Below are 57,671 nucleotides of genomic sequence, written 5' to 3' on the forward strand. Positions count from 1 at the left end.
ATTTGGAGATCCTTTGATTGTTTCTTTAGTTACAGGCATTGTTCAATTAAATTCCTTTTAATCAAAAGTCAAACGGTTAAGAACATTTCTAATAAACAAACCTATGAATACACCAGGGATAACAAATATCATTGGTAGCCAAACAGGACCTAACATCATTCCAAATAGAACCAAAGTCTTCGAATAAATGAAACCAACTGTTACAAAATAATCCGTAAATATAAAAGGAAGAAAAGTATAAGGTTTTTCCTTTCCTCCCCCTGCATCTTTATATGCATCTCATATCGCAAAGAAATAAAGACAAGGATAAAACATTAACCATTGGTAATTAGTTTGTTGAAGGGCTTTATGTATATTACCCTCAAAGCTTAATAGGATGATTTCGTTAAAATTCTCCTGTACATTGATGAGCATTTCTAATAGTAGAAAAGTAATTCCCTTTAGGTATTTTTGATTTAAAAGTTGGCCAAACCTGGTAGAGCAATACTCCAAAGTACTTTTCAATTATCTTGGATTTTTCCATCGCTTGTTACATTGAGGAAGGCTCTGTTGGTATTTCTTTTGCCATTGGAAGTTGATCCATAAATCCACGTTCAATCATAAGATTTACACTGTCTTCCCCGTATTGCAGAGTTTCAGCCATCAAACGCATAAAATGGGTGCCTAGATCCTTCCTCTGAACGCTTGAAAGCGCGTTGCCATATCGGCCAGCAGTTACTGATGTTAATAATGTCATTTTATACAACATTAATCTGTCCGAAAATGGAGATACCGTTGTATCCGTAAGTTCACTTTCCCACGTTGGCATTTTAGGCAAACCATTTTCAGTAAAAATGGACTGAAAAACCTCTAATTGTTTTTGGGAAATTTCAACTCCACGTTGGAAATGTTTCTTTAATTCGTTGGAGGTCGTAATTTGCGCGAAAACTTTCATAAAGGTTTTATGAAATTCCGTGCACTTGAAATTATATTCTAGTTGACTAATTTCTAGTGCGTTAATTGGACGACGATCTGTAAACCATCCTGCTAAGAAGGTTTGTTTGCTGACTTTTTCAACGTGATTTGGAGTTGGGATATGAACTTCAGGATGATGAAGCCCCTTTTTTATCAATAAATCAGCTAATCGGTTTAAAAGTTCTGCCGAGTTTTTAAGGCATTCTTGATAAAACTCACGGATGTCTTTACGAGTAGAGGTACTTAGAGATAATGAATAAGCAACGTTTGCTATTAGGGCTAAATTATACTTGATAATCAGCGTGAAATTGTCCGTACAAATTGCAGGAGCATTCAAATCCACATCATCTTTATCAAACTTTTGTGGAAGGGGCTGTTTCGCTTCATCTAAAAATATTTTAGACTTTTCAACTTCAATTATCGCAATTTCCTCTGCATATTCAAGAATAGTATGTAACTCTTCATCTTGTGTCTTAGCAATAAAATACTTGGTGACGCCCATAGCCATTGTATTTGTTAAATAGGAATTCCACAAATTTGATATTTCTGAAGGTGTTAATCTCTTGACATCCATTAACCTTCCCTCCTTTTTTTTTATTATTTACTAAAAGCAATAGAATATCCTCTTTACCAACAATAATAGGATGGAAGCTTTATTAAACTCCACTGTATTGTTATGAATAATCTATAAAAAATAATGAGATGTTATCGGTACTGAAAAAGGATCTTCGATAGAATATCCTTTTGCTGAATGTTAAAGTAATGTACCTTTTGTTGAAGAGGACAATTAATATTACCTTGATATAAACGGTGCTTTGTATACATACTTTGGGTTTTCAATTTGGTCTACTAATTTAATTAAGTGCTCGATATGCAGCTTGGGGAGTAAGACTTTGCCTGCTAGAGCTTTTATGCAAAGGTATAATAAGTGGAATTATTTAGTACTCACAGGGATGTAGGATAAACAAGCAAAGTATAATCAAACCAAAGGAGGAATGATGATGAAAAGTGCTAGTCCATATGTATTTGTAGATAACTGCCAAGAAGTAAGTATTACCAAGGTTTATTTGGTGGGGAAATTAGCAATATTCAGAAGAGTGATGATGACAAGTGCTTACATGGGGAACTTCATATGGTAACAGTATCATTTACATTTTGGGGTGCAGTACATGCAAACGTAGTCGATAGGTTTGGCATTGGTTGGTTACTTAATTATCAAAGATAAGGAAAAATAGCTTGGCGCAAAAAAGTGAACTTAATAATATTAAAGGAACATTATCTACGGTGAATAGCTTTTGACATCTAAATTAACATTCAAAATTTAGATGTTTTTTTGTGTTTTCTTTTAAATGTTGTATGACTACTGATGCAATAATTTACTCTAAATTAAAAGAATGTAAATAATTGGTTGATGCTGTAACTCATATAGTGTATGATACATACTATACGTTATATATGTTATTCAAGTAAGAAACAAATGAGGTGAATAAATGAATTCGATACTTCATTCATTAATGACTGAATTGAGGAGAGGGACGTTAACGTTAGCTGTATTAAGTCAATTGCGAACTCCACAATATGGATATTCCCTTGTCCAATTATTAGAAGGTAGTGGTATTTCAATTGATCAAAGCACGTTATACCCATTGCTTCGTAGGTTAGAAAAACAGGAATTAGTGACAAGTAGTTGGGATCGTTCTGAAAGTAGACCACGCAGGTACTATGTATTAAGTGACTTTGGTATTGAAACGTTTCAACAACTAAAGAACGAATGGGAAAAGACATCCAATGAGCTTAGTATTTTATTAAAAGGAGAGAAAACCAATGAAAATGATTGATCTTTATATTCAGGAGGTTACACGAAGGCTCCCCGATAAAAAACGAGAAGATATTGCTCTTGAGCTGAGGTCGACAATTGAGGATATGCTACCAGAAGATGATTTTACGGAGCAGGACTTAAAGTCCACGCTTGCCAAATTAGGTAACCCGGCTAAATTGGCTAGTGGTTATCTTGATAGACCAATGCATCTAATTGGACCTCAATTCTTTGGAATATATATTAATTTGTTAAAAATGATCGTACCAATAGTTGTCATGATTACTCTAATTTCGATCATTGCTAATAATATCGTGTCATTCACGGGAGAAGAAGCGGTGTTAAATGTCATATTAGACATAATTGGAGTCGGAATCTGGCAAATGTTAAGTGCTACGATACAAGTATGGTTTTGGTTAACATTGGTGTTTGCGATTATTGAACGCATTGATATGAAAGATCAGCACCTAATAACAGGAATGAAAGAGTGGACACCAGATGATTTGAAAGAGATCACGTATATCGCAAAAGAAAAGGCAATTTCAAAGGTAGAAGTGTTTGTAGGTTTGCTTTGGACGGCGATTTGGGTAACTGTATACTTTTATGCATCAAGTATTGTCGGAATTTATGAAAAGGGTCAAGATGGTCTAGTATTTATTACTCCAACATTCAATCATGAGGTTTTACTTTCTTATTGGCCATTCATAGTGATTCTGATTGCTTTAGAGATAGCTATTGCAATTTGGAAATTAACCTCTAGGCAATGGACAATAAAATTAGCTATTTTTAATGTTATCTATCAGTTAGCAACGACAATAGTATTTATCTTGATATTGTGTAACCCTAACTTGTTTAGACCGGAATTTAGTGATTATATGACGAACTTATTTAGTGTCGATAATTTGGGATGGGGAATAATCTTTCTCTTTATTTTATTTGCGGTTATTGAATCATACCAAGGCTTTAAAAAAGCTAGAATTCGTTCCTATAAGAAAGATTGACCGGCTTTTTTAGAGTAGGCTTTTGTTAAAGCTCAATGTTGATTATTTACACCTTGTTGATAGGTGTGGAGGGCATGGAACTCCTACGGGAGAAGCATGTCAATGGGAGACCCTACAGGAGCTCGCGCCGGGGGAGGCTCCCAGGAATGCCCTCGGAAAGCCAACAATCAAGTTTAACAGAGCCTTAGATTAAACAGACCAACTTACTACTAAAAGCTCTTAGACAGATGCATTGTTTTGGGTAGAATGTGCTTCTTCCGCTAATTGGATAGGAGCACATTCTATTTATAATAATAGAATGTATTTTAATTAATTCCCATGCACAAATGTTAATGGGTATTGTCCTACATATTTTTAGAGAGTAAACCATGGTAAAAGGATTATCAACTCATGAGACACAGTTGGGAAACTTTAACATAGTGTATTTTTGTTATAATGGATAAGAAGTAAACAACTGAGAAATAGCGCTAGAGTTGAATTTGATTATTAAAGGATGAAAATACAGTGAAAAATCATAACAGTAAAATAATGTGTTATCTATATACTTATTCCTACCCTGAGGATGAGAGATCCTTGTGTGCTCTGGAAATGCGCTCCTTTTTTGGGGAGGAGTCTACTTCTAGTGTTTTGGAAAGCTGCATTAAAGTTGATCCATCCCGTAGTCCCTTTATAAAGGAGAGAATAGGTGTGATTTTTGAGGGGGAAAGCCTTCAAGATCTGGTCAAACAGGTATCAGATTTACAATTAAACGGGGCAACGTTCAAAGTGATTTATGTACAAAATGGCGATCTTCCGAAAACGGAAAAAGAGGGATTTAAATACCGGCGAAAAGTAGAGAAAGAAATTGGACTACAAGTCAGCAGCGAAGCAGATTTCCATCATCCAGATCGATTGTTTGGTGTTTTGAATGTAAATGGAAGATGGGTATTCGGTGACTATGTTAAAAGTGAACCAGTATGGTTGCACCATCAAAAAAAGCCACATAGTTATTCAACTGCGCTTAATACTCGTGACGCAAGAGCGATTGTGAATATTGCGATTCCAGATCCAAGTGGAATAAAGGCAATTGATCCTTGCTGTGGGATTGGGACGGTACTAGTTGAAGCTCGATCAATGGGCATTGATATAGTGGGAAGCGATCGGAATTATCTTATCCTTGATGGAGCAAGAGAAAATATCGAATACTTTGGTCTTACTGGAGAGGTGAATCTAGCGGATATCCGTGAGGTTGTTAACCAATATGACGTAGCCATTATTGATTTACCTTACAATTTGTGTTCTGTTATTACGCCAGAAGAACAACTCGAAATGCTCCAAAGTGCACGGAGATTTGCAAAGAAAGTGGTTGTTGTAACTGTTGAACCGATTGATGAAATCCTAATAAAGGCAAACTTCTCGATTATAGATCGGGCTGTTGCCAAAAAGGGGTTATTTATTCGTGAAGTGATTGTTTGTATTTGATGTGGTGCTAATAACAATAGATAAGAAAAATGACAATTTGGGAGAGATATGTCTGAATGAAAGGAAGTAAACATGTATATGTTGGACATATTGATTTTTACCGTTATCATTTTAGTAGCCTCTATCCTACAAACGAGCACTGGATTTGGTTTTTCTATTTTGGCTACCCCTTTTCTTTTATTGATATTTGAACCAGCTGAAGCAATTCAAATTAACTTGGTCCTATCTCTAGTTATATCTTGTGTTTTATTAAATAAAATAAGAAAGGATATTGATTTTGTCCTGCTTAAAAGATTTGTGATTGGAAGTGTTGCGGGTTTACCGGCAGGCATTATCATTTTCTTATTGGTCGACATTAGTAAATTAAAGATAGGGGTAGGCATTATCATCTTAGCGCTTACACTGTTGCTAATGCTTAAATTTCGCATAAAACAGAACAAAGGTAGAGATCTAATAGTAGGTGGTTTCTCAGGTGCTCTCACAACGAGTATAGGAATGCCAGGGCCTCCATTATTATTATATTTTTCAGGAACAGAAACTCAAAAGGAACAATTAAGAGCCACTACACTTGCATTTTATTTATTTATCTATTTTGTAAGTTTGGTTATTCAAGTGATCTTCGTTGGAACAAATAAGACAATCTGGGTTTCAAGTGGCTTAGCCCTCCCTCTACTTATAATGGGTCTGTTTGTTGGACAACTCTTATTTAAATCAATTAACCAAAAGGTATTTCGTATATTTACTTATATGATTTTATTGTTTACAGGTGTCTATTTGTTTATTGAGAGTGGATTATAGGGGAAATTGAACAGAAAAACGACTTATTAGTAATGAACTGTTTTAAAAAAGTACCTGTATATACTAGTCGTTATGTTCTTGTTTTAGAAACTATAGAATTCTTGTAAATCATCCATGCTATACTTGGTGGATAGAATTGAGTTGGAAGGAAGGGGATTTTCTCATGAAGTTTATAAAATCACAAATGAAACAGCTAGTCAAAGAGAATAGAGAATTACAAGGGCGTTTAAAAGAAATGATGGATGAACACGATCTTGAAAAAAGTTTTGCACTTAAAGCCTTATATCATTCAGAAGTAGCTGAAGGTGGAAAATATCAATTAGCATACCAAGCACTTGACTTGCCCAAAGGGTAGGTCATTTTTTTGTTCTTTTCCATAGTATCAGCCATTCTATTCAACAAAATCTGTTCTTTCTTATAGTATGATACAATGGTGAAATGACTTTCTTAATAGAGAAGGATATGACAAAAGACACCCGATATATAATCGCTTACCTCTCGCCGAAATGCTAGCGATTAGTATTTTAATTTAATATAGATCAATTTGAAAACGGCAAACTTATTGAAAAATGAGGACGCAAAGCTGCAGGCCTAGAGGGGGAACCTAAGGTGGCTGGGCTACCAATGGGAAAAAGCTAAATCCTTATTGGAAATAGCTTATTTGTCTTACCTAAAAGTAGGGACATTTCCAGATCCTTTAAATAATCAACTAATTATATCAAAATGGAGTGGGAGATATGGAATTCAATAAAAGTGATGAGAGGTATCAAGAGTTCCTCAATGTTGAAAATGCTGTTATCTTTATGTTGGATCGACAGCAGACGTTTGTTTCCCTGAATTCAGGGTGGAAGAGTTTATTAGATTATACAGATGAAGAAATAATAGGGAATTCCATCTTTCATTTTGTGATTAGTGATTATCATGAAACTTTACAAGAACAATTTAAATCTCTAATTGAACATAGTAAAGAGGCAGTAGCCAAGGAAATACGATTGGTTTCAAAGAAAGGTAAAATAGAAGATTTTCATTTGTTCATGAGGGCCGACTTTAATAAGAACGATGAGCTAGTTTCCTTTTCAGGAACAATAACTGATCTAACATCACGACGCCCGAATATAGATGCATTTAAAGAAAATGAAAGCAACTATCGATTTATATCAGAACATATGTCTGATATGGTTGCTGTCCTAGCTAAGGATGGATTAGTTCTGTATGCATCACCTTCTCATACAACTGTTTTAGGTATGGATTTGGATGATTATATTGGAAGTTACCCAATTAAACACATTCATCCAGATGATTGGGAAAAGGTGTTTCACTTCTTTCATGATATGGTAGAAAAATGGAAGACATTAGATATTGATTATCGTTGTATGCATCAGAACGGTGATTGGCTTTATGTAGAGATGAAAGCTACTCCCATCAAAGGTCCTGATGGCGAAATTAGAGTGATTTCTGTAAGTAGGGATATTACGGCTAGGAAAGAAGCTGAAGAGAATTCTAGACAGGCTACAATAAAACTCAAGACGCTGATATCATCTCTTCCGTACGGTGTTTTGGTAGAAGATGAGCATGGAGAGACAACTCTATATAATGATGCACTATTAAACATTGTGAAATTAATTGCTGGTAAGGATAAGAATGAAATAGATGATAAGGATTTAATGAGTGGGCTAAATCACTCAACGCTAGAAGTAGATAAATATCTAACAGAAAAAGAGAAAATAACGATAAATCGTGAAACTCGTCAGGCGGAAGAAATCCGTTTGTTGGATGGGCGGATATTGGAGAGGGATGCCGTTCCAATTGAAGAAAATGGCCGTTTCGATGGATACCTATGGATTTTCCGTGATGTCACAGCAGATAAATTAGCTGGACAACGGCTACATGAGGCGAACCAAGTACTTCAAAGACTTTCAATGATTGATGGGCTAACGATGATTGCCAATCGTCGCTGCTTTGATGAAAAATTGGAAACAGAGTGGGATCGACTAACAGGTCTTTCTGAACCAATATCCTTGTTATTAATCGATATTGATTTTTTCAAAGCTTACAATGATCAATATGGACATCAGGCTGGTGACGCTTGCCTTCAACTGATAGGAAACCTTCTAACTAACCTTTCTTTGGAAACTAATGATTTAGTTGCACGCTATGGAGGAGAGGAATTTGTTGTACTTCTTCCTGAGCGAACATTAAATCAAGCCCTTGAAATTGGAAAAATGATACAAGCGGCTGTTATGCGTTCTCACTTGCCTCATAAAGGGTCAAGCATAGGAGGTTTCCTAACATTAAGCATAGGAATATCGACAAAGTCCGTAACGAAATTTGACCAGCCGACCACCTTAATAACTGAAGCGGATAAAGCTTTATATGAAGCTAAAAGAAATGGTAGGAATCAAATGAGGGTTTTTAATCAGGGATGAAAAGTGACATAATGTTATTTATTGTTGAGTGTTAGCTTATCAACAGCAGAGAATAGTTTAAATAAATAAGTCTCAACAGTCTAATGATGTTGAGACTTATTATAGTTTACTACTTGGTATGTACCACCTTTTTACCCAATACTCCCATTAATTACTCAAATGGATACTTTAAGCCCCATTGGCCACGTACTTCATCTAGTATTTTCATAATTCCTAATGATTCATCTAATGAAATTGTCGTGCTTTCTTTCAGACCTTCTTGCAAGCATCGACCTACCTCTTCTGCTTCAAATGCATAGCCTAAAGAGGTTCTATCATCTGTAAACGTCTCAATTTCTTTGTTGTCAATAAAAAGGGAAGCCTTAGTAGAATTCAAGAAGTTTGGAATGTGAATGTAGCCCTCTGTTCCATATATATAAGCATCATTTGTAAGACCTAAGCGAACGGCACCATTTAAGGATGCTGTTTTACCAGAAGCATAGGATAATATAATAGAAAATTGCTCATCTACACCTGTTTCTCCAATGTTAGCAGTGCTTAATATTTTTTCTGGTTTAACTCCTAGAACCATTGCAGCAAAAGAAACCGGGTAAATTCCTGCATCAAGAAGCGCTCCACCGCCTAATTCAGGGTTTAACATTCTACCCTCGGGATTCCAGTCAGACCGGAAGCCGAAGTCAGCCTTAACCAAACCAACCTCACCAATTCTATTGGTATCTAACCACTCGTTAACTTTTTGAATGGTAGGGAGGAAGCGGGTCCACATAGCCTCCATAAGAAATAGTTTATTTTCCCTCGAATAATGGATAATCTCTTCAAGTTCTTTTGCATTAATTGTAAATGGCTTTTCACAAAGTACAGCTTTACCTGCACGAAGACATGTCAATACATTTTCCTTATGAAACGGATGTGGTGTTGCAACATAGATTGCATCGATATCAGGGTCTTGTACAAATGTTTCGTAACTTTCATAGGCTTTGGGAATACTGTGTGTTTGGGCAAAGCGTTCAGCACTTTCCAATGAGCGTGACCCGACTGCAATAGCCTCGCCATTGTTAGCAAATGCTAAATCCTCAGTAAATTGTTTTGCTATCCAACCCGTACCCATGATTCCCCATTTAATTGTATTAGAATTTCTATCTCCCATTATTCCATCTCCCTTTTCTTAAATGCCTTTTGATTTTAATTTGATATAAAAGGATGCTCTGATTATCCTTATGGAAAATAACACCTCAATTATTATTATTACATCAATTTTATGAATGTTCAAAAATTTAAAGCGAAACTTCAAATTTATTTTTGCCCTTTGCATATATATAGTGAATGATAATTAATAGATTTCCCATAGATCGGAGGGATATTATATCAAAAAGTTAATGACTATTGCAGAAATTGCAAAGGAATTACATATACCAGAGGTCATCTAACAACAGTTAACATAATCGATGTTATCGGCACTGAAAAAGGATCTTTAGTTCATATAAATAGCGTAATGTGCACCAATTGATCAAAACCTAAAAAACACCCCAAATATTTCCATTTACGTGATATAATTAGAAGAATGCTTAATCAAAACCAAGGAGGGATAACCGATGACCATAAGTCTTACCCCTTATTTAACTATGGATGGAAATGCAAAGGAAGCTATTCAGTTTTATGAACAAGCAATCGGTGCCAAAGTCCTCGAAATTGTTACATATGGAGAAATGCCGGAAATGCCTAATACTTTTACTGATGATCTGAAGAATCTTGTGGCACACGCAAAGTTACAAGTTGGAGAAACAGAACTCATGTTTTCCGATACTCCAGGTGGTTCGCCTATTCAAAAGGGTAAACAGGTTACGATTTGTATTACATCTAACGACGTGGAAAAATCAAAACGAATTTTTGAAGCATTACGACAAGACGGTCAGGTCAATATGCCCCTTGAAGAAACTTCTTTTAGCCCTGCTTTTGGTGATGTCACAGACCAATTCGGTGTAACCTTTCAAATTTTCACTGTAAATCAAAACTAAATTTCAGATAAAGAGTTGCTCAGCATTATGAGCAACTCTTTTGTTTTTATTGCACAATTTGTGTCATAAGGGACATAGTATATAGATGAATCTCTATACAAATCTAGTTAACATAATGTCACATTAATAACCCACCGCATACATTGAAAATGAGGTGATAACAAGTGTACTATTATCCAACAAGACCTTCAGAAAACAAGGAATTAATAAATGATATCTCCAAAGCAATTAATGGAGAGTACAGTGCCATTTACTGTTACGAACAATTAGCTAATCAAGCACCAAATGTTGAAACAAGAAATCAAATAAATGAAATACGCAATGATGAAATTAGTCATTTTCAAGTTTTTTCCCAGATTTATATGTCTCTTACTGGAAAGAAGCATACTCCACAAATAACAGAACAGTGTCCTTCTGATTTTCATGATGGTTTATACGCTGCTTTTAAAGATGAACAAAAAACCGTTGATTTTTATCTTGATATTGCCGAAAAAACTAATGATCTTTTCATTAGAGAAAAATTCAGAAGAGCTTCAGCAGATGAACAAAATCATGCAGTTTGGTTTTTGCATTTTATGAATCGTCATTAATATAGGTAGCCGGCAAATTTTTCGGCTTTTTTTTATGTCTCCATTTCCTTCAAATACGATATTACTTTTCTTTCCAAAAATCCTCTATTTCTAGCTCTTCATCAAGCATTCTTTTTAATTGACCTTCAACAACTTCAGGATGATAACACCCCTTAATCAAAACATTTATAGCATCACGATATGCAGCTGTCGTTTGAAAAGACGGGCAATCAGAAAGTCTTTCATATTGACCAATTTCTCTTAATCAATGGCTGTTTTCGCAAGGATTGTTGTTTTTCGTAAAAGGTAAATCTTTACGAATTCAGCCTATCTTCGTGCTCTTTTCGTTAAATGACTCTGATATCCCTTTGGAGATCGCTTCAATTTACACAATAAAAATTCAAAAGCCGATTTTTATTAGTATTAGAGCAACAAACTTTTAGAAAAGAGCCTAATCAATAAACGATGATCAAATTAAATGTAATTGTTTAGGGAAAATTGTTTTGCATGATCTTGATTGAAAACGTAAAAGATAATAGAAAATAACTAGTATCCATTTACATGAAGAATAGAATTTGATAAGATCAATTATGTTGTCTGACGACAGACAACATAACATGTTATTGGTAAGCGTTTTCACTAATTTTGGTTATGCGGGTTTTTTCTATTACCTTAATCCTATTTAGGAACAAAGTCACTTTCTGAATTGATATTAGTTTCAGAAGGATGTCTTGAAAAATATACATACAGGGTTGGCATATTCGAAAGAAACAATGTTTTACGATAACAGCAGTTTGAAAATAACTTCAAGAGGTGACAACAGTGAACATAATATGGGGGATTTTTGGTATCTTTATTGTACTAGCGATAGCCTTTCTTTTATCTAGTAAAAGGAAAGCGATTAATTTTAGAACGGTGCTAGGTGGTTTAGCCATCCAGCTTGTATTTGCTTTTATCGTATTGAAGTGGGAAGCAGGAAGAGCCGGGTTAAAGTGGTTCACGTTAAGAGTACAAGATGTCATAAATTATGCAAATGAGGGAATTTCATTTTTATTTGGCCCTCTAGCAAATGGTGAAGAGTTTGGTGTTGTCTTTGCCTTTCAAGTATTAACAATCATTATTTTCTTTTCTTCGCTCATATCTGTTTTATATTACATTGGTGTGATGCAGTGGTTTATAAAAATCATTGGTGGGGGATTATCGAAACTGTTAGGAACGAGTAAAACAGAATCAATGTCAGCGGCAGCCAATATTTTTGTTGGACAAACAGAAGCACCGCTTGTCATTAGACCATACTTGGATAAAATGACAAAGTCTGAATTGTTTGCGGTCATGACAGGTGGTCTTGCATCTGTTGCTGGGTCAGTACTTGTCGGCTATGCATTATTAGGCGTACCACTAGAATATTTGCTTGCAGCTAGCTTTATGGCTGCACCAGCAGGTCTTATTATGGCGAAAATCATGATGCCAGAAACGGAAAAACCTGAGGTTGCAGAATTTGAAATGGCCAAGGATGATGAAGCAGTCAATGTGATTGATGCAGCAGCACGTGGTGCAAGTGATGGATTAAAGTTAGCATTAAATGTAGGTGCAATGCTTCTTGCGTTCATTGCATTAATTGCTCTGGTTAATGGAATTTTAGGTGGAATAGGGGGACTATTTGGTTTCGGGTCCTTATCTCTTGAAGGCATACTAGGAATTCTTTTCTCTCCTGTAGCATTTGCTGTTGGTGTACCTTGGTCAGAGGCAGTTACAGCAGGAAGCTTCATTGGTCAAAAACTTGTATTAAATGAATTTGTTGCTTATTCATCATTTGCTCCTCAAATGGGTCAGTTATCTGATAAAACGGTATTGGTGGTAAGCTTTGCTCTTTGTGGCTTTGCGAATTTAAGCTCAATGGCGATCCTTCTGGGTGGTTTAGGGGGAATGGCACCTAGTCGCCGTTCAGATATTGCAAGATTAGGACTTCGTTCAGTTGCTGCAGGAATGCTAGCTTCCTTATTGAGTGCAGCAATTGCGGGAATGTTCTTCTAAATGAATAGACGAAATATATAAATAGCGGCTTCAAAAGATTCATTTGAATCTTTTGAAGCCGCTATTTTTTTTATTAACCTTTATTAAATGATACATTTTTTTCCTGATTCGTACTCGGAATTTCTTTTTCATTATCTTCTTCTGCTGGTTGGACTCTCTTAATAAAGAAGGCAAGTATTAGGGCTAGGATAGATAATCCTGTTGCGACGATAAATGCATCGTTGATACCTTTAATAGTGGCTTCTTTTACAATATAGGCCATCTTCTCTTTAGCATCAGGTGTAACACCTGCAGCTGTTGCCATTTCTGTCGTATGTTTTGCGGTTTGACTAGTCATGACTGTTACTAAAAAGGCTGTCCCGATAGCACCAGATATTTGTTTAAACGTATTTGACATGGCTGTACCATGTGAATTTAGTCGTTGAGGGAGCTGATTTAAACCGGCTGTCATAATTGGCATCATTAGCATAGACATCCCAAACATACGCGCTGAATAAACGATAAGTAGCGTATTATAGGTTGTAGCATCTGTTAATTGACTGAATTCCCAGGTTGTAACGGTTGTAATAGCCAAACCAATTACAGAAAGCCACCTTGCACCTATGCGATCGAATATCCATCCTGTTATAGGGGACATGATTCCCATTAAGATAGCACCTGGTAATAATAAAAGACCAGATTCTAGTGGAGTGAAACCTCGGATTGTCTGTAAATAAATGGGTACAAGTATCATTCCGGCGAACATGGCCATCGTAATAATCACATTAATAATCGTAGTAAGAGTAAACATGTTATATTTAAACACTCTAAATTCTAACATCGGATGACGAACTGTCATTTGTCGCCAAATAAATAACCCTAGTGTAATGACTCCGATAACAAGTGAAGTGATAACTTCTATACTGTCCCATCCAGTGCTCCCGGCACTACTAAAGCCATAGAGAATTCCGCCAAAGCCTAACGTCGAAAGAATAATTCCAATTACATCGATAGAAGGATAGGTTTGTTTCGTTACATTTTTCAAAAGGAAAAAGGCAAGGATGAGATCGATAATAGCAATCGGTAAAACGATATAAAATAATACTCGCCATGAATAATTTTGTACGATCCACCCTGATAGTGTCGGACCAATTGCAGGTGCAAAAGTCATCGCTAGCCCAATTAATCCCATTGCCTGACCGCGTTTAGCAATCGGGAATATTGTTAAGATAACAATCATTAATAAAGGCATTAAAATACCTGCACCTGCAGCTTGTATGATTCTACCAGTTAATAGCATTGGAAAATCTGGAGCAACTGCACAAATGACCGTACCTATTGAAAATAGGGCCATCGCTGACAAAAAGAGCTGCCTCGTAGTAAATCGTTCAATTAGAAAAGCTGTAACAGGAATTAATACCCCATTCACAAGCATATAGCCTGTTGTTAGCCATTGTGCTGTATTAGGAGACATATCTAAGTCAACCATCATTTCAGGCAAGGCAACATTCATCAATGTTTGATTTAAGATGGCAACAAATGATCCTAATAGAATAACGGTTAATATTGTCCCCTTTTTTATTTGGTGAATGGAATCATTCGATTCATTGGTCAACTTTAAAACCTCTCCTCTTATTGAAACTAAAACAATAAAAAATGTGATACCGACATTTTTATATGTTTTGTCATTTTAATCTTGTCATCTTGTATGTAAGGGTAGCCCTAGTTTAACTAGAGTTTTTAAGATTTGAGCCTTACTAATTACTATGTTCTAGTTTAGTTTGAGTAAAATTGAGTTTATTTAGTCATTACATTGATGTAACTTCTAAGAGGGTGTTGTGATTGTATTAAGATCAACTTCCCGCGAAAGTCAGTGTGTAACAATGAAGGCTAAAAGGGAAGCAAAGCTCATACCTTGATTTACCTTTACTAGGTTAATGTTTCGGAGACCGAAATATATGCATTATTACATTATAACCTTCATTAAATGATTGTCAACAAAATCGAAATGATAAGAAAGAGGATAAAAGGTTTCATTTTAAGTGAACGATAGTGTAAAAAGATACGTCATATAGGTAGAACAGACAGATAGGGGGCTATGCAGCGATTGAATCAAGCGGAAGAGAGAAAATTGGTTAATGATGCGAAGAAGGGAGCAGATGTAGCTTTTACAAAACTATTTCAAGAAAACTACATGTTCTTATATAAGTATTTAATTAAGCTTACCCTCCATCCAGACCAAGCAGAGGACCTTATTCAAGAAACAATGTTGAAGGCATACGTACATCTTCAGAGTTTTAATGGCGATGCGAAATTTTCAACATGGTTGATCACGATAGCATCTCGATTATTCATTGACCAGCAGAGAAAGGCAAAAAGAGATCAACAGCGTTATGAAAAGGTAAAAGAAGACCTAAAACAAAAGATAAAGTGGAATGTGTTAATAAACGGTGAGGAATGGACAATCTATCTTGAGATGTTTACCAAGTTAAATCCTGATATTCGTACACCGATATTACTTAGACATTACTATGGATTCTCTTATCTTGAGATTGCTAAGATGCTTAATCTTAAAGAGGGAACAGTTAAAACGAGAGTACATAATGGTCTAAAATGGATGAGGAAGGAGTTGAGTTCGTGAATACAGAAGAAAGCAAATGGGTTAATCATTTAAAGGAAGATTTACATAAAGTAGAAATAATCCATGATAGAGAAGCTCCACCACAGTATTACTTATTAAATACTCTTATTGAATATAAGACTGAACGTAAAATAGCATTTAGACGGGAACTAGTAGCATTTATTATTATCGCTCTTATTATTTTAGCGTTTTATTTCACGATTGCATTAAAACTAGCAACCCTTTTTTTATGGATTCAAGGAATCGCGTTACTTTTCATACCAGCCATTATAATGGCCGAAAAAAAACGCAGAAAAAATCGAGAAGAGGTGACGATGTTTTGACAGTTGATCTCGAACTATGGGTGGCGTTGCTCATAGCAGCTCCAATTTTATTTACTCAAAGTATCCTTTTATTTATTGATGCAAGGAAGAAGGGAGCTTACTCTTGGTTCTGGGGTATTTGGGGCTTAATCCAATTTCCATTACCAACCATTTTTTATTACTTTTTAGTAAGTAAACCATATAGAAAGCGAATTCAAATTAACTAATGGAAAGGAAGTCAATATATGTCTATTCCTTGGGGAATTATTGCACCAATCCTATTTTTACAGCTCATATTGGTAGTAACAGCACTCTTCAGTTGTATAAAAGAGAAGAAGACTAACGGACCGAAATGGTTATGGATTATCGTTATTTTTGGATTAAGTATTATCGGTCCCATTCTTTATTTTAGTATAGGTCGTAATAAGGAAGTAGGAGGATATTAGATGTTACTTTCAGTAGAAGGGTTAACGAAAATGTATAAGGACCATAAGGCTGTTGACGATTTACACTTGAATATTCATCATCATCAATGTGTAGCTCTTCTAGGTCCTAATGGAGCTGGAAAAACAACAACTTTACAAATGCTCTCAGGCCTACTTGTGCCAACTGCAGGTAGCATTCAATTTATGGGGAAAGAAACGGTTAACCGTAAATATATCGGATATTTACCTCAATATCCTGCATTTTTTCCGTGGATGAGTGCAAGTGAATTTCTCCATTTTGTAGGGAGGTTATCTAACGTTTCGGAAGGGGATTTAAAGAAAAGAAGTGAAGAAATGCTGCAATTTGTTGGGTTAGAGAATGCAAGACATAAACGGATAGGAGGATTTTCTGGAGGGATGAAACAAAGGTTAGGGTTAGCCCAAGCATTATTGCATGAACCTAAGCTTCTCATATTAGATGAACCTGTTTCTGCCTTGGATCCTGCAGGCCGTAGAGACGTTTTGAAAATGATGGAGGTATTAAAAGAGAAAATGACGATTCTGTTCTCTACACATGTATTACATGATGCAGAGCAAGTCTGTGATGAAATTGTAATGATGAAGGAAGGAAATGTGAAATGGTCAGGACCTTTAGTGGAGTTGAAGAAAAGAAATAATGACGAATGCTTTATCCTTACTACAGAAGAAGAAATTGAAGGGTGGATCAACAATAAAGAATATATTAGAGATGTTATTTTTTTAGCACCTACAACAGTAGAGATAAAACTTTTCCGCGAAAGTGACCGCAATAAAATACTTAACCAATGTATACAAGAGGGACTAACGATTAAGCGTTTTGAAGAAAAAGGACATTCATTGGAAGATGCCTATATGGAGGTAATGAATCAATGAAAGTGTTTAGTACATTATTAATCAAAGAGTGGCTAGAGGCATGGAGGGACAAAAAATTAATTTGGCTTCCGATTGCGATGTCTTTATTAGCGATATCCCAGCCTATTAGTCTTTATTATATGCCGGAAATATTAGACACAGCTGGGAACTTACCAGAAGGAGCGGTCATCGAACTTCCAGTGCCAACAGGAGAAGAAGTACTTGCAGGAACTCTTTCTCAGTTTGGACTACTAGGAACAGCAATCTTTATTCTTAGTGTAATGGGTACGATCTCCCTAGAAAGGAATAGTGGCATTTTGCCATTATTGATGACGAGACCTGTTAATGCCCTACATTATATTGGCAGTAAATGGGTAGCAAACGCAGTTATCCTCTTACTATCATTTATTATTAGCTACTCATTAGCTTATTATTACACGAATCTCTTATTTAATGATGTTGATCTAAAGCGTTTTTTAGCGAGTTTAGCCGTGTATAGTATATGGATTCTGTTCACGATGACTGTCACACTCTTTGCAGGATCTATTCTTAAAAAGCAGGGGGGGATTGTAGGGATAAGTATCATATTTATAGCTGCCTTTTCAGTAGGTACGTCTCTATTTCCTAAATTTATGGGATGGAGTCCTGGCAATGTATTAAACCAAGCGAGTGAGGTATTAATGACAGGAACGTTTATGGAGTCCTTTGGAATGATGGTCATCTTCAATATCATAGTTATTGTTTGCCTTTTCGCTTTAACAATCTACCAGTTTAAGCGGTACGAGAGCTATTAAAGAGTAAGAACAAATTTAATTAAAAAAATGCCTCATCACTTTTTTTTAAGTGATGAGGCATTTTTTCTATCTACTTAAGCCGTTCTTATTCAAAGGGAGAACTTAAATAACACCTTGAGCGATCATTGCATCTGCCACTTTTGTAAAGCCAGCAATATTTGCACCAACAACAAGGTTACCTGGATAACCATATTCTTCTGCAGCAATTACACTATTACGATAGATGTTCTTCATGATGTCATGTAATTTGGTATCTACTTCTTCGAATGTCCAAGAAAGTCTCATACTGTTTTGTGCCATTTCTAATGCAGATACTGCTACACCGCCAGCATTTGCTGCTTTGGCTGGTCCAAAGAGAACACCATTGTTAAGAAACACATCAATTGCTTCTAAAGTAGATGGCATATTAGCACCTTCACCAACAGCTTTAACGCCGTTTGTAACTAAAGTATTTGCTGCTGCATCATCAATTTCATTTTGTGTTGCACATGGTAAAGCAATGTCACAAGGAATAGTCCATATTCCACTGCAACCTTCAACAAATTGAGCTCCAGGATGTTCGTTTACATATTCACTGATACGCTTTTTCTCAACTTCTTTTAGTCGTTTTACAGTATCAAGGTTTATTCCGTTTTCGTCATAGATATATCCATTTGAATCGCTACATGCTACAACTTTAGCGCCTAATTGATTAGCCTTTTCCATTGCATAAATTGAAACATTACCTGATCCAGAGATGACAACTGTACGGCCAGTGAAGCTAAGACCTTTATCTTTCAACATTTCTTGTACAAAATAAACAGTACCGTAACCAGTTGCTTCCGGACGAGCTAAACTTCCGCCGTATCCAATGCCTTTACCAGTTAAAACGCCTGCTTCAAAAGCACCACGAACTTTTTTATATTGTCCAAACATATAGCCGATTTCTCTAGCGCCAACTCCAATATCACCTGCAGGAACATCAACATCAGGACCAATGTATTTGCAAAGCTCAGTCATAAAGCTTTGCGTAAATCGCATAACTTCTCCATCTGATTTTCCCTTTGGATCAAAGTCAGAACCACCTTTACCGCCGCCGATAGGTTGACCTGTTAACGAGTTTTTGAAAATTTGCTCGAAGCCAAGAAATTTAATAATACTTATATTAACGGATGGGTGAAAGCGTAGACCGCCTTTAAAAGGTCCAATTGCACTGTTGAATTGCACTCTGAAACCACGGTTTACTTGTACCTTACCTTGATCATCTACCCACGGAACTCTGAAAGTTAGGACTCTTTCTGGTTCAACCATTCTTTCAAGAATGCCGTGCTCCATATATTTAGGGTGCTTAGCGAATATTGGAACAAGTGAATCAAATATTTCTTTAACTGCTTGATGAAATTCACTTTCATGAGGATTACGCTTTTTTACTGTTTCAAATACGCCATTTATATACTCTTTAGCAACTTGTGTTTCAGGTTGATTGATGTTTTCAGTTGTTATCATATTTTCACATTCCTTCACTCTTTTTTTGTTAATTAATGTTCCATGGTTCCGTTTGTAAGTACAGTTATTATGCACTAATACATAATAAGAAATAGATGAGATAATACGTACATTAATCCAATTATGGAAGTGAGTTTTACATGGTAGTAGATAATTTGTCTGATGTCATGCATGTTTTAACTCATATGCTTATTTTTGCAAAATTAAGATAGTATGAATTTTATACTGGAAAAGCAACTTAAACAATATCGTTTTTAGATGATATCAATGCCGAAATGAGATCAATAAGAAGAGATACTATATAATCCTTCGTAGATATGGTTTTGTTGAGGAGGATAATTTAGAAGTGAACGGATTTTAATGGATGTTATATTATATACTCCAAGATGTTAGGTTTTTTACATAATAATAAATTATCCTAGTATTATAAACATCATGCAATTTATGTTGAGTAGATGTTAGACTTATGGCAATTTAATGACAAGGAACATAACGTTATATTCCTTGTTTCTACTATTATATATACATTTTACATTTGTTGATCATTCTAAACGGAACAGTAATCAAAAAACAGAGATCTTAGAGGGGTCCTCTTTTGATCTCTGAGCAATTCGATTAGAAATCCTAGCTTTATTAACGTACGCCCTTCATAAGGACCTGTATCTTTGGAGATAGTGTGAAAAGAACGATACTTAACAGGATGGCTACTCCTCCAATTACACCAAAGTAAACCATTTCTGTTTCTGGAGTATAGAATTTAACGATTTGTGCATTTATCGCCTGGGCTGCAGCGTTTGATAAGAACCATAAGCTCATGGTTTGTGCTGAGAAAGCTACAGGTGCAAGCTTTGTAGTTGCTGAAAGTCCTACTGGTGACAAGCAAAGCTCACCTAGTACTACTACAAAATAGCTTAGAACAAGCCATAAGGGGTTAACTAGTGCATCTGATCCTGTTAAATAAGCTGGTAACAGGATAACAAGAAATGATAAACCTGAGAACAATAAGCCTAAAGAGAATTTCTTTGGAATGGATGGTTGGCGGTTTCCGAGTTTCACCCATAACCAAGCAAATACTGGTGCTAAAATAATAATAAATAATGGATTTAATGATTGAAACCAAGTTGGTGAAATATGAATTCCGGCAAAGTCTAATTGGGTTCGCTTGTCAGCGTAGCTTGCAAGGATAGTTGATCCTTGTTCTTGTATTGCCCAAAACATAACAGATGCGATAAATAGTGGTATATAAGCAATGATTCTTGATCGCTCTACTGTGGATGTCTTTGGACTGCGGTACATCACAACAAAATAAGCGGTAGGAATTAAGATACCTAAAATACCAACAAGTCCAATAAATGTGTTAATAGTAAAAAGTCCAGCTGGAATTGTAATAGCCAGAATGATTGCGATGATAACAGTACTAATGCCGAAAATAGAAAAGGTTTTTTTTCTTTCAGATGTTGTCATAGGGTTTGCAATAATGGTACCAGCAAGACCGAGATTTTTTTTCTTGGTAAAGATAAAGACTAATAGCCCGATGAACATACCAACTGCAGCTAAACCAAAGCCTAAATGGAAGTTATATTTCATTCCTAACGTTCCAACTGTTAATGGTGCGAGGAATCCACCAAGGTTGATCCCCATATAGAATATGCTAAATCCTGAGTCACGACGATTATCTTGTTCACTGTAAATTTCACCTACGACACTCGAGACGTTAGGTTTAAGTAATCCAGTACCGAGTACAATTAATATCATTGAGATAAAGAACATAGTAACGCTTCCAGGTATTGCCAGAACAATATGCCCAAACATAATGAGGATTCCGCCGTAAAAGACAGATTTCGATGTTCCGAATAGTCTGTCTGCGAGCCAACCACCGATAATTCCAGACATATAAACTAATGATCCATAAATAGATGTGATAGATAGTGCTAGGTTGTCATCAAGCCCTAAACCGCCCTCTGATACCTCGTAATACATATAATAAACGAGCAGTGCTTTCATTCCGTAATAGGAGAATCGCTCCCAAAATTCTGTAAAGAAAAGTGTGAATAAGCCCTTAGGATGACCGAAGAATCCTTTTTGAGGAACGCTTGCCACAATTTTCTGTTTATTAAAGCCAGACATAATTCTACCTCCTTGTTATCTTACTATAATACTTTTAAAGGATTTAATTTGTCAAAAAAATTTTATTACTTATTTTTAACGGACTATAGATAGTTTAGCAGTTCGAAAATAAGAGTAAGAATTTTATTGGAATAATAAAAACATTCACTATTTTGCAAATTATCAAATTGAGGATAATATCAAGATTGCTAAAGCAGCTGTTAAATGAATATGATTGAAATGAGCAACAAATCTTGTACGTGGATTTTCCTCGTTTAGTTAGGGAATAGACTTCAGAAGTAACGGACTATTCTAGTTCTTTGTCGAATAGTCGTGTATTATTTTCATCTTAAATGGAAGAAGTTTATTTGACGTTGGCTAAAGTTGGTAGAAAATAGTAAAAATATTGGTTTGATGGGAGTTTATATGAAAGAAAAAATTGCAGTAGTAACTGGAACTTCGAGTGGATTTGGGTTATTAACCGCGTTGGAATTGGCAAAAGAGGGCTATCATGTTTTAGCAACAATGAGAGATTGTTCAAAGTCAGCGAATTTAGTTAAATATGCTGAAGAATATGGAGTTCTTGAAAACATTCAAATGGTTGAGTTAGATGTATCGTCGACTACCTCGATTAGTCATTTTAAAAGTTATATTAAGATGGTGGACCGTATTGACGTATTAGTAAACAATGCAGGATTTGCGAGAGGGGGCTTTGTAGAGGAGATCCCGGTAAATGAGTACAGAGAGCAATTTGAGACAAATGTATTTGGGCTCATCGCAGTAACGCAAACAGTACTACCCTTAATGAGAAAGCAGGGGATAGGCAAAGTTATCAATATTAGTAGTATTAGTGGGAGAATGGGTTTTCCGGGTCTTTCACCTTACGTCGCATCGAAACATGCATTGGAAGGGTGGAGCGAATCGCTGCGGTTTGAAATGAAGTCGTTTGGAATAGACGTCATTTTAATTGAGCCTGGATCCTATCAAACAAATATATGGTCGTCAGGAAAACATGTTACGGAGAAATCGTTGATGCCTGAGTCACCTTACTATGAGGCGATGGAAAAAATTGAAGGTTATTTAGAAAAAGGTACAAACAATTATGGAGATCCTACTGAGGTAGCTAAGCTGATTGCGAAGCTAATCAAAAAGAAACATACAAAATTAAGATATATGGTAGGGAATGGGGTGAAATTATCTGTCCTTCTTAAATTGTGTATACCTTGGAACTTGTGGGAAAAGGTGTTTATTAAACAATTGAAATAACCAGTTGATTTTAGGTTATTTCAATTGTTGTTTCCTTAAAGATCTGAAAACGACAAGCCGTTCCATTTTCGTGTGTTCTTTAGATTTAACTATTTAGCCGTTTCATTTGGATAGAACCATGTTCATCTGTTATGAGTATTGATGGAGAATTTCGATGATTAAATGTGACTTTTGATTGAAGTTTACAAGTATACAGATTTGTAAACTTGTAAACGAATAGTAATCATTATGTAAACGATTATGTAAACGTGTATACAAACGTGTAAACATGTTGATATAAAAGGATGTATACAATTTTGTTTAAATGTACACGAAATTGTTTGGATGTATGCAATTCGAACACATCTAAAGTCGTATTGACACGAATGCAGTTATCCACTACCCTTTAGATAGGGATTTCTAGCAAGATTTATTGTTTTTTTAGCAGAGTCATAGAATGTGAATAGTAAATCTTCTATTCCTACTCTTCTAATCAAGAAAATACATAGACAGCGAGATCATTTAGTAAATCCTGAATTTGTAAATGAAAAAGGTTAATTTCTATGAATGTAATGTATTTCTAGTTTGTAAAAGTAGTAGTGTTTCATTAAGAGAAAAGGATCCCTTTGAATTAAAGGTGAAGAACACCTACATATGATGCTTGTAGAGCTAATCAAGGTGATTGTATTTTTGTTCTAGTATCTACTTTGTTTTTTTCTGACTATATAAAGGTCGGATGCCCAACTATTAGTGAACTTCATACTTCTGCTTGCGATAAGTCAACTTCGAATTGCTAACGCTCTTCAGGTTTACTTATCTGATAAAGAGAGTTCAAGTTCATACTTATTAGCTAGTCGGGCACTTGTATTTTCAAAAAATTATCTGTTCTGGAAGGAATGATTTGATGAGTAATAGTAGAATTGCAGCAATTGATGTGGGAAATGATTGTGTTAAAGCGTTATTTGGAAAAATGGATTATAACATGTATATACCTAACGTTATTGCTAGGGATACGGAGGATCGACCAGTTATTGGGATAGAGGATTTAAATGATAAGGATCCATTAGATGGTATTCATATTCGAGTCCACTCCCCTGCATTAAAGGATAATAATGTTATATATCGAGTAGGTAACTTAGCAACGAAGAGTGATAATCCCAATGAATTAGACCCAGGTAGCAGTAAATCAGAAGAAGATCAGACACTGGTTATGTTGTTTACTTCTTTAGCATTAGATGCAGTGAGAGAGCAGAATTCAGAGAAATTCAAAAAAACAAACAATGTTATTGATGCCAATTATACACTTGGAACCGGTTTACCTCTTCGTGAAGTGAAAGAGGGGAAGGATGTTGGCTATCGTTCACAATTAGTCGGATCTGTTCACCAAGTTGAATTTTTAGTTACGCCTAAATACCAAGGAATCAAAGTAAACATTAAGTTCGATGAAGTTAAGGTTTACCCAGAGGGATTTGCTGCTTATATCAATCTAGTAATGGATAATGATTTAAATATCATCAACCGTGATCTTATTGATAAAAGAATCTTAATCCAAGATATTGGTGGATTATCAACAGATGTTGCCGTAATTAAAAATAGAAATGTTGATGATGACAAGGCTCAAGGCTTTAACATCGGGGTATCCGAATCGTTAGAGGCAATTCGAGAGGAAATACGTTCAAAGCATGGTATTGAACTAGATAGTAGAAGAGATGTAGTTGAAATCATTACACGAAAAAATGATCGTAATCATATAATGGTGAAAGGAAGCCGGACTAGCGTTCATGATATAACTGACCGGATTCTACTAGAGTTAGCCAAAAAGCAATATCGCCACCTACGTAATGTATGGCAGAAAAATTCGCAAACTGAAATTTGTTATTTCGTTGGCGGAGGAGCAATTGTGTTGAAAGACTACCTTAAGATGTTAAATAATAGTTTGGACGGTTACAACATTGAGTTCTTCGAGGATGAGAAAGAGAGCATTTGGATGATGGCAAATGCTTATTATAAATTAATTTCTGACTTTACTAGAAAAACAAAAAACCAAACAAACACGAAAAAGAATGAGAAACAAACAGTAGAAAAATAAATAGGGTGGTTTTATGAATAAAAAGGGCTCAGCAAGTATACAAAGGGGACAAGCAATTACATTCCGTCTACCTTCAGACACACCTGATCACATCATAAAGCAGTTACAAACATTAAAAGATACAGAGAGAAGAAACTTTTCAAGTAAAATGGCTGAGTATATCTTAGAAGGAGTTAACCATTCTCTTACTAAGGATAGAGAAACGGTTACGATTCCGCTGCCGAAAAAATTAACAAAGGACCAACGTAATTGGCTAAAGCACTCTCATTCCGAAGCCATGTTAGGTAGTATTGTCTACCAACTTTTAGTTGATCCAATCCGAGCAACATCTATTTTAGCGTCTCTTAATAGTAATGCATTAGATATAAATGAAGCACTTTATTTACAAGAAAATGAATTTATTGGGGAAGAATCGAATTATGATGATAGAAGTATCGTAGAAGACTTAGAGGAGCCGACAATGGCTCCTCAACCTATCAATGATGATTTGGATCAAGACTTAATGAATTTTGATTGGGAAAAGGCTAGACAAGAACATGCGTCGTCAGAAGAAGATCACTCGAAACATAAGGAAGAAGATGTAGAAGATTTACTCGGAGGATTCCTTGCTAATATGAATAAATCATAACTCAAGAAGTTCGTATTTCCTGAGGAATTATTACACGAATGGTTAGATTTAGTAGTGGTTAAAGATAATTTTCAATAAAACCATTGACAATTACGAGCAGTAGACAATACAATTAAAAAAAGAAAAAATTTACAGAAATGGAGGGTTACAAAAATGAAAAATGCAATGGCAATGATAAGTCTTAAAATTTCATACAATGATGTAACCCACCGCATATAAGTATAATTCATGTTACTTTGAACCCATTTATATACATGTGCATTCTTACGCAGGTTACTCTTTAAGTGACGTGCGTTTTTATATTGTCTGTATAGGCATCGTGCGATTACGCGCGATGCCTTTTTATCGTCCAATTAATTTTAAGTGGGCACACAAACAGACTAACATTTTGGTTGAAGTTTAAACCGAGCACATTTTGCTCGTTTACATAGATAACTTACCCGAGAGGAGTTTTTGTAGATGGATAAGGAAATGGTGGTCCGTATTGATTTGGATTTGGATTGGATGAAAGGTGGCTAACGGGATTCCACCATTTTTAAAATAAGGGAGGAAATTTACTGTGTTCTCAGTATTAAAGAAGTTGAGTTGGTTTTTTAAGCAATATTGGAAACGTTATACGCTTGCTATATCCATGTTAATTATTGCGAGTGTTTTAGATGTTATCCCACCGAAGATTATTGGAGTTGCAATTGATGATATACAATTTGGCCAGTTAACAGGTGCTCGTTTACTTGAGCTACTGCTGTTCTTTGTGGTCCTTATTGTCCTGAGTTATGGGATTACTTATGTGTGGATGTATCAGTTGTTTGGAGGTGCGCATCTAGTTGAGCGAATTCTAAGATATCGTTTTATTAGGCATTTGTTGTCAATGACACCTAGTTTTTATGAAAAGAACAGAACTGGTGATTTAATGGCGAGAGCTACGAATGATTTGAAGGCCATTTCGATGACAGCGGGTTTCGGTATTTTGACATTAATTGATTCCACTATTTTTATGATTATTATTATCTTAGTTATGAGTTTAACAATTAGTTGGCCGTTAACACTTGCTGCGTTATTACCGTTGCCTATCATGGCAATTGCTATCAATTATTTTGGGAATCTTATTCATAAACGCTTTACAGCAGCCCAAGACTCATTTGGGAACTTGAATGATAATGTGTTGGAGTCAATTGCAGGTGTTCGTGTAATACGCGCATATGTTCAGGAAAAGGATGATGAAAGTCGTTTCAATGAGATGACAGAGGATGTATATGAGAAAAACATTGCGGTTGCTAAGGTTGATGCCTTATTTGAACCAACAATAAAGATCCTTGTCGGTTTAAGCTATGTTATCGGACTTGGTTACGGAGCTTACCTAGTCTTTAATCAGATCATAACACTAGGAGAATTGGTTAGTTTTAATATTTATTTAGGTATGTTAATTTGGCCGATGTTTGCTGTAGGTGAATTAATTAATATCCTTCAACGTGGTAATGCCTCACTAGATCGCGTGAATGAGGTACTTACCTATGAGGCAGACGTTAAGGATCAAGCTAATCCTGTTCCACTAAATCTAGCTGAATCAATTGAATTTTCAAATCTTACTTTTCGATATCCCACAGCAACAACAGATAATCTAAAAGGTATATCCTTACAGATCAATAGAGGAGAAACAATTGGCGTTGTTGGGAAGACTGGAAGTGGTAAAACCACGTTATTAAAGCAGCTTTTGAGAGAATATCCGTTAGGAACTGGAGAATTATTCATATCAGGAGTTCCTATAGAATCAATTTCAAATGATACAGTCCATTCCTGGATTGGATATGTCCCACAAGAGCAGATTTTATTTTCACGGACGATCCGAGAAAATCTTCAATTTGGAAAAGAAAAAGTAAGCGAAGAAGAGATTGAAGAAGCCTTGCGTTTAGCGTCCTTTGATCAGGATCTCTCTGTCCTTCCTAAAGGGTTAGAGACTTTGGTTGGTGAAAAGGGTGTTGCTTTATCCGGTGGGCAGAAGCAACGCATATCAATAGCACGGGCTTTAATTAAAGATCCAGAAATACTCTTATTAGATGATGCAATGTCAGCAGTTGATGGAAAAACCGAAGCGAGCATTATTGAGAATATACGCAGGGTTAGGGCTGGCAAAACAACTTTTATTACTGCGCACCGTCTTTCTGCCATTGAGCATGCAGATATCATCGTTGTTATGGATGATGGAGAAATTGTTGAACGAGGAACTCATCAACAACTTCTTGAGCAAGGGAAGTGGTATAAAGAGCAATATGATCGCCAACAGGCTAACTCCTACGGAGAGGTGAGTTAAATGAACAAAAAGACAACCGGGAGACGCCTACTTCAATATGCCCTTTATTATAAAAAAACCATTTTGATTGCGCTTGGCCTACTAACATTTGCCGTTGGCGCAGAGTTAACAGGACCCTTTATCGCCAAGAAAATGATTGATGATCATATGATGGGGATTGAAAATCCATGGGTGGAAGTGAGAGAAAAGGATGAGCAGGCGGTCCTATATAATGATCGATACTATAAAAGAAGCACTAATGTAGCAGAAGAAGACTCGTTAGGTGACGAAAAGTTACAGATTGTCCAAGTAGGGAAATCTTTTTATGTGATCGATGGACATTTGACTTTTGACGGAGAGAGAAAGATCAATCGTAATGAATTGATCGTGACGAGGGGTAGTGAGGAAGCAAGCTACACGGTAGAAGGCTTAAATCAACAACAGGTTTTTGCATTTTATCAACCTGAAATACGGCCAATCATTCTTCTCCTTAGTTTTTATATAGGTTTATTGTTTATTGCGGCATTTTTCCAGTATGGTAAAACGTTAATGTTGCAAAAGGCTGCTAATCGGATTATCCAGAAAATGAGAAAAGACGTTTTTGAGCATATTCAACGGGTGCCCATCAATTATTTTGATAATCAACCTGCTGGAAGAATTGTTTCACGTGTAACAAACGATACTGAAGCAATAAGAGAACTTTATGTAAAAGTGCTAGCATCGTTTTTTACTAGTGGAATTTATATGACGGGAATATTTGTTGCCTTATTTTTTCTTGATGAGAAGTTAGCGTTTATAACATTGTTACTCGTTCCAATCATCTTTGCTTGGATCTTTTTATACCGAAAGTATGCCTCAACCTATAATCAGATCATTCGAACGAGAGTTAGTGACATTAATGGGATGATTAATGAATCCATTCAAGGGATGCCGATTATTCGAGCGTTTCGCCGGAAGGAACAAACGACGAAGGAATTTGAACAACTTAATGAAGAGCATTTTCATTATCAAAATAAGCTACTAAGTTTAAATGCTTTAACATCACATAATTTAGTGAATGTTCTCCGTAATTTAACATTCGTTGTCTTGATTTGGTATTTTGGGGGACAGTCCCTAAATGCTACTGGCCTTATATCAATTGGGCTGCTATATGCCTTTGTTGATTATTTGAATCGTTTGTTCCAGCCAGTAACCGATATCGTCAACCAACTTGCTCAGCTAGAACAGGCAAGGGTTGCAGCTGACCGGGTATTTGAACTACTTGATGAACAAGGTGAAAATGTAGATGGCGGTCAAAACCCAAGGTATGAAGGGAATGTTCAATTTTCAAATGTATCATTTTCTTATGATGGCGAGAATGATGTGTTAAAGAATATCTCCTTTGACGCGAAAAAGGGTGAGACAGTTGCATTAGTTGGTCATACAGGCTCAGGTAAAAGCTCGATCATAAATCTCTTATTTCGTTATTATGATATTGAAAGAGGTAAAATAACGATCGATGATGCCGATACGCGCACCCTTCCTAGACAACAGCTTAGAAAGCATATGGGTATTGTCCTACAAGATCCATTTTTGTTTACAGGTACAATTGAAACAAATGTGAGTCTCAATAATCCACTGATTTCAAAGGAACAAATTAGGAAGGCACTAAAAGATGTAGGGGCTGACAGGTTTATTGAGAGGTTTCCAGCGCAGTATGAGGAGCCTGTCCTTGAAAAGGGCAGTACGTTGTCAGCGGGTGAGCGTCAACTTATATCCTTTGCCCGTGCCTTAGCATATGACCCGGCTATTCTTATCTTAGATGAAGCTACAGCCAATATAGATACTGAAACAGAAGCGATGATTCAAAAGGCATTAAATATCGTGAAGGAAGGTAGAACGACCTTTATTATCGCACATCGTTTGTCAACAATTCGTAATGCAGATCAAATCTTAGTATTAGACCATGGTGAAATTGTAGAAAGAGGAAGCCATGACGATTTAATAACAAAAAAAGGAAAGTACTATCAAATGCATCAATTACAACAAGGGAAAAAGGCAACAAAGGTAGGTTAATTCACTGTTTTGTTTAGCTTCTACTTTATTGGGGAAATGTAAAGAAAAAAGTAGGAGGAAACGAAATGCGGAAAATGATGAAATTATTAAAGTGGGCTCCTCTGATCTATCCAATTGTCAAAAAAATGATGAATAAACGAAATGAAAAAAAACATAAACCTTCTACAAACTAAATATGTTCAAAAACTGGTTGCAAGTTAATAACTTGCAACCAGTTTTTTGTCGTGTAGCTTTTTGAAAAAAATTCATAGAAGAAGTTAAAATATGTGTAAAGACGTGAAAGAATTAATTTGTTATCATCTTAACTGAGAAGAATTATCATTATCATTTAGGGGGAGCAAGATGTTTAATAAAAAAATAACAGGGGTTGTACTATTTTTATTGTTATTAATAACAGTACTTGGTGCTTGCGGTAATAACGATTCGACTAGTGTAAAAGAAACTTCTGAAGCAGAAAATACAGAAGAGACGAACAAATCAAAGAGTGAAACGACAGAAGAATTAACAAGAACATATATAACCATACAGGGTGAAGAGATTACTATTCCAACGTCACCCAAGCGAATCGTTACTAACTCACATTTGGGAGAAGTCTTAATGCTTGGAGTTAAACCGGTCGGTTCCGTTTATGAATTTGGTATGAATAGTCCCTTCTTCTTCTTCACAGAAGAACAGGTTGCCGGAATAGAAGACATTGGAAGTCCAATCTCATTAGAAAAGGTAACAGAGCTTGACCCTGACTTAATCATTGTGCAAACACAAGAAGAATATGAGCAATTATCTAAAATAGCTCCAACTGTTTGGATACCATATGGTACATATGAGAATGAATATGCTGAGATGGAAGCAATCGGTGAACTAATTGGTAAAGAAGAAGCGGCAAAAGAATGGGTCACTCGTTTTAAAGAAAGGCCGTTTTCGCAAAGATTGTTGTTTTTCGTAATAAGTAAATCTTTACGTATTCAGCCTATCTTCGTGCTCTTTTCGTTAAATGACTCTGATATCCCACTGGAGATCACTTCAATTTAGATAATAAAAATCCAAAAGCCGATTTTTATTAGTACTAGAGCAACAAACTTTTAGAAAAGAGCCTAAAGAAAAAATAAATGTAGCAAAGGAAAAAATATCGGGTGTAGGTGTAGTAGAAGAAGGAGAAACAGTAGGAACTTATCAGGTATGGGATAAAGCATTTTATGTATTTGGTGACAGTATGGGAAGAGGTGATTTATAAAATGCTCGAACTCACTCGACCAAAACTCATTACCGATACGATTATCAATGGGGATGGGTGGAAGGAAATTTCACTAGAAGTCCTGCCTGAATATGCAGCAGATCATATGTTTATTACGAGCTACAATGACAAAGATGTTGAAGATGATGCGTTACCTGAAGATACTAAAAGTAGTTCTGTCTATAAAAATTTAGCTAAAGAAAATAAGATGTATGAAGTGGATTATATGAAATTTGTGTTTAATGATCCGTTTGCGTTAGAGGGGCAACTTGAGCTAATTGTAAATGCATTGTTAGAAAATAAGAATTAGTTAAATACGAATAAGTAGAAAAACGTATAGATCTTGGTACCAACCCCCGAAAGTTAGAGTGAAAAATCTAATTTTTAGGGGTGTTTTTTCTATTTTCTCGAGAATAGATGTCAAATAAGGAATGCAATTTTTCACTAAATTAGGCATGGTTTATCGTTCCAAAAGTAATATACACTTAAGGTATATTTAATCATTCATTTTGTCCTTTTAAAGATGGACAACACTGTTATTAAATTTAGCAACTGAGTGTTGAAGTAAGTAATAAAAATTCCATAACAACAAGCAATCAAATTGACCGGTTTACAACAATAAATTGGAAGCGCTTAAAAATAAGGAGGTAACAGATTTGATTAATGAGAAGGTAAAAAAGATCGCATATGGTGGAGATTATAATCCTGAGCAATGGTCCAGAGATATATGGGAAGAGGATATGCGGATAACTGGACTAGCAAATATCGATATTATGACTGTCAATGTCTTTTCATGGGCAATGATTCAGCCTGATGAAGATACATATGATTTTTCTGAGCTGGATGACATTATGGATATGTTGGCTAGTAACAATATCCATGCATGCCTAGCAACGAGTACTGCTGCACACCCTGCATGGATGGCGAAAAGGTACCCAGATATTTTACGAGTAGACTTTGAAGGGCGTAAGCACAAGTTCGGTGCCCGTCATAATTCATGTCCAAACAGTCCTACCTATCATACATATGCTTCAAGGCTAGTTGAAAAGCTAGCGGAACGATATAAGGACCACCCAGCCTTGGCACTTTGGCATATCTCAAATGAATATGGTGGCGACTGTTATTGTGAAAACTGTGAGAAGGCCTTCCAAGTTTGGCTTAAGGATAGATATCAAACGATTGATGCATTAAATAAAGCTTGGAACACTAAGTTTTGGGGGCATCTTTTTTATGATTGGGACGAGGTTGTTGTTCCGAATAACTTAAGTGAGCATTTAGGAAACTACGATTTTACCTGCTTCCAAGGAATTTCACTTGATTATCGTCGATTCAACTCTGATAGTATGCTAGAGTGCTATAAACTTGAGTACGATATCCTTAAAGGGTACACACCAGATATAAACATTACCACAAATCTAATGGGCGCTTATAAGCCACTAGATTATCATAAATGGGCAAAATATTTAGATATTGTTTCGTGGGACAATTACCCCTCAGTTGATTCGCCAATGAGTCAGGTGGCTATGCACCATGATCTAATGCGCGGATTAAAAAGCGGACAACCATTTATGCTCATGGAACAAACGCCTAGTGTGACAAATTGGCAGCCTTATAATGCCTTAAAGCGCCCTGGTGTCATGAAGCTATGGAGCTACCAGGCTGTTGCCCATGGTGCAGACTCTGTCATGTTCTTTCAAATTCGCCGATCAATTGGTGCCTGTGAAAAGTATCATGGTGCTGTTATCGATCATGTGGGTCATGAACATACAAGAGTGTTTAAAGAGTGCGCAGAACTGGGCAATGAATTAGTTCAACTTAGTGATAACATTATTGATTCGAGAATTGAGGCGAAGGTAGCAATCGTGTTTGATTGGGATAACTGGTGGGCAGTTGAACTATCAAGCGGACCAAGCAGAGATTTAAAGTATTACGATGAGGTTTGGAAGTACTACCATGCATTTTACCAACAGAACACTGCAGTTGATATCATTGGTATAGATGAACCACTAGATAATTATTCAGTTGTAATTGCTCCTGTGCTTTATATGACAAAAACGGGCTATGCAGAGAAGATTGAAGCATTTGTTAAAACAGGTGGGACCTTTTTGACAACCTTCTTTAGTGGAATTGTTGATGAACATGATTTAGTCATTACTGGGGGCTATCCTGGAGACCTTCGTAACGTTTTAGGTATTTGGGTTGAAGAGATTGACGCACTACCTCCAGGTAAATCAAATGAAATTGTCTTAAAAAATAGTGATGACCATTGGCAGAATTCTTATGCATGTACATTACTTTGTGACATTATTCATCCAGAGGGTGCGGAAGTGTTTGCTACATATGGACAAGACTTCTATCAGGATACACCTGTCATCACCCGTAATAGATATGGCAAAGGTGAGGCATGGTATGTAGGATCAAGTACAGGAAATGATTTCTTAACGGATCTAGTGACTCATTTGAGAAACGAAAGGGATTTACAATCGGTACTTCCTGGTAATGAAGATATAGAAGTAGAGATGACAAAGCGGGTGAAGGGAAATGATGAATTTATTTTTCTACTCAATCATCAAGATGAGCAACAAACAATAAAGTTAGACGGAAGTTACCTAGATCTACTAAGTGAAGAACATCTTGAAAATGAACTAACAATCTTACCTAAAGGTGTAAGAATTATTACTAAGCAAAGGTAAATAGTTATGCTGGCACATCAGTTAGCTCCTGCAGTGTCAGCTTTTCTAATTTATTTGAACGTTCATTTCTAAGGAACATTCAAGCAAAACAGATTTATTAGAGGAGGTTTTTAAAATGAGCAATCAAGTAAAAGAAATAGATCATAAAAACATACCAGATCATGGTACATATAGTCGGAAGCATGCTGAAATATGGGAATTTGCAAATGTAACAGGTAACGGAGAGTTAGGGGCTATGCACTTTGGACAACCAAATCATGAGAAGGTAATTGTCAATCATGCAGAATTATTTCTACCGTTAGGCTCTAAAGAGGAAATCCCTAACATGGCGCCTTATTTAGAGGATGTCAGAAAAATTAGCAAAACAGATGGATATACGGCTTCACATACATTTTTTATTGAGAAAGGGGAAGAACTTGGTCATGAAATTGTCAGTACAGACCCGTTTCATCCCGGTTTTTTTCTAACGATTGAACAACCGAAACAAGAAAATATCGCTGATTATTATCGCAGTGTTGACTTTGCGTCAGGAGAAATCTCCTCCTCGTGGTATGAAGGAAATCAGAACTTTAAACGGAAGCTATTTGCATCAAGAGCAGATCAAGCAATCATTATGTCGCTTACATCAAATGAAGAAATGCCGATAATAGGCTTTTCAGTCGATAGGATTGACCATCCCTTAATGGATGTAAGCTATAAAGTGGAGAACAACATGATTAAGCTGATTCATCGCTATAAACATGGAGAAGGTGGATACGAGAGCTTTGTAAAAATAACCAGTAAGACTGGAACCATGAGAACAGATCAATTAAACCTACTAGTAACAAATTCAGAAGAAATCATCGTTACCATGAAAATCATCCCATTTAGCGATGCTAACCAATTAACAACTACTAACGAACTAGAAGCTTTATTTTCTACTGATGAAAGCTATGAAACGTTGGTAAGGAAACATAAAGAGATTCATGGAGAACTATATAATCGAGTATCTGTTGATTTCGGTGGTGGTGAGAAACGGAAATGGAGTTCTGATAGATTATTAGAAGAAGTAAAAGAAACACAGCAACTCTCATCCGCATTAGTCGAAAAAATGTTTCAGGCAGGGAGATATATGTTTATCTCAAGCTCAGGGCTTCGTCCACCAAATCTACAAGGAATTTGGACAGGGACGTGGACACCATCCTGGTCTTCTGATTATACATTGGATACAAATCTTCAACTTGCAATGGCCTCTGTCTTTAGTGGGAACATGTTAGAAGGATTTAAGCCATATGTAGATCTTTTGGAGAATTATATAGCTGATTTCAAATATAGTGCTGAAAAGATGTTTGGTTGTCGAGGAATATTAGCAGGAATTCGCGCTTCAAATAGTGGAAAGCATCTCCACTGGGGTGATTCAAGTTGGGGAGAGCGGGAATGTGATACATTCTTTGGCGCATTTTGGACATGTGGTGCTGGTTGGTTGGCACATTTGTTATATGATCATTATTTGTATACAGGAGATCAAGCATTCTTACGTGATCATGCTGTCCCTTTTATGAAAGAGGTAGCGCTATTTTATGAAGACTTTTTATATCTTGATGAAAATGGGAATTTTGTGTTTAACCCATCCTATTCTGCCGAGAATGGAATTGCAGCAAATAGTACCCAGGATATAGCTGTTGCTAAAGAGTTACTAACCAATTTAATCTCATCTTGTCTAGAGCTAAAAATAGAACATGATCAAATTTCTAAATGGGAAGACATGCTTGAAAAACTCCCACCCTATTTAGTCAATGAAGAGGGTGCATTAAAAGAGTGGGCAGTATGGGATCATGAAGAAAATTATAATCATCGCCATTATGCACATTTTTACTCACTGTTTCAAAGCTATGAGTTTTCCAAAGAGGAGACTCCTGAAATGTGGGAGGCATCTGAGGTGGCACTGCAGAAGAAGCTAGAACACTGGTTATACAACCCAAATACCGATACATCTACTCACGGTCGAATGCATGCTGGATTGTCTGCTGCAAGGCTTGGGATGGGAGAGACGGTTTGGGATATTTTAAAAATGATGGCTTCAGGAGGAGCTATTTACCCTAGTCTAATGACCGCCCACTATGATGATTATAAAGTGTTTAACGTAGATGGAAATGGAAGTATCCCAGAACTTATTCATAATCTATTATTGTTTTCATTACCCGGGCAATTAAATATTTTTCCTGCGCTCCCTAAAGGATTACCAAACGGAAAAGTAACAGGAACATTATGTAGAGGTCAAATTTATGTTGATTGTTTAGCGTGGAACGTAGAAAGCAAAAAACAGCTAGAGTTAACGTTTACCTCTTCAAAGGACCAGACAGTTCATGTAAGTATAGGAATGGGGGCATGGGAGTTAATCACCTGTGAACATGCAGTTAAAGATGACGATGGTTGGAAAATTACTCTTAAGAGGGAAGAAAGTATGACCTTAAAGTGGGTGTAGAAAAACGATTTAAAGATGAAAATAAAAAGGTTGTTAAAGCCAGTAATGAACAAATACTAGGTTAGTAAACTGTTTTTCTCAGACTTTTTAAATATCCTCTTATAGGTCTATTAAAAAAAGTGCTATACTATAACTAGAATGAAAACGCTTAAGGGTGGGAAAGTTATGGAAATGAATGGATTTATGGGAGGATTTTACAAACTTTCTGTTTTAATTACACGTTTTGCTTATACCAATGTGATTTGGATTCTCTTTAATCTTCCGATTGTCTATATTCTATTAAGCCTTATCACAAGTGATTTATCGAACATACAATTGTATTTAATGACAATTGCCGTCTTAGCGCCATTTTTCTTCTTTCCAGCTACAACTGCTATGTTTGGAGTCGTAAGAAAATGGGTGATGGGTGAAGGAGATATTCCGATTTTTCGATCATTTTTGAAGTATTACAGAGAGAATTATGTAAGAAGTTTATTAGGTGGCTTATTATTTACCTTTTTATGGACAAGTTGGATATTAAACTACTTAATGTTCTTTCAAGGTCAATCGATCTTTTTTATTATTCTTTTTATCTTAATTACTGCCTTTCTGTTTACCTGGACCTCTTATTTCATCGCTTATAATGCTCACTTTGAGGTGGCATTTTTTACAGCGTTAAAGATATCTTTTATCCTGACAATTGGGAATCCCTTTTCAACAATCGGGGTTGTTCTGATTAATGGAGCGATTATCTATATTAGTACTAACTATACGTTTTTAATTCCATTTTTCACAGGATCATTATGTGCCTATTTTGCCTTTGTTTATTTTCACAAGGTTATTCAAAAGGCAATGAGGTTATTTCAGCCTAACGTAACGGAAGAACAGCAAGAGACAATGGAGGCTTAATTCTATAGGGCATTACCCAAGACTATGTGTATGCTTAACATAGTCTTTTTGTTAGGCTCTTTTCTAAAAGTTTGTTGCTCTAGTACGAATAAAAATCGGCTTTTGGATTTTTATTATCTAAATTGAAGCGATCTCCAGTGGGATATCAGAGTCATTTAACGAAAAGAGCACGAAGATAGGCTGAATACGTAAAGATTTACTTATTACGAAAAACAACAATCTTTGCGAAAACAGCCTTTTGTTATTATTAATCAAAGAAATTGACCTGATATTATGGCTAATTAGGATGGTTTGAAAACGCTTATATTTACATTAAAATAAAGGTATTCTTTAAATTGAAAAGAGGCAGAGCCATGAAACTAGCTACCGAAACTTACTTATTTCAAGATCCTAAATTAACACTTGAAGAAAGAGTGGATGATTTAGTTTCCCAATTAACTTTAGAAGAAAAAATTAATTTAATGTGCCAATACCAAGATGAGATTCCAAGACTTGGCATCAATAAATATAAGCATGGAACAGAAGGTGCACATGGTATTGCATGGTTGGGAAAAGCGACTGTATTCCCGCAAAATATTGGACTAGGCTGTACCTGGAATGAGGAGTTAATGAGGGAAATTGGCAATGTAATTGCTGATGAGGCTCGTATTTTTTTTCAGAAGGACCCTGAAAAAAATGGACTAACTATTTGGGCTCCAACGGTTGATATGGAAAGAGATCCTAGATGGGGACGTACAGAAGAGGCATATGGTGAAGATCCCTACTTAACTGGGAAACTGACAACAGAACTAATTAAAGGATTACAAGGAGAACACCCAGTATACCTAAAAACGGCTGCTACATTAAAACATTTCCTCGGGAACAATAATGAAGTTGACCGTGGTGAATGCTCGGTTAGTATGGACCCACGGAATATGCGAGAATATTATTTGAAAGCCTTTGAAATGCAGATAAAAGAAGGAAAGGCACAGTCAATTATGACTGCCTATAATGCTGTAAATGGCACGCTTTGTAATATGAACCCTGACGTAAATGATATCCTTAAGAAGGAATGGGGGATGGATGGATTTGTGGTCAGTGACGCTGGAGATGTGCTAGGTGCTGTTAACGACCATAAATATGTAGATTCCTATGCTAAAGCTGTAGCACTGTCGATTAAAACAGGGATTGATAGTATTACAGATGATCAAGAAATATCTCTTCGTGCCATCAGAGATGCCCTTGAACAAGGATTACTAGAAGAGAATGATCTCGATCAAGCGTTGAAAAATACATTCCGTGTACGATTCAGACTGGGTGAATTTGATCCAGAGGAGTTAAATCCATATTCATTTATTTCAGAAGATAAACTTTGTGCCATTGAGCACAGTGAACTATCATTGCAAGCGGAAAAGGAATCGATTGTTTTATTGAAAAATGATAACATTCTTCCATTAAAAAATAACAAGGTAGCTGTCATTGGACCACTTGCAGACGAAGTCTATACAGATTGGTATAGTGGAACACCACCATACACAATTTCACCTTTAAAAGGTATAGATACGAGGTTAAAAGGAAATGTAGCTTATACAGATAGCTGTGATCAAATTAAGCTGCGTGCTGTTAAGTCAGGAAAGTATCTTCACGTTAAACCTGAATCGAATGAACTTGTAGCGATGGACGGCCCAGGTGAAGTATTTACCTATACTAAATGGGGATGGGGCAGTGAAACGCTAAAGTCCCATACAAATGATAAATACCTAACAGTAAATGATAATGGACGAATAACGGCTAGTGCAGAAGAAGCAAAAGGCTGGTTTGTTAAAGAAGTCTTTCGGCTAGATGAGGAAGGTGGAGAAGTACAGTTAACCTCATGGGACAATCAACCAATTGGCTTGGATGATCAATATTTGTCAGTAAATGGAGAAGGAAAAGATATCTTTGCTATCGAAATTGTTTCTAGCGGAATCAATAATGCGATTGAAGTAGCGAAACAAGCGGATACAGCCATTTTATTTGTTGGTAATAATCCCTTTATAAACGGTAAGGAATGTGTTGATCGACCGGATTTGATCTTACCACCAGATCAGGAAAAAATGATCCGAGAGGTTGTAAAAGTAAATCCAAATACAGTTGTGGTTGTTATTGGTAGCTATCCATTTGCCATCAATTGGCTTGAAGAAAATGTTCCTGCAGTTCTATACTCTTCTCATGGAGGGCAAGAACTTGGTCGTGCAGTTTCAGACGTTTTATTTGGTGACTATAATCCTGCAGGAAGATTAAATATGACCTGGTATCAATCGGCAGAACAGCTACCTGATTTAATGGATTACGACATCATAAAGGGTAAGCGCACCTACCAATATTTCGATGGGGATGTCTTGTATCCATTTGGGCATGGTCTATCTTACACAAGTTTTGAATACAGTGACTTACTAGTTGAAAAGCCTAGTCATGCAAAGGATCCAATGACAATCTCAGTGACCATCACAAATACAGGAGAATTTGCTGGTGATGAAGTGGTTCAATTGTATGTAAAAGGTGAAGACTCCAGGGTGAAAAGGCCATTAAAAACATTAAAAGGCTTTAAACGGATTCCTACTAAACGAGGCGAAAGTAAGAGGGTTACATTCGAGTTAAAGCAAGACGACCTAGCAATTTGGGATGTAACGAGAGAACGTTATTGTACAGAAGCTGGTACGTACACAATAATGGTAGGCCGTTCATCTGAGGATATTCAATTAATAACGAAAATAGATATTGAGGGGGAGACGATTCCTCTGCGTCGTTTAACTGAAAAAGTGAAAGCTATCAATTATGATGACTATCATGAAGTTTATTTAGATGAATGTACAGAAGGTGGACATAGTATCCGTAATCAATCGTCTACTAGCTGGATCGCATTTCATGACGTTCTCTCAAGTAATGCCCCGACGACTTTTACAGCGAGAGTCGCTAATGGTGGTCAAAAGGCAAAACTTGAAGTAAGAGCAAATTCTACAGATGGTCCACTGCTTTGTGAATGTGAGGTGCCACAAACTGGGGGCTTCCAAGCATGGACAACAATAACAACAACCATTGAAGAGCCTACAGAAGTAGAGAGTTTGTATCTTTTATTTAAAGGAGACATCCAATTAAGTTGGATTAGTCTTACCTAATATCAGTTTTTGCTTAAATACTCTTTCAATTTCTTTTAGGCTCTTTTCTAAACGTTTGTTGCTTTTACATTTATAAAAATCGGTTTTTGGATTTTTATTGTACTACTTTCCTGTCACTTCAAAAGAATAAGACCATATAAATAAGCGAAAAGAGCACGATGATAGGCTAGTTCCGTGAAGTAGAGTTATGTACGAAAAAACAACAATCGTTGCGAAAAGAGCCTTCTTTTAAAAGAGTTTCCGAATTGTTGGAAAGTAACAATTTTAGAATAGAGCCTACTAAGAGAAAATTCCAATGTAGCCTGGTTTGTTTAATAAAACGAACCAGGCTTTATATTGTTTACCCGCAAATTTATTTAATAATGAACGGTAAATAAGAGATTCTCGGTCTTAGAAACTGCAATTATGTTGGAATCTATCAACTTTCACTGGAAATCTATCATTTGACAAAAATCGACAATCCTTAACCCACATACCGACAGTTAGTATTCAAAATTATCTCTAATTCTAACCGTAAAATAAGCATATTCTCCTATATTCATCATTCAATCTATAATTTTGACATGAAAAATAGTAAAATATAGACGGAATCTTTTCTGAAACAAGGATTGGATGTAAGTTATAATGATAGTAAACTCTAAAATCTGTAAGCGCTTACTGAAAAAGGGGTAAACTTTGTGATAAAACAGCTTCGAAATTCTATGATCAACAAATTAAATAACATGAAATTACGTGATAAATTAATGTTCATGTTTATAGTTGTCGTTTTTATCCCAATTATGGTGGTTGGGATCTTATTAACCTATGAATTAAGAAATAACGCTATAGAAGACGCAATTGAACAATCAAAGGACAATGTTGAGAGGGTGAAGAAGAGAACAGCAGAAATATTAAATGTACCGATTTATGTTGCAGATAATCTTCAAATTGATTCACGATTAAGTGAGTTAGTTAACAAGAAATATAAAAGTACCTACGAAGTGGTAGATGCGTACCGAGAATATCGTAACTTTGGTGCTTACATCCAAAGTTACCCGGAAATCGCTAATATTAGACTATATATGGATAATTCGACAATGATTAACAATTGGAACTTTATACCTGTAGGTGAAGCTGTAAAGGGATTGCATTGGTATAACAAAACAACACAAGACCCAGCATTTAACCGATGGTTATATCTAGAAGATGAGACAAAAGGCAATGTTCAATTTTTAAGCTTAGTAAAAAGGGTGAATTTTTTAGATTATAAAACATATGGAATGCTTGTTATCACAATTGAACCCCAGCAATTAAATTGGATTTTACAGCAAGAACCCTTCTTAACAATGATTGTAGATGCAAGTAATTATATCGTTTCAGCTAACCAGCCTGACATCATTGGGAAAGGCTTGTATGAAGTCATTGATCCACAATATTCAATTCAAAATGTCCCAACCATTTATGAAGGAAAAATAGCAGGTGAACCATCACAAATTATTGTTGATGATTTGTTACCAGAGAGGAGTCAAAATCAACTAAAAATTATTTCAATTGTAACCAATAAACACATTGTAAAAGACGCAAATGATTTAAGCTTAATGGGTGTTGTTGTGACATTATTTGGAGTCATCGTGGCAGTCATCTTAATTGCAGGTTTTTCTTGGTTACTATCTAAGCGTCTCTCAAATTTAAGTCAAACAATAAGTAATGTATCGAATGGAGATTTAACAACAAAAGTGATTGTAGATGGAAACGATGAGATTGGACAATTATCAAACCAATTTAATGATATGGTTGAAAACATTAGAGGTCTAATTGACCAAGTACATGAAACAAATAGGCAAAAGAATATTCTAGAAATCAGCCAAAAAGAAATAAAGCTAAAAATGATGGCTAGTCAAATAAATCCCCACTTTTTATTCAACACACTTGAATCGATTCGTATGAAGTCTCATATGAAAGGAGAAAAGGATATTGCAAAGGTTGTCAAACAGCTTGGTAAATTAATGAGGAAAAGTATTGAGATAGGTGGCAATAAAATTCCGTTAAGTAGTGAGATTGATATGGTTACCTGTTATTTAGAAATACAAAAATTCCGTTATGAAGACCGTTTACATTATGAACTGAATATTGACTCTTTGTCAGAAAGGGTCAAAATACATCCATTAATTATTCAACCATTAGTGGAGAATGCTGTAATTCATGGCTTAGAGACAAAAGAGGAAGGCGGAACAATATCGATATCAACAACAGTGGTTGATAAGGAGTTAACGGTTATTGTTGAGGATAACGGGAGTGGGATGAGCAAAGTTAAGCTTAGTGAGATTATTCAAATGTTAGGTGAAACGGATGAAAAAAGTGCTAATCGGATTGGCTTGTTAAATGTTCATAATCGATTACAGCTTACCTATGGAACACGAAGTGGTTTAGTGATAGATAGTAAAAAAGGAATTGGTACATCCATTCGATTTACAATACCTTGGGGGGATGAAAATGTATAAAGTGATCATTGTAGATGATGAACCAATGATCCGGGAAGGTTTAAGAACGTTAGTACCATGGGAAGAGTATGGATTTAATGTAATTGATATAGCAAAAAATGGTCGTGATGGCTTGGAGAAACATCAACAATATGCACCAGATTTAATGGTAGTTGATATTCGGATGCCTGAAATAGATGGAATAACTTTAATCGAAACGATCAGACAAAAAGATAAATCGGTTCACTTTCTTATTTTAAGTGGATATGCTGATTTTGAGTACGCAAAAAGAGCTTTAGGTTGTCAATGTGATGGTTACTTGTTAAAGCCGTTAGATGAAGATGAATTAGTTGTTTATTTGAAGGAAGTTCAAAGAAAGCTTCAAAACGAAAAAAAACTTACCATTTTGATGGAGAGTGAAGGATTAAAAAAAAGAGAGGACTTTATTGAAAGCTATTTATTAGATAATAAAAATTACAGTGATATAGATTTAGAGGAGCTTTGTAAATCGTATGACTTAGATGCAGCTAGTTACCAAATAGTACTACTAGCTATTGAAGATTATGAGGAGCTAGATACGGAAATAAACGGTATTATAAAAAATGGATGCAACGGGTTCATGTTTGAAACGAATTCATATAGGGGTGTTCTCTTTAAAGGGGACTTTTCTAAATCGAAAGAGCAAAGTCAATTGCTAGAAAAAATCAAGGAATACAAGATATACGCAGCTGCAGGTAAGATTGTTGATTGTCCAGAGAACATTCATACTTCGTATAAAACAGCGCGACGATTGTTAGAAAATAAGTTCCTTTATCAAGAAGGAGTACTTTTAACTTGTAAAGACTTGCGAAGTGATAACGCACATGAAGGTTTGAGTAAAAGTAACATTTCTATAGATTCGTATGTAGAAAGATTGTATTACTCTATCGAGATTGTAAGTTATGAAGCTTGTGAAAAAATAGTCAATGAATTAGCCGAATATATGATCAATGAAGGATTCTCGGAACAAAAAATTAAAAAGTACTTTATAAAAATTTATACAAATACATTAAATAAGATCCTTCTTGCAAATGAAAATATGCAGTCAATCCTCTCACCAATGAATTCTATTGCAGGGGAACTATATGAAATAAAAAACCTCCCTAGCCTGGTCGAGTATGTTTTAAACGAATTATTAAAGGTCATAAACAGCTTTGATAATGGACAAACAGATGTGTCTCTAAAAAAAATGATTGATTTAATTCATAAAGAATATGATCAAAATTTACGCTTAGATACCCTCGCTACTGTCTTCAATTATAATAGCGCTTACTTAGGGAAGCTGTTTAAAAATCACACAGGTGAATACTTTAATACTTACCTCGACAAAGTTAGAATCGAAAAGGGAAAACAACTTTTAATAAAAGGGTATAAGGTATATGAAGTAGCTGAGAGAATAGGTTATGCAAATGTTGACTATTTCCATCGGAAATTCAAAAAGTATGTCGGCGTATCACCTTCATCATTTAGAAAAGAAATCTAGCGGTATCTTATATAAGATACTGTTTTTTTTTTTAGGGACTAGCTACCTACTAAATATCTATTTTTATGACAATTTTTATCATAAAAATAGAACGCTTCCAATTTTCTGAATAATATATCTAATTTTGACCTGATTTTTCTTTCAATCTAGTAGGTATTGATAAAAGCCAAAATTCGCTATGATAATAGTATAGAAGAGGAGGGGGATACCGTGGAAGTTGCAAAAGAGAAAGCGCATTCAAATACTGAGATACCAAAGCATAAAAAAAGCTTTTGGAGCGTTGTAAAACAACAAAAATATTTATATTTAATGTCACTACCATTTGTTGCTTGGGTGATGGTTTTTAATTACCTTCCATTATGGGGTTGGACGATGGCCTTTCAAGATTATCGACCAGGGCGAGCATTTTCTGAACAAGAATGGGTAGGACTTGAGCATTTTATTAATCTATTCACTGATGAACGGTTCTATTTAGTATTACGGAACACGTTAGCCATGAGTTTAATGGGATTGACTTTAGGTTTTGTCGTTCCAATTTTATTTGCCGTATTATTGAATGAAGTACGGGTTTCTGCTTTCAAGCGGACTGTACAAACAATTACGTACCTGCCTCACTTTGTTTCATGGGTGGTTGTAGCAGGGATCGTCATAAAAATGCTATCAGTAGATGGAGGGATTATAAACGACCTGCTGATGAAAACGGGTTTAGTTGACTCACCAGTCCAGTTTATGACAAAAGGTACTTGGTTTTGGTCAATTGTCACAATAGCTGATCTGTGGAAAGAGATGGGTTGGAACGCAATTATCTTTTTGGCAGCGATTGCAGGGATTGATCCTCAACTATATGAAGCCGCAAAAGTTGATGGTGCTAGTAGATGGAGGCAAATTTGGCATATAACCTTACCGGGTATTCGACCAACCATTTTAGTTGTCCTTATTTTATCTATCGGTCATTTAACAAGTATTGGTTTTGAAAAACAATTCCTATTAGGAAATCCATTAGTGACAGACTTCTCTGAAGTATTGGACTTATATGCACTTAATTATGGGATTGGATTAGGCCGATTCTCTTACGGGACGGCAATCGGAATCTTTAACTCGGTAGTTAGTATCATCTTATTATTCTTAGCGAATGGCATCTTCAAAAGATTCTCGAATCAGAGTGTAATGTAAAGGTGGAGACAATATGAAATCTTTATTTAGTCGGACTAATTTAGGCGATCGTATGTTTACAGTAGGAAATTATATCTTCTTGTCTGTTATCATGATCGTAACTTTATATCCCTTTTTAAATGTATTGGCCATCTCCCTTAATGATTCCACTGATACGGTTAGGGGTGGCATCTACATTTGGCCTCGGGAATTTACGCTTAATAACTATATAGAAATATTTAAATATGATAATTTAATTACCGGTTTCATTAACTCAACGTTACGGACGGTGATTGGTACAATACTAGGTGTTTTATCTGCTGCAATGGTAGCGTTCACATTAAGTAGAGCAGATTTCCAAGGAAGAAAATTTGTATCTACTACATTAGTATTAACGATGTATTTTAGTGGAGGTTTAATTCCAGGATACATGTTAATGAGAGACTTACAGCTTATCAATACGTTTTGGGTTTATCTGTTACCAGGAGTTGTAAGTGCCTTTAATATCATTATTGTACGGTCATTTATGGATGGATTGCCTTATTCTCTTCAGGAATCAGCGAAGATGGATGGAGCAAATGACTTTACAATTTTCTGGAAAATTATTTTACCACTATGTAAACCAGTTTTAGCAACAATTGCATTATTCGTTGCAGTAGGGCAGTGGAATTCTTGGTTTGACACATACCTATATAATAGTCAAAATCCGGCATTAACCACATTGCAGTATGAGTTAATGAAGATTCTACAAAATACATCAATGGGTAGCGGGGATGCGAACTCAATGAGGAATTTAAGCCCTGATCAACAAGCTGCAATGGTTTCTCCAGATTCTATAAAAATGGCCATTACCATGGTAACGGTCGTACCAATTTTACTTGTATATCCATTTGTACAGAAACACTTTGTACAAGGAATGACATTAGGTGCAGTGAAAAGTTGAGGTTGGTGTTAACAGGTTTACCTGTTTATACAATATAGAGGAATTAAACAAAGGGGGAAATGAAGTGGAAAAACAGCTATTAAGAAGGTTATCTTTAGGGGTATTGTTATCAGCAAGTTTAGTGGTTTCCGCATGCTCGAATTCGGATAAGGCATCTACAGACAAAAAAGAATCTGATGGTAGTGGAGAAGTTACCTTAACTGTCTTCGATTCTGATGCAAATGCAGATTGGGAAAATATGAAGAGCCCAATTGGTAAGAAGATTACGGAAGACACAGGCGTTACATTGGATCCAGAATTTGATGTGAATGGTGGTACACAAAAGATAGCATTAATGGCTGCAAGTGGGGATTATCCAGATTTAATTATTCCTAAAGGTGAAGCAGGTACACTTGTCGATGCAGGTGCTTTAATCGATCTTGCTCCACTTATTGAAGAACATGCACCAAATCTTAAGAAGATCTATGGTGATTATATAAGTCGCCTAAAATGGAGCGAAGAAGATCCATCAATTTATGTTTTAAGTACAGCTCCAGTTGATCCAACTAATTATAATCCTGGTACTGGTTTTTGGCTTCAGCATGATGTAGTAAAAGAAGCAGGTTACCCAGAGATTCGTACGCTGGATGATTATGAGAGCGCTATTAGATCATATATGGAGAAGTATCCTACAATTGATGGGCAACCAACTATAGGACTTTCCTTATTAGCAGATGATTGGCGAATTCAGGTTTCTACTTTAAATGGCGGTTTCTTTGCTACAGGTGCATCAGATGATGGTGAATATTATGTTGATCCAGAGACATATGAAGCTAAGTTACATTACAGACGTCCTGAAGAAAAGGATTACTTTAAGTGGTTAAACCATATGAATGCAGAAGGATTATTAGATCCTGAGAGTTTTGTACAAAAATATGATCAATATTTAGCGAAACTTTCATCAGGACGTGTTCTTGGCGTGGTTGATGCTGACTGGCAAATCGGTGAAGCACAAAGTGCATTACGTGATGCAGGTAAGGAAGAAAGAATGTTTGGTCCATATGCAGCAACACTTAGTGAAGAATTTAAGCATGCTAATTATCAGGATCCAGGATACCAAGCTGGATGGGGAATTGCGATAACAGAGGATTGTGAAGATCCGGTTCGAGCAATTAAATTTCTTGACTATTTAGCCTCAGAAGAAGTACAAGTCATGACTAACTGGGGATTTGAAGGAGAGCATTACGAAATTGTTGATGGCAAACGTGTCATTCCTGAAGAAGTAATGGATAGACGAAACAATGACAAGGATTTTGCAAAAGAAACAGGAATTGGTTATAACTTTCAACGCTTTGCACCTCGTTATGGTGATGGGGTAAAGGATTCTACAGGTCAAACGTATACGATTGCTTCTGAAGAGCAGATAAAAGAGTCTTACACAGATACAGAGAAGGAATTGCTTAAAAACTATGGTGTAGAGATGTTTAAAGATATGTATCCACAAAAGGATGAGTTCCCTGTTAAGCCATATGGTGCTGCCTATAATATTCAAATACCAGCTGGAAGTGATTTAGAACTAATCAATCAAAAAGTTTTAGATCTAGCTAAAAGAATGGTTCCTGAGGCAATTCTAGCAAAACCAGCAGATTTTGATAAAGTATGGGATCAATTTATGAAAGAGTTAGAAAAGGCAAATGTAGAAAAAGCAGAAGCTGATTTTACAAAGATAATTAATGAAAAAATTGAACTTTGGAATTAATTAAAAGCAGGATTCGCAAAGATTGTTGTTTCCGTACAAAGTACTAATGTACACGCTTTAACTATATCTTCGTGCTCTAGTACTAGAGCAACAAACTTTTAGAAAAGAGCCGAATTAAATAAAGTTGATTATGGGGGTAGGACCCTGTTATAACTGAAATGAGGAGCATTTTGTAATGAAAAGAAAAACACAAAAGGCAATAATCACATCGTTTTTAGCATTTGTCATTCTGTTATCTGGTTGTAGCAATGAAAGTGCGTCAAAGGATACTGGGAAAAATAGTGAATCAGACGGTCCAGTAACCTTCACAATGTTTAGTGCAGATCCTCACTCACAGTGGGATAAAATGGAAAGTCCTGTAAGTAAAAAGGTTATTGAAGAAACAGGTGTCACACTAAATGCCGAATTTGACGTTGCTGGTGGAGAACAGAAAATACCCTTAATGGCTGCAAGTGGTGAATATCCTGACTTTGTTTTACCAAAAGGTAATGCAAGTACATTAGTTGATGCAGGTGCATTTATCGATTTGACGGATTTAATTGAAGAACATGCACCGAATCTGAAAAAGGTTTATGGTGATTACCTAGATCGTTTAAAATGGAGTAAAGAAGATCCATCCATATATATTTTACCAACTTCTCCTGTTGACCAGCAATATTTTGCACCAGGTCAAGGATTCATGCTACAGCATGCTGCAGTTAAGGAACTTGGCTATCCAGAAATTCGTACAGTTAAAGATTTTGAAAATGTAATTAGAGAATACAAGGAGAAAAATCCAACGATTGATGGGCAGCCAACACTTGGTTTATCTTTATTAGCCGATGATTGGAGAATTCAGATTACGACTACAAACCCTGCATTCTGGGCAACTGGAGCATCTGATGATGGAGAATTTTACATCGATCCAGAAACATATGAGGCAACAATGCATTATCGCCGTCCTGAAGAAAAGGAGTACTTTCGCTGGTTAAATCATATGAATGCAGAAGGATTACTAGATCCAGAAAGCTTTGTACAAAAATATGATCAATATATTGCAAAAGTATCAACTGGACGTGTTATCGGTCTTATTGATGCAGACTGGCAAATAGGAGAGGCACAAAGAGCCTTGAGAGAAGCCGGAAAAGAAGAAAGAATGCACGGTTTGTACCCAGCAACATTAACAGAGGAATATAAGCATCGTAATTTCCAAGATGCAGGTTATCTTGGTGGTTGGGGAATTGGTATTACAGAGGATAATGAAGATCCTGTTCGTGCGATTAAATTCCTTGATTATTTAGCATCTGATGAAGGTCAAATCCTTCAACAATGGGGAATTGAAGGCGAGCATTATGAAATTGTTGACGGGAAACGTGTCATTTCTGAAGAGGAAATGAATGAACGTAACAATAATGCAGATTATGTAAAAGAAACAGGCGTTGGTGTATTAAAAGGTTTTGCTCCATTTTATGGTGATGGTGTTACTGACTCTACAGGTCAAACCTATACAATTGCTAGCCCAGATCAAATTAAAGATGCATATACAGATGTAGAAAAAGAAGTACTTAGTAACTATGATGTTGAAATGTGGAAAGATTTATATCCGAAAAAGGAAGAGTTCCCGGTGAAACCATGGGGTGCTGCGTTCAATATACCTGTTGAAGCAGGATCAGATTTAGAGCTAAACATGCAAAAATCTTTAGATGTTGTCAAAAAACGCGTACCAGAGGCTATCCTTGCTAAACCAAAAGATTTTGATAAGGCTTGGGATACATTTATGAAGGATTTAGAAAAAGCAGGTGTAGAAGAGGCTGAGAAAGAGTATACAAAGATTGTAAAAGATCGTATTGATCTTTGGAATAAGTAAGCTAAAAGTTAATTATCCAAATAGTAGCAGGCAGAGTAGGCAAGCATAAACGCCAATACTCTGCCTTTTCATTTTCTAAAATATTTGCTGGTGAATGACAGGTGTTAGTGGAAAAATAAATTTATTCGACTATAAAGACTTCTGATCAATTGAAACAACTAGCTCATTTTTAGGTACAGGAACACGCGTAAGAATGATCAGTCCGATAATAAATAAAATAATAAGACTAAAGACACCACTATTTGAGTTACCTGTTAATTGGGCAGTAACTCCTACTAGAAGAGGTCCCATTATCGAAGCGAATTTCCCAAAAATATTATAGAAACCAAAAAACTCGTTTGCCTTTTCCTTAGGTATTAGTTTTGCAAAGTATGATCGACTTAATGCTTGAATTCCTCCTTGAGAAGTTGCTACAAGCATGGCCATTATCCAAAAGTCTAATGTTGTCTTAAGGAAATAGGCATAAATACAAACAATCATATAAATGAAAATTCCTACATAGAGCATTTTCTTTCCGGTAAATCGTTCAGATAATCTCCCGTAAAGAATGGCAAAGGGAGCAGCAACTACCTGTGTAACAAACAGGATGATCAGCAAATTTGTTGAACTAATTCCTAAATCCGTACCATAAGCAGTAGACATTGTAATCACAGTACCTACTCCATCGATATAGAAGAAATAAGCTAGAAGAAAGATGAAAAGGGATCTATACTTTCGAATTTCTGATAATGTTTTACCAAGACGTTTAAAGCTATTAATAACTGGGCTAGGCTCACGTTGTATGTAGTATCGTTGATGAACATGCTTAAACATAGGAATGCTAAATAACCCCCACCAAACGGCTGTGACAAGGAAGGCAATCTTACTTGCCATCGTTGTAGATAAAGGGATGATACCGTTTTGTGCTAAAATAATGATGGCAATACTAATAATAAACGGGATCGTACTTCCAATGTAGCCAAAACTAAAGCCGCGAGCTGAAATTCTGTGCATACGTTCCTCTGTGGTAATGTCGACTAGAAAAGCATCGTAAAACACATTGGCCCCTGATGAGCCAACTGCCGCAAAAGTATAACATATTAATAATAGCACCCACTGGTCACTTGGTATAAAGGCAAGCAGGCCTGTAAATATGACGCCAAGAGCAAAGAAGAATGTAAAGAAGCGCTTTTTAAAGCCTTGGTAATCTGCGATTGTACCTAATATTGGCCCGAGCATAGCCAAAATAAATGTGGCGATCGCAATGGTGTACCCTAAGTAAGCAGTAGAATTAGCAGGACTTACTCCGGCATTTGTAGCGGCTGCTTTATAAAATAGTGGAAATACAGCAGTGGAAATAATAATAGAATAAGCAGAGTTTGCCCAATCGTAGAACACCCAGCTATTTTCTTCTTTTGTAAGGCGCATGACCTTCCCCCCTAGTTATATGAATACATATATTGTACAAGAAAAGAGGTAGGTAAATTAACGTTTTGGGAAAATTAACAATTAGTTTACAATATTAGTATTTATCCAGTAATATGCTAATCTGTTAGATGGGCACATTTCGATAAGTTTGTTGCTTTCTGTAGAAATTGTAGCTATTTTAGAATAAAAATCACAAAATAATTTAGCGGAAAAGGCCATTAAATAAAAAGAATTTGATAGTTAACGAGCCTGTGTTGAGTTTAAATAAATAGCTTACCAAAAAGAATTGAATAAAAAAAAATAATTGTATTGAATAGTTGGAAAACTCCATTTATAATAAATTTAGCACCTACTTAGTATGTCTGTTAAACAAACTAGGTTCTCAATAGAAGGAACTTGTAAAACCCTATCGTTACATGTAAGGGTTTACAAAATGCGGATTTAACTACCATACTAATATTCTTGTATTGTAGTTTGAGTAAAGTAATGAGTGAGAAGAAGCAACTGAATTATGTAAGCGTTTCAAAAAGGGGTATGAAAGTTTTAAAAATATAGCCTAAGTTTATGAATGGGGGGTTATTATGGGAGAGGTTAAAGTAGAGAAAGTTGAAAAGGTTCATAATTTGGATGTGAATAAACAAAGTAAATTAGCATTTTTAGGTAGAGCTATAAGGAAGGACTGGCAACTATACTCGTTATTAGTACTACCGATTATTTACTTATTAATATTTAAATATGGACCAATGGTTGGAAATGTAATCGCATTCAGGAGGTTTATGCCTGGAGGAAATATGTTTGGCGAACACTGGGTAGGATTGCATTATGTAAGGATGTTTATCAATGATCCCACTTTTTGGAATGTGTTTAAAAACACCTTAACGCTTGGAAGTTTAACTTTACTAATTTGTTTTCCAATGCCAATAATATTTGCCTTGTTATTAAATGAAGTAAAGGCAAGAGGGTTTAAAAAGTTTGTACAAACAGCATCTTATTTACCACATTTTCTATCAATTGTTATTGTTGCAGGGATGGTTCTACAACTTACGGCCATCAATGGTTCCATAAATACAATTGTAGAATTCTTTACAGGTGAAAAGATTAACTTTATTCAACAAGCAGAATGGTTCAGAACAATTTATATTACCTCAGAAGTTTGGCAGAGTATGGGATGGGGAGCTATTCTTTACTTAGCGGCTTTAACAACAATTGATGAATCCTTATATGAGGCAGCAAAGATTGATGGAGCTAACCGGTGGAAGCAAACAATTCATATCACGATCCCCGGTATCTTACCAACGATTGTTACCTTACTAATTTTAAATATCGGTAGCTTCTTGGCGGTAGGATTTGAGAAGGTCTTATTATTATATAATCCTCTAACCTATCAAACATCAGATGTTATCTCGACCTATTTATACCGAATTGGACTTGAATCTAGCAATTTTAGTTATGCGACAGCGATCGGATTGTTTGAGTCACTTATAGGCTTAGTACTAGTTTTAACTGCAAATGGGATTTCTAGAAAATTAACAGAAAGAAGTTTGTGGTAGGGAGGAGAAACCATGAAAGAATCTACACAGTACAAGGCATTTAAAGTATTTAATGTATTTTTTTTACTTCTCATCATTTTCTGTACACTATACCCATTTCTAAATGTACTAGCGCAATCGTTTAGTGGTGAGGCTTATATTAATGCTGGTGAGGTAAGTCTATTTCCAAAGGGCTTTAATATAGACACCTATAAAACTGTAGCTCAAGATGAAATGTTTTGGATCAATTATAAAAATACAGTTGTATATACAGTAGTTGGTACGGCCATCTCCATGTTTTTAACAACCATCTTTGCCTATGCATTATCAAAGAGAAGGTTGGTTGGTCGTAAGTTCTTAACTGTTTTTGCGGTATTCACGATGTTTTTTAATGGTGGTTTAATTCCAAACTATGTGTTGATTAATAGCTTGGGATTTGATAATACGATATGGGCTATTGTGATTCCAGGTGCTATAAGTATCTACAATATGCTAATAATGAAGTCATTCTTTGAAAATATGCCTGTCGAGCTAGAGGAAGCGGCCTCAATTGATGGTTTAAATACATATGGTATTTTACTGAAAATTGTTTTACCGCTTAGTAAGGCAGTAATAGCTACTATGATCCTTTTTTATGCGGTTGGACACTGGAATTCATGGTTTCCGGCTTTCTTATACTTAGATCAGAAAGAGTTATTTCCAGTAACAATTTACCTCAGAAATTTAATTGCTGGTGCGACTAGTGCAACAACTTCGGGCGCAACATCGGCGGATAACTTAACTCAGATTTCATCAAACATTAAATCTGTAACGATGATCCTGACAATTCTTCCAATTTTAACAGTGTACCCGTTCGTTCAAAAGTACTTTGTATCGGGTGTTATGTTGGGCTCAGTTAAGTAAGGGGATAGAGATTAAGAGACTTTTCATAACGATAGATTAAGCGCTTGCGCTTTTCTTATATAAACAAAGGGGAGGAAATGAAATGAAAAAGGGTCAAAGTAGGATGAAGTATGTTTTTAGTTTATTAGCATTGTTTGTACTTGTTATTGCTGGATGTTCTAACAAAGAATCTGCTAATTCAGAGCCAGTAAAGCAAGCAAAGTCAGCAATGGATTCGTATGGTGTAGGTGATACATTTAAGGCAGGGGAAGAGTTTGAATTACCAATCCTGTATATGGATCAACCAACATATCCATACAAAGAAGATTGGTTATTATGGGACGATATAAAGAAAAGAACGAATGTTACATTAAAACCAACAATTGTACCTATGAGTGACTATACACAAAAGCGTAGCTTGTTAATTAGTTCAGGTGATGCACCATTAATCATACCAAAAACATATCCTGGGGAAGAGGCAGCTTTTGTTTCTGCTGGAGCGATTCTACCTATAAGCGACTATATTGATAAGATGCCACACTTTAAAGATAAAGTTGAAAAATGGAAGCTAGAAGAAGAATTAGAAGGCTTACGACAAGAGGATGGTAAATATTATTTACTACCGGGGTTACATGAAGCCGTTAGACCAGATTATACACTAATTGTTAGAACAGACATCTTTGAAAAAAATAAAATTGCGATACCAAAAACGTGGGATGAATTATATGAAGCAGCGAAAAAATTAAAAGAAATATATCCAGATGTGACACCGTTCTCTGATCGATTCTTGTTTGATAGCACGCTTAATATTGCGGCTACCGGCTTTGGTACAAAAGCAGGATGGGGCTTTGGAAGTGGGTTAACATATGATAAAGCGGCAGATGAATTTATTTATGCTCCAACAACGGATGAATATAAAGGTTTAGTAACATATTTTAATAAGCTAGTATCAGAAGGATTATTAGATAAAGAAAGTTTCACGCAAAAAGATGATCAAGCAGTTCAAAAATTTGTTACAGGTGAATCTTTTATGATAAATGGTAATTCGCAGACTGTTGTCTTGCATCGGACTGACATGGATAAAACATTAGGAGAAGGCAATTACTCAATTGCAAAAATCACAGTTCCTGGTGGACCGGCTGGCCATCTAATGTCGGGTTCAAGATTAGAAAATGGTGTTATGATTTCATCTAAAGTAAAAGAAAGTGAACACTTTGATGCCATTCTTCAATTTATTGACTGGCTCTATTATAGTGATGAAGGTCAGGAATTTACTAAGTGGGGTGTTGAAGGTACAACATTCACGAAAACAGATGGTGTAAGAACATTAGCAGATGATGTAAATTATACTGGTTTAAATCCTGAGGGGACAAAGGATTTACGGATAGATTATGGCTTCTCTGGAGGAGTATTTGCTTATGGCGGTACAAGAGAACTTCTACAATCAATGATGAGTGAGGAAGAAATTAAATTCCAAGAAGATATGGCAGCTACTCATACAACAATTCCGATAGAACCAGCGATTCCATACTCAATAGAGGATAAGGAGCAGGTTACGTTATTAAGTACACCATTAAAAGACTTCTCAGTTCAAAATACATTGAAATTTATTATTGGTGACCGTGATTTAAGTGAATATGACGCATTTGTTAAAGAGCTTGAGGGTCAAGGTTTACAAAAATATCTAGACCTTGCTAATACAACATATAAAGATGCTAAAAAATAAAATTAAGAATTAAATGAGGGTTGTCCTTTCAATAATGAAAGGGCGACCTAATTTTACTAGTCAAGGTATAGAACACTGTCATTTTAATACATAGAATGAAACAATTAATTAATTCAAGGTGGTGAATGGTGGTGGAGGAAAAAGGAGAATTTGGTCAAGGAATATTATTTATGGCTACAAATTATATTTATTGGTTGTTACTAATAAATATTTATTTCGTATTAACAAATGGAGTATTTATCTTTTTCTTTATGACATTACAACATTCATTTTCTAATATTCCCTTATACTTCTTAGCACTGATACCAACTGGACCGGCTATAGGTGCTATGTGTTATTCGATGGAAAAGCTCATCAGAACAAAAGAATTATCACCAACTCGTGATTTTTTCAGTGGTTATAAAAAGAATTTAAAAGATACATTATCTGTATGGTTGCCAATACTCATTGTTTACTTCATTTTATTAGTTGATTTACAATACCTTAGACAATCGTCAACTGAAACTAGCCAAATCTTATCTATAGTCATTATGGTACTCACTGTCATTTGGACGATAATATGTATTAATGTCCTTATCATTAATGCACAATATAAATTTAGATTAAGAGATGTCTGGAAATTGTCTATGTACTATAGTTGTATTAAATTTAAAAATACGATCGGGAATTTTCTGATCTTATTTCTACTAGCATTTATTACAACGATTACAACTGATTTTTTAATACTCTTTACTTCGAGTATTGTTGCATACCTCATGATGCTAAACTCTAAAGAAATGTTAGTACATATTAAGGAGAACTTTTTGAAGACGAAAGAGAATAACTCAATTTAAGAGAATAGATAAAGTGAGATAAATATTGTCTTGCTAGAGTAATAAGGAGTATTAAAAAGGAGACTGTATAAAAGTTACGACTTAAAGAAGAAGTAAGAAATGGATGGACATCATATTTGTTAGTTTGGCATATCCCATGAATTAATCACATGAAAAATAGCAATCTAAAGGGAGGTGGGAGTTTATGAAGTCGTCCATTCAGGATGTAATAGATAAATTAATAGAGCCTGTAGAAACGCTTGATCATACTGTTGACAAGCTTGAGTCAGGAATTCCTTACACAGAAGTAAAAGGAATAATCATTACATTTATGGTAACGCAAAATGTGTTACAACAGGCTATTGAAATAGGTGCCAACCTGATCATTACCCATGAAGGGTCATTCTATAGTCACCACGGTAGTACTGATTGGTTGGAAAATAGTTCTGTATTTTTGGAAAAGCAAAGCCTAATAGAAGAGTCAGGTATTGCAATCTACCGTTTTCATGATTACATACATCGGTATCAACCTGATGGAATAGCGGAAGGGTTAGTCAATTCTATGGGCTGGAACGAATACGTTGAGGAGAATCGACCAGTTGCTACTATCCTAAACATGCCCTCAGTAACTGTAAAGGAAATGGCTGAAACAATTAAAAGGATCCTATCTATTCCTTATGTACGTATTGTTGGTGATTTGTCGATGGCATGCACTCGAGTAGGATTGTTAGTTGGATACAGGGGCGGAGGTCAACTTGCTATACCACTATTCGAGGAAGAGAATCTGGATCTTGTTATCACAGGAGAGGGTCCTGAGTGGGAAACTCCCGAATATGTTCGAGATGCTGCATATCAGGGGAGACAAAAGGCGTTAATTATATTAGGTCATGCCGCTAGTGAAGAACCAGGCATGAAGTATCTAGCAGAATTGGTGAAAGGATATTTCCCTACTATTCCAGTTAACTTTATTCCAGAGCAGCAAGCCTTTCAGGTGATTTAAGTCATTATTCATCTAAAAGATAAATCCCTCATATCTTAACTAACATATTAGTATGGTTTCTTCTACTTTAATTCAAAGTTATCTATTAAAGAATTAAGTCTACTCATGCGTTTATGGAATAATAGTGAATGTATGAGTAGGCAAATTTAAGCAAAACAACAGGAGGTCAGGAGATGAAGGTTACATTTCGGTGGTTTGGCAGTCATGATGATAGTGTTACGTTAAACCAAATAAGACAAAT

The 57,671-nt window shown here is 35.8% G+C and carries 46 protein-coding genes, 1 pseudogene and 1 riboswitch (1 of these 48 running past the window's edge); of the genes and pseudogenes, 40 read left to right on the plus strand and 7 right to left on the minus strand.

Annotated elements, in window-relative coordinates:
• Positions 1-57: 57 nt before the first annotated feature.
• Positions 58-485 (minus strand): annotated as a pseudogene (locus AC6CHR_RS09970) (hypothetical protein).
• Positions 486-529: 44 nt separating this feature from the next.
• Positions 530-1,528 carry a DUF3231 family protein gene (locus AC6CHR_RS09975; RefSeq protein ID WP_498248543.1) on the minus strand — a complete coding sequence of 333 codons (999 nt, stop codon included), beginning with the start codon at positions 1,526-1,528 and terminating at the stop codon, positions 530-532.
• A gap of 427 nt (positions 1,529-1,955) precedes the next feature.
• On the opposite strand from AC6CHR_RS09975, the gene AC6CHR_RS09980 reads away from it, so the two are divergent.
• The 7 genes from AC6CHR_RS09980 to AC6CHR_RS10010 all read left to right on the plus strand — a co-directional run bounded on the left by AC6CHR_RS09980 (position 1,956) and on the right by AC6CHR_RS10010 (position 8,456).
• The gene (locus AC6CHR_RS09980) at positions 1,956-2,093 is read left to right on the plus strand and encodes a hypothetical protein (protein ID WP_498248544.1); all 138 of its coding nucleotides are present in this window, start codon (positions 1,956-1,958) and stop codon (positions 2,091-2,093) included.
• Positions 2,094-2,444: 351 nt separating this feature from the next.
• The gene (locus AC6CHR_RS09985) at positions 2,445-2,792 is read left to right on the plus strand and encodes a PadR family transcriptional regulator (protein WP_498248546.1); all 348 of its coding nucleotides are present in this window, start codon (positions 2,445-2,447) and stop codon (positions 2,790-2,792) included.
• Positions 2,779-3,771, plus strand: coding sequence for an HAAS signaling domain-containing protein (locus AC6CHR_RS09990; RefSeq protein WP_498248548.1), 993 nt, complete (start codon positions 2,779-2,781; stop codon positions 3,769-3,771). Before AC6CHR_RS09985 ends, AC6CHR_RS09990 begins: the two co-directional genes overlap by 14 nt.
• Before the next feature lie 528 nt (positions 3,772-4,299).
• Positions 4,300-5,232, plus strand: coding sequence for a TRM11 family SAM-dependent methyltransferase (locus AC6CHR_RS09995; protein ID WP_498248802.1), 933 nt, complete (start codon positions 4,300-4,302; stop codon positions 5,230-5,232).
• A gap of 78 nt (positions 5,233-5,310) precedes the next feature.
• Positions 5,311-6,030 (plus strand): sulfite exporter TauE/SafE family protein, encoded by a 720-nt coding sequence (locus AC6CHR_RS10000; RefSeq protein WP_498248803.1) that lies wholly within the window; start codon positions 5,311-5,313, stop codon positions 6,028-6,030.
• A 163-nt stretch (positions 6,031-6,193) separates the two neighbouring features.
• Entirely contained in the window at positions 6,194-6,385 is a 192-nt protein-coding gene (locus tag AC6CHR_RS10005) for a hypothetical protein (RefSeq protein WP_498248550.1), read from the plus strand.
• Positions 6,386-6,572: 187 nt separating this feature from the next.
• A riboswitch (cyclic di-GMP riboswitch) is annotated at positions 6,573-6,656 on the plus strand.
• A gap of 111 nt (positions 6,657-6,767) precedes the next feature.
• On the plus strand, positions 6,768-8,456 hold the full coding sequence (locus AC6CHR_RS10010; RefSeq protein ID WP_498248552.1) for a diguanylate cyclase domain-containing protein: 1,689 nt from the start codon (positions 6,768-6,770) through the stop codon (positions 8,454-8,456).
• 151 nt (positions 8,457-8,607) lie between these two features.
• Here the strand turns inward: AC6CHR_RS10010 and AC6CHR_RS10015 are convergent, their stop codons facing one another.
• The gene (locus AC6CHR_RS10015) at positions 8,608-9,603 is read right to left on the minus strand and encodes a Gfo/Idh/MocA family protein (protein WP_498248553.1); all 996 of its coding nucleotides are present in this window, start codon (positions 9,601-9,603) and stop codon (positions 8,608-8,610) included.
• Between the two features lie 445 nt (positions 9,604-10,048).
• Between AC6CHR_RS10015 and AC6CHR_RS10020 the strand changes: the two genes are divergently transcribed.
• The 3 genes from AC6CHR_RS10020 (at position 10,049) to AC6CHR_RS10030 (ending at position 13,074) form a co-directional block, all read left to right on the plus strand.
• Positions 10,049-10,471 carry a VOC family protein gene (locus AC6CHR_RS10020; RefSeq protein WP_498248554.1) on the plus strand — a complete coding sequence of 141 codons (423 nt, stop codon included), beginning with the start codon at positions 10,049-10,051 and terminating at the stop codon, positions 10,469-10,471.
• Between the two features lie 164 nt (positions 10,472-10,635).
• Positions 10,636-11,061 carry a ferritin-like domain-containing protein gene (locus AC6CHR_RS10025; protein WP_498248555.1) on the plus strand — a complete coding sequence of 142 codons (426 nt, stop codon included), beginning with the start codon at positions 10,636-10,638 and terminating at the stop codon, positions 11,059-11,061.
• Positions 11,062-11,862: 801 nt separating this feature from the next.
• The gene (locus AC6CHR_RS10030; protein WP_498248556.1) at positions 11,863-13,074 is read left to right on the plus strand and encodes a NupC/NupG family nucleoside CNT transporter; all 1,212 of its coding nucleotides are present in this window, start codon (positions 11,863-11,865) and stop codon (positions 13,072-13,074) included.
• 73 nt (positions 13,075-13,147) lie between these two features.
• Here AC6CHR_RS10030 and AC6CHR_RS10035 read toward each other — a convergent pair whose 3' ends face one another.
• Positions 13,148-14,644, minus strand: coding sequence for a DHA2 family efflux MFS transporter permease subunit (locus AC6CHR_RS10035; protein ID WP_498248804.1), 1,497 nt, complete (start codon positions 14,642-14,644; stop codon positions 13,148-13,150).
• Between the two features lie 516 nt (positions 14,645-15,160).
• On the opposite strand from AC6CHR_RS10035, the gene sigY reads away from it, so the two are divergent.
• From sigY to AC6CHR_RS10065, 6 genes are read left to right on the plus strand one after another with little or no spacing between them, the layout of a single operon-like run.
• Positions 15,161-15,694 carry an RNA polymerase sigma factor SigY gene (gene sigY / locus AC6CHR_RS10040; protein ID WP_498248557.1) on the plus strand — a complete coding sequence of 178 codons (534 nt, stop codon included), beginning with the start codon at positions 15,161-15,163 and terminating at the stop codon, positions 15,692-15,694.
• Positions 15,691-16,017, plus strand: a complete 327-nt coding sequence (locus AC6CHR_RS10045; protein ID WP_498248558.1) for a DUF5345 family protein — start codon at positions 15,691-15,693, stop codon at positions 16,015-16,017. The genes sigY and AC6CHR_RS10045 overlap by 4 nt, the downstream gene beginning before the upstream one ends.
• Complete coding sequence (locus tag AC6CHR_RS10050) at positions 16,014-16,223, plus strand: transcriptional regulator (RefSeq protein ID WP_498248559.1); 210 nt, start codon at positions 16,014-16,016, stop codon at positions 16,221-16,223. Before AC6CHR_RS10045 ends, AC6CHR_RS10050 begins: the two co-directional genes overlap by 4 nt.
• Positions 16,224-16,241: 18 nt before the next feature.
• The gene (locus AC6CHR_RS10055) at positions 16,242-16,442 is read left to right on the plus strand and encodes a PLD nuclease N-terminal domain-containing protein (protein ID WP_498248560.1); all 201 of its coding nucleotides are present in this window, start codon (positions 16,242-16,244) and stop codon (positions 16,440-16,442) included.
• Positions 16,443-17,333 carry an ABC transporter ATP-binding protein gene (locus tag AC6CHR_RS10060; protein ID WP_498248561.1) on the plus strand — a complete coding sequence of 297 codons (891 nt, stop codon included), beginning with the start codon at positions 16,443-16,445 and terminating at the stop codon, positions 17,331-17,333.
• Positions 17,330-18,106 carry an ABC transporter permease gene (locus tag AC6CHR_RS10065; RefSeq protein WP_498248562.1) on the plus strand — a complete coding sequence of 259 codons (777 nt, stop codon included), beginning with the start codon at positions 17,330-17,332 and terminating at the stop codon, positions 18,104-18,106. The genes AC6CHR_RS10060 and AC6CHR_RS10065 overlap by 4 nt, the downstream gene beginning before the upstream one ends.
• Positions 18,107-18,208: 102 nt before the next feature.
• Here the strand turns inward: AC6CHR_RS10065 and gdhA are convergent, their stop codons facing one another.
• Both gdhA and AC6CHR_RS10075 read right to left on the minus strand, forming a co-directional pair.
• Positions 18,209-19,591, minus strand: a complete 1,383-nt coding sequence (gene gdhA, locus AC6CHR_RS10070) for an NADP-specific glutamate dehydrogenase (protein WP_498248563.1) — start codon at positions 19,589-19,591, stop codon at positions 18,209-18,211.
• A 633-nt stretch (positions 19,592-20,224) separates the two neighbouring features.
• Positions 20,225-21,718, minus strand: coding sequence for a peptide MFS transporter (locus tag AC6CHR_RS10075; RefSeq protein WP_498248564.1), 1,494 nt, complete (start codon positions 21,716-21,718; stop codon positions 20,225-20,227).
• Between the two features lie 405 nt (positions 21,719-22,123).
• Here AC6CHR_RS10075 and AC6CHR_RS10080 point away from each other — a divergent pair, with 405 nt between their 5' ends.
• The 18 genes from AC6CHR_RS10080 to AC6CHR_RS10165 all read left to right on the plus strand — a co-directional run bounded on the left by AC6CHR_RS10080 (position 22,124) and on the right by AC6CHR_RS10165 (position 50,074).
• Positions 22,124-22,963: an SDR family oxidoreductase gene (locus AC6CHR_RS10080; RefSeq protein WP_498248805.1), complete on the plus strand. Its 840-nt coding sequence runs from the start codon at positions 22,124-22,126 to the stop codon at positions 22,961-22,963.
• A gap of 883 nt (positions 22,964-23,846) precedes the next feature.
• Positions 23,847-25,031, plus strand: a complete 1,185-nt coding sequence (locus tag AC6CHR_RS10085; RefSeq protein ID WP_498248565.1) for an Alp7A family actin-like protein — start codon at positions 23,847-23,849, stop codon at positions 25,029-25,031.
• A 13-nt stretch (positions 25,032-25,044) separates the two neighbouring features.
• Entirely contained in the window at positions 25,045-25,659 is a 615-nt protein-coding gene (locus tag AC6CHR_RS10090) for a hypothetical protein (RefSeq protein ID WP_498248566.1), read from the plus strand.
• A 559-nt stretch (positions 25,660-26,218) separates the two neighbouring features.
• Complete coding sequence (locus tag AC6CHR_RS10095; RefSeq protein ID WP_498248567.1) at positions 26,219-27,967, plus strand: ABC transporter ATP-binding protein; 1,749 nt, start codon at positions 26,219-26,221, stop codon at positions 27,965-27,967.
• Positions 27,968-30,001 (plus strand): ABC transporter ATP-binding protein, encoded by a 2,034-nt coding sequence (locus tag AC6CHR_RS10100; RefSeq protein WP_498248569.1) that lies wholly within the window; start codon positions 27,968-27,970, stop codon positions 29,999-30,001. It abuts the gene before it with no gap.
• Between the two features lie 65 nt (positions 30,002-30,066).
• Positions 30,067-30,174: a small protein YxzF gene (yxzF, locus tag AC6CHR_RS10105; RefSeq protein WP_498248571.1), complete on the plus strand. Its 108-nt coding sequence runs from the start codon at positions 30,067-30,069 to the stop codon at positions 30,172-30,174.
• A gap of 169 nt (positions 30,175-30,343) precedes the next feature.
• Positions 30,344-31,030: an ABC transporter substrate-binding protein gene (locus AC6CHR_RS10110; protein ID WP_498248573.1), complete on the plus strand. Its 687-nt coding sequence runs from the start codon at positions 30,344-30,346 to the stop codon at positions 31,028-31,030.
• Positions 31,031-31,200: 170 nt separating this feature from the next.
• Entirely contained in the window at positions 31,201-31,542 is a 342-nt protein-coding gene (locus AC6CHR_RS10115; RefSeq protein WP_498248575.1) for a hypothetical protein, read from the plus strand.
• A 346-nt stretch (positions 31,543-31,888) separates the two neighbouring features.
• The gene (locus tag AC6CHR_RS10120; RefSeq protein WP_498248576.1) at positions 31,889-33,925 is read left to right on the plus strand and encodes a beta-galactosidase; all 2,037 of its coding nucleotides are present in this window, start codon (positions 31,889-31,891) and stop codon (positions 33,923-33,925) included.
• 115 nt (positions 33,926-34,040) lie between these two features.
• The gene (locus AC6CHR_RS10125; RefSeq protein WP_498248577.1) at positions 34,041-36,389 is read left to right on the plus strand and encodes a glycosyl hydrolase family 95 catalytic domain-containing protein; all 2,349 of its coding nucleotides are present in this window, start codon (positions 34,041-34,043) and stop codon (positions 36,387-36,389) included.
• 165 nt (positions 36,390-36,554) lie between these two features.
• The gene (locus AC6CHR_RS10130) at positions 36,555-37,277 is read left to right on the plus strand and encodes a YesL family protein (protein ID WP_498248578.1); all 723 of its coding nucleotides are present in this window, start codon (positions 36,555-36,557) and stop codon (positions 37,275-37,277) included.
• A 353-nt stretch (positions 37,278-37,630) separates the two neighbouring features.
• Positions 37,631-40,414, plus strand: coding sequence for a glycoside hydrolase family 3 protein (locus AC6CHR_RS10135; RefSeq protein ID WP_498248579.1), 2,784 nt, complete (start codon positions 37,631-37,633; stop codon positions 40,412-40,414).
• 677 nt (positions 40,415-41,091) lie between these two features.
• Entirely contained in the window at positions 41,092-42,894 is a 1,803-nt protein-coding gene (locus AC6CHR_RS10140; protein ID WP_498248580.1) for a sensor histidine kinase, read from the plus strand.
• Complete coding sequence (locus AC6CHR_RS10145) at positions 42,887-44,395, plus strand: response regulator (RefSeq protein ID WP_498248582.1); 1,509 nt, start codon at positions 42,887-42,889, stop codon at positions 44,393-44,395. Before AC6CHR_RS10140 ends, AC6CHR_RS10145 begins: the two co-directional genes overlap by 8 nt.
• Before the next feature lie 249 nt (positions 44,396-44,644).
• The gene (locus AC6CHR_RS10150; RefSeq protein ID WP_498248807.1) at positions 44,645-45,568 is read left to right on the plus strand and encodes an ABC transporter permease; all 924 of its coding nucleotides are present in this window, start codon (positions 44,645-44,647) and stop codon (positions 45,566-45,568) included.
• A gap of 13 nt (positions 45,569-45,581) precedes the next feature.
• Positions 45,582-46,490, plus strand: a complete 909-nt coding sequence (locus AC6CHR_RS10155; RefSeq protein ID WP_498248583.1) for a carbohydrate ABC transporter permease — start codon at positions 45,582-45,584, stop codon at positions 46,488-46,490.
• 64 nt (positions 46,491-46,554) lie between these two features.
• On the plus strand, positions 46,555-48,228 hold the full coding sequence (locus AC6CHR_RS10160) for an ABC transporter substrate-binding protein (RefSeq protein WP_498248585.1): 1,674 nt from the start codon (positions 46,555-46,557) through the stop codon (positions 48,226-48,228).
• A 175-nt stretch (positions 48,229-48,403) separates the two neighbouring features.
• A complete protein-coding gene (locus AC6CHR_RS10165) occupies positions 48,404-50,074 on the plus strand; it encodes an ABC transporter substrate-binding protein (RefSeq protein ID WP_498248586.1) in 1,671 nt (556 codons plus the stop codon).
• A 129-nt stretch (positions 50,075-50,203) separates the two neighbouring features.
• Here AC6CHR_RS10165 and AC6CHR_RS10170 read toward each other — a convergent pair whose 3' ends face one another.
• Positions 50,204-51,481 carry an MFS transporter gene (locus AC6CHR_RS10170; RefSeq protein ID WP_498248587.1) on the minus strand — a complete coding sequence of 426 codons (1,278 nt, stop codon included), beginning with the start codon at positions 51,479-51,481 and terminating at the stop codon, positions 50,204-50,206.
• A gap of 581 nt (positions 51,482-52,062) precedes the next feature.
• Between AC6CHR_RS10170 and AC6CHR_RS10175 the strand changes: the two genes are divergently transcribed.
• The 6 genes from AC6CHR_RS10175 to uxuA form a co-directional block, all read left to right on the plus strand.
• Complete coding sequence (locus tag AC6CHR_RS10175; RefSeq protein WP_498248588.1) at positions 52,063-53,031, plus strand: ABC transporter permease; 969 nt, start codon at positions 52,063-52,065, stop codon at positions 53,029-53,031.
• Positions 53,032-53,043: 12 nt separating this feature from the next.
• Positions 53,044-53,913, plus strand: a complete 870-nt coding sequence (locus AC6CHR_RS10180; RefSeq protein WP_498248590.1) for a carbohydrate ABC transporter permease — start codon at positions 53,044-53,046, stop codon at positions 53,911-53,913.
• Positions 53,914-53,995: 82 nt separating this feature from the next.
• The gene (locus AC6CHR_RS10185) at positions 53,996-55,618 is read left to right on the plus strand and encodes an ABC transporter substrate-binding protein (protein ID WP_498248592.1); all 1,623 of its coding nucleotides are present in this window, start codon (positions 53,996-53,998) and stop codon (positions 55,616-55,618) included.
• Positions 55,619-55,746: 128 nt separating this feature from the next.
• Positions 55,747-56,451 (plus strand): YesL family protein, encoded by a 705-nt coding sequence (locus tag AC6CHR_RS10190; protein ID WP_498248594.1) that lies wholly within the window; start codon positions 55,747-55,749, stop codon positions 56,449-56,451.
• Between the two features lie 184 nt (positions 56,452-56,635).
• Positions 56,636-57,430 (plus strand): Nif3-like dinuclear metal center hexameric protein, encoded by a 795-nt coding sequence (locus AC6CHR_RS10195; protein WP_498248596.1) that lies wholly within the window; start codon positions 56,636-56,638, stop codon positions 57,428-57,430.
• Positions 57,431-57,603: 173 nt separating this feature from the next.
• On the plus strand, positions 57,604-57,671 hold the 5' portion of the coding sequence (gene uxuA, locus AC6CHR_RS10200) for a mannonate dehydratase (RefSeq protein ID WP_498248597.1). The gene runs 1,039 nt beyond the window's last position; the window shows 68 of its 1,107 coding nt (coding positions 1-68); it begins with the start codon at positions 57,604-57,606; its stop codon lies off the right edge, out of view.

Source organism: Metabacillus sp. GQ13, from assembly GCF_059758525.1.

What these genes read in the sequence shown, in the direction of transcription:
- AC6CHR_RS10005 (WP_498248550.1), top strand. Translation starts at nt 6,194, where the DNA reads ATGAAGTTTATAAAATCACAAATGAAACAGCTAGTCAAAGAGAATAGA.
- AC6CHR_RS10175 (WP_498248588.1), top strand. Translation starts at nt 52,063, where the DNA reads ATGGGAGAGGTTAAAGTAGAGAAAGTTGAAAAGGTTCATAATTTGGAT.
- AC6CHR_RS09995 (WP_498248802.1), top strand. Translation starts at nt 4,300, where the DNA reads ATGTGTTATCTATATACTTATTCCTACCCTGAGGATGAGAGATCCTTG.
- AC6CHR_RS10080 (WP_498248805.1), top strand. Translation starts at nt 22,124, where the DNA reads ATGAAAGAAAAAATTGCAGTAGTAACTGGAACTTCGAGTGGATTTGGG.
- AC6CHR_RS10130 (WP_498248578.1), top strand. Translation starts at nt 36,555, where the DNA reads ATGGAAATGAATGGATTTATGGGAGGATTTTACAAACTTTCTGTTTTA.
- AC6CHR_RS10085 (WP_498248565.1), top strand. Translation starts at nt 23,847, where the DNA reads ATGAGTAATAGTAGAATTGCAGCAATTGATGTGGGAAATGATTGTGTT.
- AC6CHR_RS10180 (WP_498248590.1), top strand. Translation starts at nt 53,044, where the DNA reads ATGAAAGAATCTACACAGTACAAGGCATTTAAAGTATTTAATGTATTT.
- AC6CHR_RS09980 (WP_498248544.1), top strand. Translation starts at nt 1,956, where the DNA reads ATGAAAAGTGCTAGTCCATATGTATTTGTAGATAACTGCCAAGAAGTA.
- gdhA (WP_498248563.1), bottom strand. Translation starts at nt 19,591, where the DNA reads ATGATAACAACTGAAAACATCAATCAACCTGAAACACAAGTTGCTAAA.
- AC6CHR_RS10185 (WP_498248592.1), top strand. Translation starts at nt 53,996, where the DNA reads ATGAAAAAGGGTCAAAGTAGGATGAAGTATGTTTTTAGTTTATTAGCA.
- AC6CHR_RS10020 (WP_498248554.1), top strand. Translation starts at nt 10,049, where the DNA reads ATGACCATAAGTCTTACCCCTTATTTAACTATGGATGGAAATGCAAAG.
- AC6CHR_RS10090 (WP_498248566.1), top strand. Translation starts at nt 25,045, where the DNA reads ATGAATAAAAAGGGCTCAGCAAGTATACAAAGGGGACAAGCAATTACA.
- AC6CHR_RS10000 (WP_498248803.1), top strand. Translation starts at nt 5,311, where the DNA reads ATGTTGGACATATTGATTTTTACCGTTATCATTTTAGTAGCCTCTATC.
- AC6CHR_RS10145 (WP_498248582.1), top strand. Translation starts at nt 42,887, where the DNA reads ATGTATAAAGTGATCATTGTAGATGATGAACCAATGATCCGGGAAGGT.
- AC6CHR_RS10065 (WP_498248562.1), top strand. Translation starts at nt 17,330, where the DNA reads ATGAAAGTGTTTAGTACATTATTAATCAAAGAGTGGCTAGAGGCATGG.
- AC6CHR_RS10060 (WP_498248561.1), top strand. Translation starts at nt 16,443, where the DNA reads ATGTTACTTTCAGTAGAAGGGTTAACGAAAATGTATAAGGACCATAAG.
- AC6CHR_RS09985 (WP_498248546.1), top strand. Translation starts at nt 2,445, where the DNA reads ATGAATTCGATACTTCATTCATTAATGACTGAATTGAGGAGAGGGACG.
- yxzF (WP_498248571.1), top strand. Translation starts at nt 30,067, where the DNA reads ATGCGGAAAATGATGAAATTATTAAAGTGGGCTCCTCTGATCTATCCA.
- AC6CHR_RS10135 (WP_498248579.1), top strand. Translation starts at nt 37,631, where the DNA reads ATGAAACTAGCTACCGAAACTTACTTATTTCAAGATCCTAAATTAACA.
- AC6CHR_RS10170 (WP_498248587.1), bottom strand. Translation starts at nt 51,481, where the DNA reads ATGCGCCTTACAAAAGAAGAAAATAGCTGGGTGTTCTACGATTGGGCA.
- AC6CHR_RS10155 (WP_498248583.1), top strand. Translation starts at nt 45,582, where the DNA reads ATGAAATCTTTATTTAGTCGGACTAATTTAGGCGATCGTATGTTTACA.
- AC6CHR_RS09975 (WP_498248543.1), bottom strand. Translation starts at nt 1,528, where the DNA reads ATGGATGTCAAGAGATTAACACCTTCAGAAATATCAAATTTGTGGAAT.
- AC6CHR_RS10055 (WP_498248560.1), top strand. Translation starts at nt 16,242, where the DNA reads ATGTCTATTCCTTGGGGAATTATTGCACCAATCCTATTTTTACAGCTC.
- AC6CHR_RS10010 (WP_498248552.1), top strand. Translation starts at nt 6,768, where the DNA reads ATGGAATTCAATAAAAGTGATGAGAGGTATCAAGAGTTCCTCAATGTT.
- AC6CHR_RS10075 (WP_498248564.1), bottom strand. Translation starts at nt 21,718, where the DNA reads ATGTCTGGCTTTAATAAACAGAAAATTGTGGCAAGCGTTCCTCAAAAA.
- AC6CHR_RS10165 (WP_498248586.1), top strand. Translation starts at nt 48,404, where the DNA reads ATGAAAAGAAAAACACAAAAGGCAATAATCACATCGTTTTTAGCATTT.
- AC6CHR_RS10110 (WP_498248573.1), top strand. Translation starts at nt 30,344, where the DNA reads ATGTTTAATAAAAAAATAACAGGGGTTGTACTATTTTTATTGTTATTA.
- AC6CHR_RS10195 (WP_498248596.1), top strand. Translation starts at nt 56,636, where the DNA reads ATGAAGTCGTCCATTCAGGATGTAATAGATAAATTAATAGAGCCTGTA.
- AC6CHR_RS10125 (WP_498248577.1), top strand. Translation starts at nt 34,041, where the DNA reads ATGAGCAATCAAGTAAAAGAAATAGATCATAAAAACATACCAGATCAT.
- AC6CHR_RS09990 (WP_498248548.1), top strand. Translation starts at nt 2,779, where the DNA reads ATGAAAATGATTGATCTTTATATTCAGGAGGTTACACGAAGGCTCCCC.
- AC6CHR_RS10100 (WP_498248569.1), top strand. Translation starts at nt 27,968, where the DNA reads ATGAACAAAAAGACAACCGGGAGACGCCTACTTCAATATGCCCTTTAT.
- AC6CHR_RS10015 (WP_498248553.1), bottom strand. Translation starts at nt 9,603, where the DNA reads ATGGGAGATAGAAATTCTAATACAATTAAATGGGGAATCATGGGTACG.